The sequence below is a fragment of the Candidatus Planktophila sp. genome, assembly GCF_044232745.1.
GTDB lineage: Bacteria > Actinomycetota > Actinomycetes > Nanopelagicales > Nanopelagicaceae > Planktophila.
The window spans coordinates 57,033-113,839 of sequence record NZ_JBIILI010000004.1; the positions used below are offsets into that span (position 1 = coordinate 57,033).

A 56,807-nucleotide genomic window follows, 5' to 3' on the forward strand; every position below is an offset into this window, starting at 1 on the left:
TCCCGAAATCAGGAGCGCGCTTTTCCTTATATGCATCGCGACCTTCTTGGCCCTCTTCTGTCATGTAGAACAACAAGGTTGCATCGCCTGCAAGTTGTTGCACCCCTGCAAGGCCATCAGTTGCAGCGTTCAAACTTGCCTTTAGTAGGCGAAGTGCCATTGGAGAATTACGTAGCATTTCGCGACACCACGAAACAGTTTCTGCTTCTAACTCGGTAATCGGAACAACAGTGTTTACAAGTCCCATATTCAGCGCTTCTTGTGCATCGTATTCACGGGTCATAAACCAAATTTCGCGTGCCTTCTTTTGACCAATATGTGCTGCCAATAATCCAGCGCCATATCCACCATCAAAAGATCCAACCATTGGCCCAGTCTGACCGAACTTTGCATTGTCAGCTGCAATAGTTAAATCACAAACAACATGCAAGACATGTCCTCCGCCAATTGCCCAACCAGCGACCATTGCAACAATTGGTTTTGGTGTGCGACGAATCTGAACCTGAAGATCTAGAACATTAAGGCGACCGATTCCCTTTTTGGCTAACTTGTCATCGCCTAAATATCCATCATCACCACGAACGCTGATGTCTCCACCAGAACAAAAAGCTTCGGTACCTTCACCAGTAAAGATGATTACGCCAACTTCTTCATTGTCGCGTGCTAAATCAAATGCTTCGATTAATTCAATAATTGTTTGGGGGCGAAATGCATTACGAACCTGCGGGCGGTTGATCGTAATCTTGGCGATGCCATCGCCCATTTGATATTTGATATCGACAAAATCTTCTCCGCCGGGTGCTGTGACCCATTGTGGAATCTCTCGGCTACCAAATTCGCGCTTGATCGGCTTGCTCACATTTCCTCCATCGTCGTTGCTAGCGATAGCCTACGGTGGCCATGGATACCTCGTCACAACGAAAGATTCTGCGGGTCAGCCCAGCATGCGAAATCTCCCAAATTGCGCGAGAAATCACAGCGGCACTCGTGGGCGATGGCCCCACCCTTGGTTTCGGAGAAATTTCATCTGAATTTGCACCTAGCTACGCCGCTGTTGCGATCGGAACATCTGGCACAACCGGAACTTCCAAAGAAGTTCTACTGACATCAACGGCGTTAATTTCATCGGCCCGAGCTTCCAATACATTCATTGGTGCCAAGCCTGGCCAAACCTGGTCACTATTACTTCCGCTGACTCACGTGGCAGCTGTCAATGTCATTGTGCGCTCAATGGAATTAGGAACTACACCAATTGATTTACGCGATTTCCATGGTGACTATCCAAGAGCAAACTACACCGCAATTGTTCCAACTCAATTGTTTCGTGCGTTAAATGGAGACCAACGTTTATTGGACCACCTTAAATCTGCAAACGCTGTTCTGGTAGGTGGCGCTGCTCTGTCTTCATCACTACGTAACCAAGCCGAATTAGCAGGAATCAAAGTGGTCACAACATACGGAATGACTGAAACATGCGGTGGATGTGTTTACGATGGCACCGCTCTTGACGGAGTAGAAATTGAAATTCGAAAGGGCAGAATTTGTATCAAGGGTTCTGTCCTGGCAGCTTCAATTGCACTCAATGATGGTTGGTTTGAAACAAATGATTTGGGTCATTACGACAACCAGCAATTAGTTGTAACTGGAAGAGCTGATGATGTCATTATTTCTGGTGGAGAAAATCTCTCACTCAATGCTGTTGAAAATTCATTATCTGTTGCTTTCCCAACTACTCTATTTGCCGCGTTTTCAGTTGAAGATCCACAATGGGGACAGAGTTTGCATATCGCGGTGGTCGGAGCCATTAGCGATGATGAAATTGCGATGCACCTTGAAAAGAATCTTGGTCATTTTGCAAAACCAAAAGGCATACATCACATGACATCGTTACCATTGCTGGGTATTGGCAAGATCGATCGAAAGAGTTTGGCGGAAGGTATTGCGCATGAATAAATGGATACTAGGTGCGCGTCCCCGCACTCTGTCGGCAGCAATTGCGCCAGTAGTCATTGCGTCAGCATTGGCAGGTTCAGAATTTAATTGGTTCCGCGCACTATTAGCGCTCAAGGTTGCAGTGTGGCTGCAGATCGGCGTCAACTACGCCAATGATTACAGCGATGGGGTTAAGGGAACTGATGAAAATCGAATTGGCCCAACTCGTTTAGTTGCAAGCGGTTTAGCTTCGGCTACAGCTGTTAAGAATGCAGCTTTTATCTCTTTTGCAATCGCAAGTATTGCTGGTGTTTGGTTGTCCCTAATCACTTCACCATTACTAATTTTGGTTGGCATGCTGGCAATTACTGCAGCATGGGGGTACACCGGTGGAAAGAATCCATATGGATACAGTGGCTTGGGTGAAGTTTCAGTCTTTACCTTTTTTGGTTTGGTTGCCACCATGGGTACGTTCTACGCCCAAACAGAAGAGTTCACCGCCCTCAGTTTGATCGTCGCAATTCCGATGGGTGCTCTTGCATGTGCGATCTTGGAAATAAACAACATTCGAGATCGGGCACAAGATGAACAAGTTGGAAAACGGACACTGGCGGTACGACTCGGTGACACTAAGGCCCGCCAAGTATTTGTATCACTCTTGGTCTTGGCTCATTTGGCTGCAATTGCCACTCTGATTCCATCGGCATTACTAACTCTGCTTGTTACGCCTTTGAGTTACTCAATTTCAAAGACCGTTCTAAGCGGTGTTTCTGGAAAAGATTTAATTCCAGTATTAGGCCGAACTGGCAAGCTTCAACTTATGTTTGCCATAGTTTTTGCTGTGGCCTTAGCGATACAATAAATACATGTCACGGATTCTTCCACTCATCCTGGTCTTTGGTTTAACGATTTATGCATTGATTGATTGCGCACGAACCGATGAGTCTCAAATCAAAACTCTTCCAAAATGGGGCTGGCTACTTTTGATTATCATTCTTGGACCTCAAGCACTTGCGATTGGTCCAATTGCATATTTAATTGCTGGAAGAAACAAGCCAAAGGGACGAAAGGCTCCTAAGCGACGCATTCTTCCACCTGATGATGATCCTGATTTCTTGGGAAAGCTCTAAAGACCCGAATACGTGTGCTTTCCAGTTCCCCAAATATTTACGTACACATAGTTAAACAAGAATGTAGATCCGGCAAATAAACACAGCCATGCTGCTCTGCGTCCGCGCCAACCAATAGTCACACGGGCATGTAAATATGCTGCATAAGCAACCCAGGTAATAAACGCCCACGTCTCTTTTGGATCCCAGCCCCAGTAACGACCCCAAGCGCTCTCGGCCCAGATTGCACCTGCAATAACTGAAAAAGTCCACAGTGGAAATACAAATGCAACTAATCGATATGACAATTGATCAAGAAGTTCTAATGAAGGAAGGCGCTTGGCCCACGCTGTTCGCTCTCCCTTTAACTCCATTTTATCTAAATATAAATAAGCCGCTGCAATCACATTAGCTAACAAGAACACGCCACCTGAAATAATTGCAGTAGAGACGTGAATTACTAGCCACGGTGATTTTAGAGCCGGAACTAAGGGAGCGCTGGGAACATACAGAACAGTTACAGCAGTTCCAAGAGTTAGTAATACTGAAATTGAAACAAGTAAACCTAACCAACGAAGATCATATTTACGCAATGCACCAAGATATGCGCCGGTAAATGCGAGTGCTCCAGTAATCGAAAACTCGTACATGTTTCCCCACGGCACACGCCCGGCAGAAATTCCACGAGTAATTACACCTACAAACAAAAGGATAAAGCCTAAAACCATCATTGCAGTCGCAATGCGTGCAACTTTTTCAGTGCGCTTATAATCATGTGTCTTAGTTGTGTCATTAGGGACTTTTACCGCCCATGCCGTCTCTATCGCATGAGCCAAAAATGACAAGGTATAAACAGCCATGGCAGAGTAAATAAAGTAATTTGATGCAAAGGCCCATGAACGTGACATTTATTTCTCTCCCTTAAGCATCCGAACAAACTCGTCTATTTCAATATCTAGCCCTGGCGCAGCATTTTTGGCTAATCCAGCAACTTCTACCTGTGAATTAACTCGAATCCAAATACGACGTCTGCGAGTAAATAGTGATGCGAGCAATCCAAGGATGGCAACAATACCGCCCAACAACGCGAACTTCTTTCCGGGATCTGCGACAAAGTTAAGGTTGACCCATTGGATATAGCCTTCAAAAGTGATTGAACCACCTGGATACTCAAAAATTTCCCCTGGCTTTAGAGACTTAAGCCCCACCTGCAGCATCTTCGAAGTATCAATTCTGTACACAGATTGAGGAACACCTGAGTCCAATCCAAGATCACCTGTCCATGCAGCTAACAACAAACGTGGATCAAGTGCTTTCGGGAAAGCGCTCATGGCTCCTCCACCGTTGGCATCACGGACATATGTCGGAACAAAAGATCCAACAAATCCAATTTGTGGATCTGCATCTGGGACTTTTATTGCACCAATTGATCGAAGATTTGCATCTTGCGGCAAGAACGGAACAGGCCCTTGGAATGCCACATCGCCTTTGGAATCTCTAACCGTTACCACAGGTGAATAACCATTGGCTTGTAGATATATGCGAGTGCTTCCTATTGTCAGTGGGCTATTTACTTTAATGACTTTCTTTTCTACAACGGAAGAGTCTTCGCGAAGTAAGGAAACATTTAAGGTGTAATCCTCTGGCGCGCTGGTTTCGAGGTTGTACTGCGCATCAAACTTATCTGTGGTTAGCATGAAAGCAGGCAGATTTACATCTTTATACAATTTTCCATAAGTCAGGGTGTCATAACTTGTTGGCGTATTCACAAATCTTTCGCCAACATTGATTATTGCTTCACCGCGCATACCGAAAAGTGAGCTAAAACTAATTCCTACCAAAACTAGAATTAAAGCAAGGTGGAAAAATAGGTTTCCGGTTTCGCGCGTAAAACCTTTTTCGGCAGATATTGATCCATCTTTTTCTAAAACTCTAAATCGCTTTGACTTAAACCACGCACGAGCCAGATCTAATTCTTTTCCATTAGATGCCCATTCTGAATAATGCTCCATGCGCGAGAGGTTTTTAGGTGTTGCAGGGGGAAAGGCACGTGCAGCATGAAAGTGTTCGATTGTTCGAGGAAATACGCAACCAATGAGCGATATAAACAAGAGAATGTAAATTGCACTAAACCAGGGCGATCCGTACACATCAAATAAATAGAAGCGATCCATCCATCGTGCGAGCTCTGGTGAATCCTTGAAGTACTGGCCTACCTGTATTGGGTTCTGTGTACGTTGTGGAAACAATGAACCAGGAATAGATGCGACACCAAGCATTAGCAGCAAAATCAGCGCTGTTCGCATGCTCGTCAGCTGGCGCCATACATAACGCAAAACACCGACACTATCTAGCTCTGGAAGATCTGTTTGCTGACTCATTAGATCACCGGAATAAAGTCAGAGATTAATGAACGCATGGAATTTAAAATCTGACCCCAGAAACCAAGAACTTGAAGAACACCAATGGCAATCAAGAATATTCCACCAATTTTAGAAATTACATCGCCACGGCGATAAATAAGTGATCTCAATTTTGCAGACTTATCTAGCGATAAACCTGAAAGAATAAATGGAAGTCCTAGACCCAAGCAGTAACCAAAGGACAAAACTGCACCGCGCACCGCGCTTGATTCTTGAAATGCCAAGGTCTGCACCGCTGCTAGCGCAGGCCCAATACATGGTGTCCAACCAATTCCAAACAACACACCAAGTAAAGGTGCACCTAATAATCCTCCGGTAGTGCGCATCTTTGGTCTAATTGTTGGAGAAAATGGAAAACGTCCGTAGAAAATAAAGCCTAAGAAAATTGTAACCAAACCAAGAACTCTAGAGATTATCTCTTCATTGGCAGAAAGTTGATTTCCTAATCCACCAAAGAACGCACCGTATGAAACAAATACAGCACTAAAACCTAAAACGAATAAAAGTGAACCAATGAAAACTTTGCCACGGCTTACTGAAAACCCAGCAGCAAATGAAAGATAGCCCGGGACTAATGGCAAAACACATGGCGATAGAAATGAGATGACTCCGGCAATGAATGCAAATGGGAAAGCAGCCACAAGGACTCCCGAAAATATCTGCTCTACGAAGAACTCTTTCATTCCGCGGTCACCCGTTCAATCAGCTGTGTTAATGAAGCCACAGTAATCACGCCTGAAATGCGTGCGGCTACTCGTCCATTCTTATCCAAAATTACCGTTGATGGAATGGCATTTGCAGGCAAGGAGCCTTTAAATCCAATCAAAATAGAGTCATCGATAATTGTTGGATACGGGACCTTAAATCGTCGTTCAAAAGCTTCAGCATTTGCAGGGTTATCGCGGGTTAAAATTCCGATGAATGCAACATTTGGATATTTACTTGCTAACGAAACAAGAATGGGTGCTTCGGCGCGACATGGTGAACACCATGATGCCCAAACATTGACAACCGCAACTCTGTCCTTTGGATATGTGTAATTAGTTCCAGACAAAGTTAATCCTGTTACAGCTGGTGCAATTTTTCTATCTGCAATTTTTATAAAGGTTGTGGATCCATCACCAGAAACAAAACTTTCTTCAGCAGCCGATGTTCCGCCTCCGCCGCACCCAGTAAGTGCTATTGCTAATGCAATCAGTATTGCAAATTTCTTCATCACTTTTTTTCGGGCAATAGGTGACGTGCTGGTTCTGAATAAGTTAGCCCCGAGATAAAACCTTCATCATCAAAGTGAACACTGGTGACAGATGCAAGTGTGCATTCGCGTTTGCGTGGATCGTGCAACAGGCGACGATTTTCTATTGCGCTGCGTAAAATCCAGATCGGCAGTTGATGCGAAACACATATTGCATCTTTACCATTAGCAGCATCTCGCGCCGCAAAGATTGCTGCAAGCATGCGATTGATCTGTTCTTCGTATGGCTCACCCCAAGAAGGCTTCCATGGATTCCATAAATGCTTCCATGCTGCAGGATGACGCAAAACTCCATCACCCACACCAAATGGTTTCCCTTCAAAAATGTTTGAAGCTTCGATTAAACGTTCATCAGTTGTAATAGAAATATTGTGTGCAGCCGCAATAGGTGCAGCGGTTTCTTGTGCACGCTGCAGAGGTGAGACATGAAGAGCGCCTAGATCAACACTCTTTGACCAATCGCCAATTGTGCGTGCCATTTCTTGTCCACGATCGGACAAACGCCAACCAGGTTGGCGACCGTACAAAATCTTGTCAGGATTATGGACTTCTCCGTGGCGGATTACGTGAACTGTTGAACTCATTGGCAAAGCATAAAGCGTCCCGAATCCCCGTCTATCGGTAGGGTAGTGACATGGCACTCACAGGTAAACGAGCTGCCTTCTTCGATGTCGACAACACGCTTATTCGCGGCTCAACCATTTATTTCTTGGGTCGTGGCATGTACCAGCGGGGTTACTTCACTAAGAAGGATATTTCACGATTCGTTTTAGCCAACCTGAGATTTCGCTTAACCGGAAAAGAAAACAAAGAAGAGATCTCTCGCTTTCAAGATGCAGCCACTGATTTTATTGGCGGGCACAATGTTAAAGACATCGAAGCGATTGCTCAACAGATTTATGATGAGTTTGTTTCTCCTGCTATGTGGCAAGGAACAATTGATATCGCACAATCACATATCGCAAACGGAGTTGAAGTTTATTTAGTCACCGCCGCGCCAGAAGATATGGCAACTTTGATTGCAAAGAGATTGGGTTTGACTGGTGCTCTTGGCAGTAAAGCAGAAATCAAAGATGGTCTTTATACAGGAAAAATGAATGGTGCTCTATTGCATGGAAAAGAAAAAGCGATTGCCATTCGCAAGTTAGCAGAAGAAAAAGGTTTTGATCTAGAAAACTGTTTTGCTTATTCAGATAGCAGCAATGACTTACCGTTATTGCAATGCGTTGGACACCCATCAGCAATTAATCCAGATGCACTTTTGGGTTTGCGCGCCATGGCTGAAGGTTGGCCGATCCATGATTTCCGGCGTGCACGCTTTGTTGGTCGGGCAATCTCCCCGATTGTTGTTCGACTCGCCGCGCTCGGCACTTGGTTGACCCCACGCAAACGTAAAGGGTAATTAACAAGAATTTCCGATATGCCAGTAATGTAGGCAAGTTATGGAAATGCGCTCTTTCTCTGACTACCTTCGTAGTGTTGATGACGCTGCCCTTTTACTTTTATTTTCCGCTCGCCCAGACTTAGTAACACCTGTTCCGCCAGATATGGCTTCCCTTGCGGTGCGCGCTTGTTCTGCGCCTAGTTTGGCACGAGCAATTGATTCACTCAATCAATGGCAGTTTCAAGTGTTAGAAGCTGCAGCATCCTTAAATGAACCTTTTTCAGAAAAAAGCATTGTCGTGCTTACAGATAAAGAGGCAAAAAGTGCTTTAGAGCATCTGGTGACTATTGGTCTTGTTTATCCATCTGATGATGGAATGCGCTTGCCTACGCAATTGCGCGATGTAATTGGAACAGAGCCCGCTGGATTGGGGCCGGCATCACTAGCAAAGTTGAAAATGAGTGAATTAGATGATGCACCAGCAGATGCGAAGAAAGTTTTGGATCGATTGGTCTGGGGACCTCCACGTGGAAGTGTCGGAGATATAAAAAATCCTGGACCCGGCGTTACTTGGTTACTTGAAAAGAAATTCTTAGTTCCACTTGATCAGCGAACTGTCATCTTGCCTCGCGAGGTAGCGATTGCCTTGCGCGGAGGAAAGATTCATAAAGAACGATTTATAAAGCAACCAACCTTAAGTGGTTCAAAGCGTATTGAGAGCCAAGTTAATCTGGCGGCAATCGCAAATGTTTCAACAGTATTGCGGTGGGTCGAAGAGCTGCTTAATTTCTGGGCTGATGAACCAGCAGATGCCTTACGAGCCGGTGGTTTAGGAGTTCGTGATCTCAAAATTGTTTCTACGCATTTGGGTGTCGACGAATCCTGTACTGCATTTGTTGCAGAACTTGCCTACCTCGCATCTTTAATCAGTATCGATGCCGACGATCGCATCTTGCCAAGTAATAAATTTGATATCTGGTTAATGCAAACACCTGCTGATCGTTGGCAGATGTTGGCATCACAGTGGCTAATTACTTCTCGTGTTAGTGGATTAGTTGGTCGAGCAGAAGCCAAAAATGTTGCCGCCCTTGGCCCCGAACTAGATCGAGTAAATGCTGCACGTGTACGCGCATTAACCCTGCAGATTTTGGGTGAAAACAAAGGCTTAGCTCCTGAATGGAATAGCTTCAAAGAGGTCTTGTCATGGCGCGCACCAGTACGCCGCAACTCTTCGTTACAGGATGAACTTGCTGAATGGACCCTTCGTGAGGCTGAATGGCTCGGAATTACAGGGCAAGGCGCATTATCGAAATTCGGGGCTCAATTTCTAAATGGGGATGACTTAAGTTCCATCAACGAAGATTTGCCCAAGACGGTTGACCACATCTTGCTTCAAAGTGATAACACAGCAATTGCACCAGGACCGCTAGAACATGAAATTTCGCAAGCGCTAGCAATGATGGCTGAGATCGAAAGCCGTGGTGGGGCAACCGTTTATCGCTTTACCGAAAGCACAATTCGACGCGCGTTGGATCACGGCAAAACTGGGGACGAGATAAAAACATTCTTGGTTAAAACATCAAAAACTCCAATGCCACAACCACTTGAATATTTGATTGCCGATGTTGCCAAGAAACATGGCAAATTGCGTGTAGGAAACACATCCTCTTTTGTCCGCTGCGAAGACACTGCACTGATTTCTCAAATTATGAATGACAAAAAACTTGAAATCTTAGCCCTTCGGCGGATTGCACCTGAAGTTGTTATCTGCGATATGGATGCAACGGATGCAATGCGCGTGCTTCGTGAGTGCGGGTATTTACCTGCAGGTGAATCTGCAAATGGATTGATTTTGACTGGACCAAAATCAAACCGTGCGTTAACAAAACCCCGCCCTCCTCGTGTGATTGGTGAAGTCGAAATTCCGGATACAGAAAGTTTAACGACCGCAATTCGCACATTGCGCACTGGTGAAAAATCAACATTCCGCCAAACGCGTTTGCGTCAGGTAGCTAGCGAAGCGTTGGGTCAGCTCCCCCGCACAACTGCAAATGAAACCATGGATATTCTCAATCAATTTATTATTGATGAAAAAACCCTTTCAATTGGATACGCCGACAACAATGGCGGAGTAACCCATCGAATTATTGACCCAATACGGATTAGCGCAGGTGCCTTGATTGCTCGCGATCATGCAACAGGAGAGGTCCAATCCTTCAGAATTCCACGCATCACAGGCGTGGCACCGCTATAGACTTACCCCATGTTGGCAGCCCTCGAAGCGTTAGTTAAGTTGGAATCACCAACTGAAGATCTAGCTGCCTGCCGCGATGTTGTTCATTTAGCAAGTGACATAGCAACGAGAATTTTGGGAACACCTGCAGAAATTCGCGAAGTAAATGGTCGCCCAGTTTTTTGGTGGGGTGCAACTAATCCTGATGTTGTGGTGCTTGCTCATTTAGACACCGTCTGGCCAAAAGGATCATTTCAACCTTTATGGAGCGTTGAAGGAACAGCTGCTCGTGGGCCCGGAATCTTTGATATGAAAGCCGGATTTGTTCAAGCGTTATACGCGATGAAAGGAATCACCGGAAGTGCTGCATTGGTAGCTACGACCGATGAAGAAACCGGAAGTGCGACGAGTAAAGATTTCATTAAAGAAATTTCTGCGAGTGCGAAGGCGGTTTTAGTTTTAGAAGCAACTCTTGACGGTAAAGTGAAAACAGGCCGCAAAGGCACCGCGATGTATCAAGTGAAAATTCATGGCAAGGCATCGCATGCTGGACTTGAACCCGAAAAAGGTGTCAACGCCACAATTGAAATCGCACATGCGGTTTTAGCAATTACTGCGATGGAAAATTCTGAGCATGGAACAACGGTTGTTCCGACAACGTTGCATGCAGGTAACACAACAAATACGGTTCCGGACTTAGCTGTTCTGGATATTGATATCCGTTCGTACTCGATGGATGACCTAAAGCGAGTAGATGCTGCAATTAAGGGTCTAAAGCCCGTCAATACTGCTACCCGTTATGAAATTACTGGCGGTTTTAACAGGCCTCCATTAGAAACATCGTCAACTATGGCGTTATACGAGCGAGCTGAAAAAGTTGCTAAAGAACTTGGCATGCAACCTTTAGGACATGCATCAGTTGGCGGAGCAAGTGATGGCAATTTTGCAGCGGCTGCAGGTGCGCAAGTTCTAGATGGACTTGGCGCAGTTGGTGGTGGCGCTCACGCAGCACATGAATGGGTAGACATCAGTACTCTTGAAGATCGCAGCACGTTATTACACGCGCTAATAAAGGATTTACTTAATGACTGATGGTCCACTGATTGTTCAGAGCGATAAAACGTTGCTGCTCGATATCGACCATCCAATGTCCACTGAATGTCGACGAGCAATTGCGCCATTTGCCGAACTTGAGCGTTCGCCTGAACACATACACACATATCGTTTAACACCTCTTGGATTATGGAACGCCCGTGCTGCAGGACATGATGCAGAACAAGTCATCGATACCCTAATTAAATATTCACGTTACGCGGTACCGCATTCGATCCTTATAGACGTAGCAGAAACTATGTCTCGCTATGGTCGGCTGCGCCTGGAGATGGATCCTGTACACGGTTTGATTCTGATTACAACTGATACAGCAGTTCTTGAAGAGGTAATCCGTGCAAAGAAGATTGCGCCATTACTAGGTGCTCGAATCGATCCAGAAACAATTACTGTATTGCCAAGTCAGCGTGGACAAATCAAACAATCTTTATTGCGTCTTGGCTGGCCCGCAGAGGATTTCGCGGGTTATGTGGATGGTCAAGCTCATGAGATTTCTTTGGTGCAAAAGGATTGGAAGATTCGTCCTTACCAAGAACTTGCTGCAGAAGGTTTCTGGCACGGTGGTTCAGGTGTTGTGGTTCTGCCATGTGGCGCAGGAAAAACTATTGTCGGTGCAGCAGCAATGGCGCATGCAAAAGCGACCACATTGATTTTGGTAACAAACACAATTGCTGCGCGCCAATGGCGTGAAGAGTTGTTAAAGCGAACAACTCTTAATGAGGATGAAATCGGTGAATATTCAGGGGCAAAGAAAGAGATTCGCCCTGTAACTATTGCTACGTACCAAGTTATGACAAAGAAGAAAAACGGTGTCTACGCCCACTTAGATCTCTTTGATTCATACGACTGGGGCCTAATTATTTACGATGAAGTTCACTTACTGCCTGCGCCAATTTTTCGATTCACCGCTGACATTCAATCTCGCCGCCGTTTAGGGTTAACAGCAACATTGGTCCGCGAAGATGGCATGGAAGGCGAAGTTTTCTCGCTCATCGGACCAAAACGCTTTGATGTTCCGTGGAAAGAAATTGAGGCGCAAGGTTATATCGCGCCAGCTGAATGTATCGAAGTTCGCGTGAATCTGACTGAAACAGAACGTTTGGCTTATGCAACTGCAGAACCAGAAAATCGATATCGTAATTGTGCAACAACTCGTACAAAGCGTGATGTGGTTCAAGCTTTGGTAGAAAAGCACGCAGATGATCAGGTACTAGTAATTGGCCAATACATTGATCAACTTGATGATTTATCTGAAGTTTTGGGAGCTCCGCTAATTAAAGGTGAAACGCCAATTAAGGAGCGAGAAATACTCTTTAACCAATTTAGAACTGGTGAAATTAAGTGTTTAGTCGTTTCAAAGGTTGCTAACTTTTCAATTGACTTACCTGATGCAACTATTGCGATTCAGGTGTCCGGTGCATTTGGTAGCCGGCAAGAAGAGGCTCAACGTTTAGGACGCATCTTGCGACCAAAATCTGATGGCCGCGGTGCAAAGTTTTATTCAGTAATTTCTAGAGATACCATCGATCAGGATTTTGCACAGAACCGTCAGCGTTTCTTAGCTGAACAAGGGTATTCATACAGAATTATTGATGCCGACGATGTGTTTCAAGGGAAGATCTAAACCGTTCTGGATCTACTCGCCAGAAATCGTGGTGCTTTCCATCGATTTGCGTGACAGGTATTTTCTCCCCGTATAGTTTTTCTAACTCCTCGTTTCCATCAATAAGAATCTCTTCGATCTCAAATTTGAGTTCATCCTTCATCGATTGCAGCAGCTTTAAGGCATCCTCACAAAGATGGCAACCAGTTCGGCCATAAACTGTTATCAGGGTCATTAATTAGCCCTTTCTGACCTGTTAATTCACTTAGAGAATTGATATTTCCTACCCCTGACCTTAAACCACGCTCGCTGCCCTGATAGCGTTCGGCTCATGCTGCGCATTAAGAGATTAGGGGCAATCGCCTTTATATCCGCTCTTATTGCCTCAATTCTTACCGCGCCATCGGCCCCAGCTTTAGCTTTTAAACAGATCCCGGCAACTAATTGGGGTTATGTGTATGCAGGCACTGATCCAGTAACAAATTCATCCCCGCGCCCAACCACAAAAAATCTGGAAGCCAAATCTAAATTTGTTGTTAAGTACAACAATTTTCCCGACTGGGCAAAGAAAGAAATTCAGGCAGCAGTAAATGTCTGGTCTGCAAACTTTGATTCCACTGTTGCAATCACTGTTGACGCATCTTGGGGTAGATCGAGTTCGTGGGGCGTTCTGGGAAGTGCCCGTCCAGGTAGTTTCTTTTCAGCATTTTCAGGAGCACCCGATCCATCACTGTGGTATTCATCAGCAACTGCTAACGCATTGGCTGGAAAAGATTTAGACAAAGCTAATCCTGAAATTATTATTCAAGTGAATTCTGAAGCGTCTTGGAATTTGCGAGGCGATGGAGCTCCATCTACAAGTGAATATGATCTTGAATCTGTATTCATTCATGAACTAGGTCACGGTCTTGGTTTTCTTTCTAATGATGCATATGATCCATATTTCGGATTAGGTAGCTTGGATCAACCAACACCTTTTGATGCGTACCTGCAAACATCAGATGGTCGTCGACTCGCGGATTTACCAACTCCCTCAAAAGAGCTTGGCTCCGCCCTCACTTCATCTTTGGTGTGGAACGGTCCACTTGGAATCAAAGCAAATGCTGGCATAAAGCCAAAGATGTACACACCAACTAGATATGAAGCTGGATCATCGACATCGCACTTAGATGAAAGTACCTTTTCAAAGTCTGGCCTTGATTCTGTAATGACTCCAAGCCTTGATCCAGGAGAAGTATTTCGCCAACCTGGTCCACTTCTGTTGGCAATGATGGAAGACATGCGCAACAAGCCTCCAGCAGGTGTTGCGACAGAACTTCCACTGTCGCCTCGAAATGCTCAGGCTTTCACGGGTGATTCATCTGCGTTGATTTCTTTTGACCCACCAGTCAATTTAAGAACCGCACAAATTAGCGAATACGTTGTTAAAAACATCAAGACTGGAATTGAAAAGAAGTCAGTTTCTAGCCCTGTACTAATGAGTGGCTTAAAAAATGGCACTTCCTACACTTTTTCGGTTATAGCAAAAAATGCATTAGGCGCGTCAGAGCCTGTAATAACTAAGGCAGTTACGCCACAGTCTGGCTGGAAGAGCACCGTCTTAGATAGCGCTGCCGATGGTAAGAGTGTTGCTAGTACAACATTTAATAGTCAACCAGCCATCGCATACACCGATACAAAAACTGGCGATCTAAAGCTCGCAACCTATGATGGTAAGAAATGGAAAAAAGTAACGGTCGATGGCGCTGGGGGAAGTAGTGGGCGCACCACCGACACAATTTCTGGCTCCATTTCCATGTGCGTAAATGGCAGTGGATTGAAACAAACGCTCCACATTTTCTACAGCGATTCAACTGAAAAAGACCTTCGATATGCAGCGTATAACGGCAAGAACTTTGCAATCGAAATAGTTGATGGCAACGGCTCTGCGATTAACGAATACACAGATCTAGTCAGAGTGCGCACATCCAGTGATGTAAGCGTCGCTAACACCTGCATCGCTACAGCTGGTGCAGTGCAAGTCTTTTATCGTGACGAATCCCAAGGAGTGTTGCTTGGTGCAGTTAAGACAAAGAGTTCTTCTTGGAAATATGAACTAGTTGATGGAGATCGCAAAACTGAAGGTCGTACTACGGGAGATGTTGGATTCCATTTACAAGCAATCTTTGATGGCGCCAAGGTTCATGTTGCTTACGATTCAATTGTCTCTATGAATCTAAAGAAGGAAATCACATCGGGTGCAATACGAATTGCAACGCGCACAGGAATTGACCCAACTGCCTGGACTTATCAAACACTTGATATATCTACTGAAGATGCTTCGGTTTTTGGTTTTGATGTTGCACTTGCCAAGCTGAACGGCGATGTTATGGCAACTTGGCTGGCTGCATCAACTACATCGGCACCAAAACCAAATCAATTGCGTTGGGCGCTATTAAGTGATCCAACAAAGATTTCAAAAATAACTACAGAAAATTTCGGAACACCTGATAAGTATTTAGCAACTGATGGAAAGACAATCATCTTTAACTGTCAGGAAAGGTTATGCGCCTTAGAAATAAGTAAAAAAGATTTGGGACAAGCTGCAATACGTTTAGTAAGCAGTACCCAAGGCTCTGAACCTACTCAAAGCGCTTGGGTAACTGTTAACAAAGTTCGATATTTGCTTGCCACAATTAATGGCAAGCTTGCACTTCTAAAGCCGTAATTGTTATTTAGCGTTACGGCGCTGAATGCGAGTCTTTTTCAGAAGCTTCTTGTGCTTCTTCTTCGCCATGCGCTTGCGTCGCTTTTTAATTACGGAACCCATATGTCACGCTCTCATTTCTAATGTTCGCACTGAGTGTGCGGGGGTTTAGGTTACCGCGTAAGTAGGGTAAATATCGAAACCGATTCTGCGCTTGAAGTAAGGGCCAAAACCCCTAGCTGCTTAGAAATGAGCAGTCCAAGCACTTCTTTCTGGCCTATGGGGCCGCTATAGGCTGCAGCGATAACGCCCTTTGAGTCAAAGGTAAGCATTAAGGGCATCGGGTTTTTTGGGTTCCAATTCAATTGCGCCACCGGGCCAGTTGAAATAAAGAATGCTTGAGTATTGGATGCAGAAAGTGCTGGACCAGTTGAAGCAAATCGGTACGTCCACGTTGGTACATAGGAAGTTGAAAACTTAGTAACCGCAGTCTCAGTTTTGCTTGAGATTTTTACCTCACCGGCAAGAAGTAACGAAGAAGAAGCGCTGTTCCAGATACGTTTACCTTTTGAAATCGAGCTTCGAACCACAGATGTGATCTTTAATCCCTTTGACACCTTCACCAAAATTCCATCTGTTAGGCCTACTACTTTTTTGCCCAACAAAGATTCAGAACTAGAACCCACCACTGTAAAACTTCCATCGGTATTCCGAACAATCGCATCTGATGTTGTGGAAGCCATGCCGATCTGCAATAACTTCGAAAAGACGCCGGCTGAATCTGAATTGACCAGGAAGCCTGCGTTTCCTTTTTCTGTAGCAATGATTCCAACTACAGATGCGCCGCTCTTATCAACACTTATCGCGGTTGGAAACACAACATGACTAGTTGGCATTGTATTTGCTAATACGATGGAACCAGTTGCGCTAACTTTCCAAATAGCTACAGCCTGTAAGTCGCCAATAAACGCAGATGGTGGAATTACTGCCATGTCTGGATCCAACGGCGTTGCTGTTGGTGAAGGCGCGATCAACCCAGTTGCAAGTGGAGTCGCTCCTGTAATCCAAATATCACCTGTTGAATCAACTACAGCCGCTGTTGCAATCGATGCGGCTGATTGATCTAACAATAAACTCCATAGCTCTTTACCTGTCGAATCAATAGCTCTGGCATATGCCTTAGAAGCTTTGGTTCCGAAAACAATAATTGATGTACCACTTACAACTGCGCCACTTACTTCTTCTGGAGTGCCGATTGTTGTCAATAATTGCAATGGTTTGACGCTGATTTTCTTGGGTGCAGCATGTGAGAATGGAACAATCAAAAGTGATGCAAGTACTACAAAGGCAAAAAAGCGTTTCACGCTAATTCCTGCGAGCGATCGCGAGCCGCCTTCATTGCCATGGCAACCATTGAATTGAGATCACTAGCTGCAAATGAAGCGAGCGCGGCTGCGGTTGTGCCATTAGGACTGGTGACATTTTCACGTAGCGTCGTTGGGCTCATGCCGGATTTATCTAATAATTGTGCAGCCCCAACAATTGTCTGAATAGTCAGTGTCATGGCATCAGATTCGCTAAGCCCAAGATCTTTTGCTCCAGCAACCATGGCTTCCACAAATGCGAAAAAGTATGCCGGCCCAGATCCACTAGTTGCGGTGACCGCATCCTGCAGATCCTCGGTCACTTCAATTACTTTTCCCGTGGCCGCTAAGAAGCCAAGTACAAATCCCTTTTGTGCATCTGTTACACCGGCCCCCATAGATGCTGCAGCCATTCCGGCGCCTACCAAAGTCGGAGTGTTAGGCATCACCCGAACAACAGGATTGCCAGTACCAAGGGCATCGCTAATAAATGAAATTGTTTTGCCAGCAGCAAAGGTGATTACAACCGCTGATGGGTTAATCGATCCTTTTATTTCTCCAAGTACTGCAGCCATATCCTGAGGCTTAACGACCAATAACAGAGCATCCGCAGCTGCAACATTGGTTGCTAGTGGTGCTTGTCTGATTGAATACTTTGCAATCAGCTCTGCGCTTCGATCTACACGCTTTTCTGAAATCGTGATCAACTCTGGATTAACACCAGATGAAATCAATGCAGTAATCAAGGCTTCACCCATAATGCCGGCGCCAACAACTGCAACCTGTGATTGCTGATTCATGTATCAAGCCTACCTGTTATGCCTGTAGGCTCTGCGACTATGTCTGAAGTTAAAGCTGGATTTGCGCGCGATTGGGTTGAATTCTTTGACCCAAATGATGCTGAAACTATTTTCAAGTGCGACTTGACCTGGCTAACCTCCTATTGGACATGTATTTACGGTGATGGTTGCCAAGGTGTTTTTAAGAGCCAACCATTTTCTGGATGTTGCACTGAAGGTGCGATGTATACAGATAAGGCTGATGAAGAGCGCACAATTAAAGCTGCTGCTTATCTCACTCCTGAAATGTGGCAGTTCTATAACGAAGCCCGCCCGAAGAAACCTGGCGGCGATTTACGAATTTCAGAAAAAGATGAAGATGGCGAACGCAAAACACGTCGTGTAGAAGATGGATGTATCTTCTTAAACCGCAAAGGTTACGAAGCTGAAGGTTTCACTGGCTCATTTGGTTGCGTACTGCACCATGTTGCACAACGCGATGGAAAGCACTTTGCAGATACAAAGCCTGACGTGTGTTGGCAGTTGCCGTTGCGCCGTAGCTTTGAAACTCGCGAATATGGCGAGCGTGAATACTCGGTGACGGTAATCGGCGAATACGAACGCCTTGCATGGGGCGATGGCGGCGATGATTTTGATTGGTACTGCACAAGTAACAGTGATGCTCACGTTGGAACAGAGCCCGTGTATGTCTCTAATAAATACGAACTCGAACTTCTGATGGGTAAGGACGCCTATAACGAGTTAGCGCGCCTATGTGATGTCCGAATGCAACATATCCGTGACTCTGCAGCCCGCAACCTTCCGTTGTTCATCATTCAGCATCCAGCAACATTGGCTGCCCAGAAGAAATAGTCAGCCCCTTGTCATAGGGTTACCTCATGGCCAAGGTTGAAAAAGATCCATTCCGCTGCACCGAATGCGGCTGGACATCCCAAAAATGGGTTGGTCGCTGCGGTGAATGCCAAGCATGGGGCGTTGTCGAAGAAATTGCTGCGCCTAAGAAATTGTCATTAGTTGCAGGAAATGTAACCGCTAAAGCAACTCCTATCGGTGATGTTGATTTATCTGCAGCCCATGCGCGTCCAACAGGTGTTTCTGAACTTGACCGCGTTCTTGGTGGTGGCTTAGTACCAGGAGCGGCGATTTTGTTAGCAGGCGAACCTGGCGTTGGTAAATCCACCTTGCTACTTTCAGTTGCTGCGCAATCTGCATCAAAAGGAATTTCTGCGCTTTATATAAGTGGTGAAGAATCTGCCTCTCAAGTACGACTTCGTGCTGAGCGCATCAATGCAATTGATCCTCAATTATTCCTTGCCTCTGAAACTGATCTAGGTGCAGTCATTGCCCATATCGACTCTGTTAAACCACAACTTTTAATCATTGACTCAGTACAAACTATCGGCAGCTCTGCTGCAGATGGTGCCCCCGGCGGTGTTACGCAGGTGCGAGAAGTTGCTGGTGCACTAATTCGCATCTGTAAAGACCGTGACATAACGTTGTTATTAGTTGGACATGTAACTAAGGATGGCTCAATTGCAGGTCCTCGATTGCTAGAACACATCGTTGATGTTGTTTTGCAGTTTGAGGGCGAACGCCATTCTCGTCTGCGCTTAATACGTGCAATCAAAAACCGCTTTGGTGCATCAGATGAAGTTGGTTGCTTTGATTTAAGTGACACCGGAATCGAATCAGTTTTAGATCCAACTGGTTTATTTACATCACGCCATGCAGAACCTGTACCCGGAACATGTGTAACGGTAACTCTCGAAGGACGTCGTCCACTGTTGGCAGAAATCCAAGCACTCGTTTCAGCTGGTCGTGAAAACGATTACGGAAATGCACGCCGAGTAGTTTCTGGCCTGGACTCAGCCCGCACATCGATGACACTTGCTGTGTTAGAACTACGCGCCAATGTTCGCGTAGGTGGTCGCGATGTATATGCCGCAACTGTTGGTGGCATGAAAATGACTGAACCAGCAGCGGATTTAGCTCTTGCTTTAGCTGTTGCATCCGCTGCCAAAGGCCTTGCCCTGCCTTCTGATTTAGTAGCAATCGGTGAAGTTGGTTTAGCTGGAGAAATCCGCAAAGTCAGCGGAGTTAATCGCAGATTGCAAGAGGCATACCGTCTTGGTTTCAAGCGAGCTTTAGTGCCAACCGGATCAGATACAACAATTGATGGCATGGAGATCGTTGAAGTTTCACGTCTTGATGCCGCTCTAAAACGGGTAAAAATCACCGGCGAATGAGTTCGTTAGAAAAACCAATTCTTATCTGGTTTAAAAAGAACAAAAGAGATTTACCGTGGCGCGACACATCCCCGTGGGGTGTGATGGTTAGTGAATACATGTTGCAACAAACCCCAGTTAATCGCGTTCTTCCTAAATGGAATGAATGGATGCAACGTTGGCCAACTCCTAAAGATTTAGCAAAGGCAACACCTGCACAAGTAATCACTGCGTGGGGACGTCTTGGCTATCCACGTCGAGCATTACGACTACATGCTGCCGCACAAATCATCGCCGAAGATTTCAATAACAAAGTGCCAGAGGATCAAGAAACTCTGCAGTTGCTACCTGGTATCGGTGAATACACCGCCGCTGCTATTGCAGCTTTTGCTTTTGAACAAAGATCTCTTGTCATGGATGTAAACATCCGCAGATTATTGGTGCGGGCAATTGATGGTGAAGAACATCCGAAACCTGCACCAACTGCGCGCGAAAAAGCACGTCGCCTAGAAATATTGCCAACTAAGAATGCGCACATGTGGGCTGCTGCAACAATGGAGCTCGGAGCACTTGTCTGTACTTCAAAGAATCCAATGTGCGAACTGTGTCCAATAATTGGGCAGTGCCAATGGCGAAAAAATGGTTATCCAAAAACTGATTTAGTTCGTAAATCTCAAGATTGGCATGGCACTGATCGTAAATGCCGCGGCACAATTGTTCAGGCATTGCGTGAGAATGAATCCTTGACTGAATCTGAAATAAAGAAGTTGTGGCCCGAAGAATCTCAGGTCGAAAAAGCCCTTAAAACACTGCTCGCAGACCAATTAATTCAGGCACTTCCCCGCCGTCGATATAGACTGCCACAATGATTCGCTACGCGCGCAAAGAAGACATCTCTCGAATTCATCAGCTAATTAAAGATCTAGCGGAGTATGAAAAAGCACCGCTCGAGGCAAAAGCGACGATCGAACAAATAGAAGAGACAATCTTTGGAGAAAATCCAGTTGCCTATTGCCACGTTGCAGAAGACGACGGTCTTGTTGTTGGTATCTCTATCTGGTTCCTTAATTACTCAACCTGGGTTGGTAAGCCGGGCATTTACCTTGAAGATCTTTATGTCGATCCCGCATATCGCGGCAAGGGTTACGGCCTAGCTTTCCTCAAAGAATTAGGAAAGATCTGCGTAGAACGCGATTACGAAAGATTGCAGTGGTGGGTTCTGGATTGGAATCAACCCAGCATCGACTTCTACACATCCTTAGGCGCAGTGCCCATGGATGAGTGGACTGTGTATCGCGTTAGCGGAGCTGCACTTAAAAAACTAGGAAGTTAATTAAGCGGTAGGTGCTTCAGCAAGATCTTCTGGAGTATCAGGGGTTGCAACCTTTGGTGCTCCGGCAAATGTGAAGACGGCTTCTGCGCCAACACCTTCAACATCAACCACGATAATCTCGCCAGCCTTTAGCTCGCCAAACAAGATTCGCTCTGACAAGCCATCTTCGATCTCGCGTTGGATTACACGACGCAGTGGACGTGCGCCTAACAATGGATCGTAACCACGCTCTGCCAGAAGATCCTTGGCAGCAGGTGTGAGTTCAATACCCATGTCCTTTGCCTGCAAACGATCATCAAGATTCTTGAGCATCAAGTCAACTATCTGAATGATCTGAGGCTTAGTCAACTGGTGGAACACAATGATGTCATCGATACGGTTGAGGAACTCAGGGCGGAAGTGAGTCTTAAGTTCATCACTAACCTTGCCCTTCATGCGCTCGTAGTTGGTTAGATCATCATCGCTGTTAGCAAAGCCAAGCCCGAGTGACTTAGAGATGTCACGGGTACCAAGGTTTGTTGTCATGATGATGACAGTGTTCTTGAAGTCAACGGTGCGGCCCTGTGAATCTGTTAGGCGACCATCTTCTAGAACCTGTAGCAATGAGTTGAAAATATCTGGGTGTGCCTTTTCAATTTCATCAAATAACACAACTGAGAATGGACGACGGCGAACCTTTTCAGTCAGCTGTCCACCTTCGTCATATCCAACATACCCTGGAGGCGCACCAAACAAACGTGATGCGGTGTGACGCTCTGAGTATTCAGACATATCAAGTTGAATCAAGGCATCCTGATCACCAAACAAGAATGAAGCAAGTGTGCGAGAAAGTTCTGTCTTACCAACACCTGAAGGGCCAGCGAAAATAAATGATCCGCCAGGACGACGTGGATCCTTAAGGCCTGCGCGGGTACGGCGGATTGCTTGTGACAACGCCTTGATCGCTTGGTCCTGTCCGATAACACGGTTGTGTAATTCATCTTCCATGCGAAGCAGTCGAGCTGTTTCCTCTTCAGTTAATTTGAAGACTGGAATTCCAGTTGATGCAGACAGCACCTGAGCAATGAGTTCTTCATCAACCTCAGTGACTTTATCTAGATCTGTTGCCTTCCAGTTCTTTTCAGCTTCTTGCTTTTCGGTGATAAGAGTTTTTTCGTTATCGCGCAAAGTGGCTGCTAATTCAAAATCTTGTCCATCAATTGCAGACTCTTTTTCCTTGCGCGCATTTGCGATCTTTTCATCAAATGCACGAAGTTCGGCTGGCGCAGTCATGCGCTTAATGCGAAGACGTGAACCCGCTTCATCAATAAGGTCAATCGCCTTATCTGGCAAGAAACGATCTGAAACATAGCGATCTGCAAGGTTTGCCGCTGCGGCAAGTGCGCCGTCGGTGATTGAAACGCGGTGGTGAGTTTCGTAGCGATCGCGCAGACCCTTAAGAATCTCAATTGTGTGTGCAACAGAAGGCTCTTTAACTTGAATTGGCTGGAAGCGGCGCTCTAGCGCTGCATCCTTTTCCACATGCTTGCGGTACTCGTCAAGTGTTGTTGCCCCAATTGTCTGTAGCTCACCGCGTGCCAGCATTGGCTTCAGGATGCTTGCGGCATCGATTGCGCCTTCTGCAGCACCTGCGCCAACAAGTGTGTGAATTTCATCGATGAAAAGAATGATGTCACCGCGAGTTTTGATTTCCTTAAGCACTTTCTTCAGGCGCTCTTCGAAATCTCCACGGTAGCGACTTCCTGCAACAAGTGCACCCAAATCCAGTGAGTACAGCTGCTTATCTTTCAAAGTTTCTGGAACATCATTTTTGTAAATCGCTTGTGCAAGACCTTCGACAACAGCTGTCTTACCAACACCTGGTTCACCGATTAGAACTGGGTTGTTTTTTGTGCGTCGTGAAAGGACTTGCATAACACGTTCAATTTCATTTTCGCGACCAATAACTGGGTCGAGCTTTCCTTCACGGGCAGCTTGTGTCAGGTTTCGACCAAATTGATCGAGTACCAAAGATGTCGATGGTGTTCCTTCTGCGGGTCCACCAGTTTGTACAGCTTCTTTTCCTTGGTAACCAGAAAGAAGTTGGATAACTTGTTGACGAACTCGATTGAGGTCTGCACCAAGCTTTACAAGAACCTGCGCAGCAACACCTTCGCCTTCGCGAATTAATCCAAGAAGAATATGTTCGGTACCAATGTAGTTGTGCCCTAACTGCAACGCTTCGCGAAGTGAAAGTTCTAGAACTTTTTTCGCACGCGGAGTAAATGGAATGTGACCACTTGGTGCTTGCTGACCTTGTCCGATAATTTCTTCAACCTGTGCGCGAACGCCTTCAAGTGAGATACCCAATGATTCGAGCCCTTTAGCTGCAACGCCTTCACCTTCGTGGATTAATCCCAAGAGGATGTGCTCGGTGCCGATGTAGTTGTGATTGAGCATGCGTGCTTCTTCTTGGGCCAGCACAACAACTCGGCGGGCTCGGTCGGTAAAGCGCTCAAACATGGGCGGTGCTCCTTTGGGTCGATCTTTCGTTAAGCCTAATACCTGCGGGGCTACGCTCGCGAGGCGGAATTGCTCTGACCTTTACAACCCCAAATGTGGCGGGGTTATGCCCGAAATCGGACTAAATCTAGGCACCTACAGCTTTTTAAGCATTCGGATATTTCCCAGGGTGTTGGGCTTTACCGACTCAAGATCAAGGAACTCGGCCACACCAGCGTCATATGACCGTAACAGTTCTTTGTAGATCTCTGGCTCCACTGGAGTTCCTTCAATGATTTCAAAGCCATGGCGCCCAAAGAACTCTGTTTCAAAGGTCAAACAAAAGATTCGATCAACACCAATGACTTGTGCACGATCAATTATTGATTCAAGAATCTGGTGTCCAACACCTTTACCACGAAGCTTTTCTGAAACTGCAACTGTGCGCACTTCTGCAAGGTCCTCCCACAAAATGTGCAGTGCGCCGCAGCCAACAACTTCATCGCCCTCAACAGCAACAGTGAACTCTTGGACACTTTCATACAAAGTTACAGTCTCTTTTGTAAGCAAACGACCTTGTGGAGCATAAGAATCAATTAACTGACGTATGCCTTTAATGTCACTGGTACGTGCTGGACGAATCTGCATTTACTAATCAACTTCTGGTTTAACAAGTGGGAACAAAATAGTTTCTCGAATTCCCAAGCCGGTTAGTGCCATGAGTAAACGATCCACACCCATTCCCATGCCACCAGTTGGTGGCATTGCAAACTCCATTGCACGCAAGAAATCTTCATCGACTTGCATTGCTTCTAGATCACCCTTTGCGCCGAGTGTTGCCTGCTCAACTAAACGATCACGTTGAACAACAGGGTCAATCAATTCAGAATAACCAGTTGCTAATTCAAATCCATCAATGTATAAATCCCACTTTTCGGCAACGCCGGGTAATTCACGGTGTGCACGAACGAGTGGCGATGTATCAACTGGGAAACCCATAACAAAAGTCGGCTCAACTAATTCATGACGAGCCACATGTTCGAAAATTTCTTCAGCAAGTTTTCCTGTGATCCACTTAGGATCAATTTTCATGCCTAGCTTTTCAGCAATCTTCTTCAAGTCTGCAATTGGGGTAAGTGCGGTAATCGTTTCGCCGACACCGTTAGAGATAGCGTCATATAAGGAGATCTGCTTCCATTGGCCACCCAAGTCAGCCTGGCGTCCATCATGATGAGTAACAACATGAGAACCAGCAACTGCCATTGCGGCGTTCTGAACAAGGCTGCGAGTTAGATCAGCGATAGACATCCAGTCGCCATAGGCCATATAACTTTCAATCATTGCAAACTCAGGTGAGTGCGATGAATCTGCGCCTTCATTGCGGAAGTTACGGTTGATTTCGAAGACACGCTCAATACCGCCAACAACACAGCGCTTTAAGAAAAGTTCTGGTGCAATACGAAGGTACAGATCCATGTCATAAGCATTTGAGAATGATTTGAATGGCCGTGCCGCTGCACCACCATGCATTACCTGAAGCATTGGTGTTTCAACTTCGACAAAGTTTGCTTGATCAAATGTGTCGCGCAAAGACTTCATCACAGCTGGACGCAAGCGAGCGTTGCTGCGTGCTTCGGGGCGAACAATTAAATCTACATAACGCATACGTACGCGAGTTTCCTCAGACATTGGCTTGTGGTCATTTGGTAATGGACGCAATGACTTTGAAGCTAACGCGAATGAATTAGCAAGAATGGAAAGTTCTCCACGCTTTGAGGTAATGATTTCTCCAGTTACAGAAACAATGTCACCTAAATCGATATCTGATTTCCATGAATCCAGTACTTCTTGGCCAACTTTGTCCAATGACAACATCGCCTGCAGTTCGGTACCGTCACCTTCGCGCAGAGTTGCAAAACATAGTTTGCCTGTATCACGCTTAAAGATGATTCGTCCTGTTAAGGATTCGATATCTCCTGTAGCAACATCAATTTCAAGTCCAACATATTTTTCGCGAACTTCAATAAGAGATTTTGTGCGAGGCACAGCTACTGGATATGGCTCGATGTTTCGCTCTAATAATGAGGCGCGCTTTTCGCGACGAATCCGGAGCTGCTCGGGCAGATCCTCTTCAATGTCGTTCGCGTTTGTAGGCGGATTATGTGTGCTCATAGGGTGCGCAGTCTACCGAGTTAGGCATTTCGTTCGTGAATTAGGCGAAGGCCGATCAGGGTTAAATCAGGCTCGTGATGGTCGATTGTTTCTGATACACCGATTATCAGTGGGGCTAATCCACCCGTTGCAATAACGGTTGGCTTCTCAGAGTATGACTCCAATAGTTCTGCAGTGATTCGATCAACCAATCCATCAACCTGTCCCGCAAATCCATAAATCGTTCCGGATTGCAACGCCTCAACTGTGTTTTTGCCAATTACATTTTTTGGTCGGATTAATTCGACTTTGCGAAGCTGGGCTGCGCGAGCTGCTAAGGCATCAACTGAGATTTCAATGCCCGGTGCTAATGCCCCACCCAAAAATTCACCTTTTGGTGAAACAACATCCAAATTAGTCGACGTTCCGAAATCAACGACGATTGCCGGTCCTCCAAACAAGGTATGTGCAGCCAATGTGTTAACAATGCGATCTGCGCCAATTTCCTTTGGATTATCAACTAGTAACGGAACACCAGTTTTGATTCCAGGCTCGACAATTGTTACCCGAACATCTGAGAAGTAATCAGCAATCATTGTTCGTAGTTCGCGTAATGTGGCAGGAACTGTTGAGCATACAGCTAAGCCTGAGAGCTTGTAATCCTGAATTAAGGCGCGGTATTGCAGCCACAACTCATCAGCTGTACTGCGTGGGTCTGTCTTAACTCTCCACGAATGCACCAATTCTTTACCCTCAAAGATTCCCAGTACAGTATTTGTGTTTCCAACATCAACTGTTAATAACATTGTTATCTCCCCACCATTGGCATGTTATCTATTAAGCGAACTCCTTCGACCCACCCAGCGATTATCGCTCGACGGTTTTCAGTGCCTTCATCTGCTAACGAAAAATCTTTTTCATCAATAATCGTTGCGTAATCCTTATCAAATTCAGACTCGGTAGATAGCGTTGTATTTAGAATTTCTTGAGCTATTTCTACCGTTGGGGCAAGCTTTGCTGCTGCTAAAGCCCTATGAATAACTAAGGCAACGTTGCGGCCTGACTCGCTTAGTCGCACATTACGTGATGACATTGCTAATCCATCAAATTCACGAACCGTTGGAACGCCTATAATTTCAACTTTAGATTTCATACCTTGAATAATTCTTAATTGTTGAAAATCTTTCTCCCCAAAAATCGCCTTATCTGGTTTTGCGATTGCAAAAAGACGATCCACAACGGTTACAACGCCATCAAAGTGCCCAGGTCGAGAAGAACCTTCATATAGATTTCCTAGCGCTCCTGCACTTAATGTTTTAAAGCCTTCTGGATATAAATCTTCGTACTCGGGGAACCACACTTCGTTTGCACCAGCTATCGTTGCAATTTCAATATCGCGTTCTGGTGATCGTGGATATTTTTCTAAATCTTCTTTGTTCTCAAACTGCAATGGATTTATAAAAATGCTGACAATTACATCTTTATCTAGGGTGCGCGCACGTTTAATCAACGCTTGGTGGCCTTTATGCAAGGCGCCCATAGTTGGCACTAATACAGTCATTTCAGTGGCTCCAGTCCTTTCGTGGGGTACCGGGCGAGATGTTGCACAGTTTACCTCTAAGCAGGCAATTGCTCCAAAAGTTCTTTAATTGATCCATGCGTGAGCAAGATTGCATCAGGCTCAATTTCAAACCAAGGCTGCAAAACAAAGCGTCGCTCATGTGCGCGTGGATGTGGCAACTGCAATTCATCAGCTTTGCTTAACAATCCACCGTATTGAATAAGGTCTAAGTCAATGGTTCTAGGTCCCCAGTGTTCAACTCTTTCACGACCTAGGCTCTTTTCGATGCCGTGTAATAAGGATAGAAGATCTATTGCGGGTAGTTCGCTCTCGATAATACAGACCGCATTTATGTAATCTGGTTGTGTCGGACCGCCAACTGGCGTAGTTGTGTAATAACTAGATACCAATTGCACATCTGTTGCTTCTCGTAGCAAAGCAATCGCAAGATCAAGATTTTCTTTTGGTTCACCTATATTGGCACCAAGTGCGATTACGGCTTTCATCGGACTCTGGTGACAACTACTGCAATGTCTTTTAATTGCGCAGCAACTGGAGCTTGGGGTTTATGTACCGTTACAGTCAAAGAAATAACCTTTAGGTGTTGATTCAGAACACGTTCTGCAATTCGAGCAGCCAGCTTTTCAATCAAATTAACGGGGTTAGTTGTAATTTCCTCAACAACTAGCTCTGTGATTTCTGCATAGTTAACCGTGTCTTCAATTGCATCTGACAGTGATGCTGCTTTCAAATCCACCGAAAGTGTTAAGTCAACAAAGAAGTCTTGACCGTCTTTTCGTTCTTGTTCGAATAATCCGTGATAACCAAAGCCATGGATGCCTGTTAAAACAATCTGATCGCTCATTTTGTTAGCACCTCCTTATGTGGTTTCACGCTGTGAACTCTAACCGCCCACACACCTGTGGTGGCAAGCCGCTTAGTTAACTCGATGGTTGCTTGTTCACGTTCATCTGGAGAATCCCCTCCTAGAAAACGTTTTCGAGAGCCGCCAACCAATACTGGGTAACCCATCCCAACGAATTTAGCTATCGAATCGATGATCTCCCAATTGTGGTGGGCTTCTTTAGCAAAACCTAGACCTGGATCAATTATTAAATTACTGGGATTAATGCCGGCATCTAAAGCCGCTGTAATACGCTCTTGTAGCTCTGAAATCACATCAGCAACCACATTGTTGTAAATAGCCTTCGAATTCATGTCTTTTGATTGACCACGCCAGTGCATCGCAATATAGGTAACTTGTAAACGTGCAGCGGTTTGCAACATATGTGGATCTGCTAATCCTCCGCTGACATCATTAATGATTGAAGCGCCGGCTTTAACTGCAGCTTCTGCTGTACTTGCCCGCATTGTGTCGATGCTGATTCGTGCACCATGTTTTGCAAGTTCAGTAATTACCGGAATCGTGCGCTCAATTTCTTCAACTTCACTAACTCGATCTGCACCAGGTCTAGTTGATTCTCCTCCAATATCGATGATGTCCACACCTTCAGCAATCATTTCAAGCCCGCGAGCTACCGCAGCATCAAATTCATTATGTCGTCCACCATCGGCAAAAGAATCAGGGGTTACATTCAAGATGCCCATGATCAACATGAGAATTACGCCTTAGTGATTAGTGAAATTGCTTCTGCGCGTGTAGCTGGATTATTTAAAGCACCGCGCACCGCTGATGTTGTAGTTCGAGCCTGGGACTTCTTAACTCCGCGCATCGACATGCACAAGTGTTCGCAATCAATAATCACAATCACACCTAGCGGATCCAAGATGTTAACCATGGCATCTGCAATCTGAGTTGTTAAACGCTCTTGAACTTGTGGGCGCTTGGCATACATATCAACTAAACGAGCAAGCTTTGAAAGGCCGGTTATTTTCCCACGCGGGATGTAACCGATATGTGCAACTCCGTGGAAGGGAGTTAGATGATGTTCGCAATGTGAAAAGACTTCTATGTCCCGAACGATCACTAACTCTTCATGGCCAATATCAAAAGTTGTAGTTAAAACATCTTCGGGTGATTGCCACAATCCTTCAAAGTTTTCCTTCATTGCTCGAGCAACTCGTGCAGGGGTCTCTTTCAACCCGTCACGATCAGGGTCTTCGCCAAGGGCTAAAAGCAGTTCACGCACAGCCTTTTCGGCACGTTCCTGATCATAGGGACCAGATGCGCGACCATCGCTGACAGTGACTTTATTTACCGTCACTTGCAGCCTTTTTACGACGAGTTACTTTCTTTGGCTCTTTAGGTGCTTCAACAACAATGCGCTCTGGGACATCCACTGGTGGTTGCTCAGATGGAATGCGAGTTGCAGAACCAGTCCAAGCAGGACGCTTGGTAACTAGCTTTACCTTCTTAAAGATGGCTGCAATTTCATCCTTGTTCAAAGTTTCCTTTTCAAGAAGTTCAATCACCATTTCATCAAGGATTTTGCGATTCGCAACCAAAATATCAAACGCTTCTTGATGAGCATTCTCAATTAAACGGCGAATCTCGCGATCAACAACTCCTGCAATATTTTCACTGTAATCACGTTGATGTCCATAGTCGCGACCCAAGAATGGTTCGGATGCTCCGCCGCCAAGTTTAATTGCACCAATTGCTTCAGTCATTCCGTACTGAGTAACCATGGCACGTGCAAGTTCTGTTGCCTTTTCAATATCGTTAGAAGCACCAGTTGATGGATCGTGGAAAATTAATTCTTCGGCTGCTCGTCCACCTAATGAATACGCCAACTGATCAAGTAATTGATTGCGAGTCGTTGAGTACTTGTCTTCATCTGGCAAAACCATTGTGTAGCCAAGTGCGCGACCACGAGGCATGATCGTCACTTTGTGAACAGGATCTGTGTGTGGCAATGCATGTGCAACAAGTGCATGTCCCGCCTCGTGATACGCAGTAACTCGACGTTCATCATCGCTCATCAAACGAGATTTGCGTTGTGGTCCTGCCATCACGCGATCAATTGCTTCATCTAATTCTGGGTTTCCAATTACTGACTTATCTTCTCGGGCAGAAAGAAGTGCCGCTTCATTAAGTACATTTGCTAAATCTGCACCCGTAAAACCAGGCGTACGACGTGCGTAATCAACGAGCTTTACCTCGTCACTTAGCGGCTTGCCCTTTGCATGTACTTGCAAGATTGCTTCGCGACCCTTGAGGTCAGGACGGTCTACCGCTATCTGACGATCAAAGCGACCTGGACGCAACAACGCTGGATCTAAAACATCAGGTCTGTTTGTTGCAGCGATCAAAATAACTTTGGAGTTTTCTTCAAAGCCATCCATCTCGACTAACAACTGGTTAAGTGTTTGTTCACGTTCATCGTGACCACCGCCCATACCTGCGCCACGTTGGCGACCAACAGCATCAATTTCATCGATGAAAACAATTGCAGGCGCGTTTGCTTTTGCTTGATTAAACAAATCACGTACACGTGCAGCACCAACACCAACAAACATTTCTACAAAGTCAGAACCTGATATTGAATAGAAAGGAACTCCTGCTTCACCAGCTACTGCGCGCGCAAGAAGTGTCTTACCTGTTCCCGGAGGGCCAAACAACAAAACACCCTTAGGGATCTTTGCGCCAAGGGGTGCATATTTTTCTGGTTTTGCAAGAAAATCTTTAATCTCATCTAATTCAGCAAGCGCTTCATCAGCACCAGCAACATCTTTAAATGTGGTCTTAGGAACATCGTTATCCTGTAATTTGGCACGAGACTTTCCGAATTGGAAAACTTTGTTTCCACCTTGGGCTTGACTCATGAACCAGAAGAACAAGAAACCAATAAGTAAGAACGGAATTATCGAGAATAAGAATGAAACCAATAATGATTGCGAAGGAACCTTTACATTCCAACCTTGTGATGGTGGATTAGCAGTTAATGCATCAACCAAAGTTGGCTCTTGACGTGCGACGTAGAAAGCTTCAACCTTCGAATCACCCTTAATTGTGTTGCCAGGAGTAAGGATTAGGCGAATCTTTTGGTCTTTATCTACAAGCTCTGCAGACAAAACCTTGGACTGAGTAATCGCATCAATGGCTTGAGACGTTTCGATTTGGGTGTACTTATTGCCAGCCGAAGTAATTTGACCAAAAACTGTTACGGCGAAGATGGCGGCAACAATCCAAAAAAGAGGGCCACGGAAAATTTTGCTGCCAGGACTTGTGGACTTCTTTGAAGTATTTTTGCCTGAAAAACTCTTCTTGGTTGGGTTCTTAGGCTTTTGTGCTTGTGACATTTTTGGGGATTCTCGTTTCTAATTCTTATTCGTACATGTGCTTAGCAAGCACGCCAATAAATGGAAGGTTGCGATACTTTTCATCGAAATCAAGGCCATACCCAATTACGAAATCTTTTGGAATATCAAAGCCGACATACTTGACGTTGACTTCAACCTTCGCCGCTTCAGGCTTTCGCAAAATGGAAAGAATTTCTACAGAGCCAACTCCACGTGATTCTAGGTTGGCCTTGAGCCAAGAAAGTGTTAAACCTGAATCAACAATGTCTTCAACAATTAACACGTTGCGACCTGTGATGTCACGATCTAAATCTTTAAGGATGCGAACAACTCCGCTGGACTTTGTTCCGGATCCATATGAAGAAACCGCCATCCAATCCATATCTATATGACGTTGTAGCGCGCGCGAAAGATCGGCAACTGCCATAACTGCGCCCTTTAAAACACCAACAAGTAAAAGGTCTTTACCTTCGTAATCTTTATCAACCTGTGCGGCAAGCTCTTTGATACGTGCTTGCAACTGTTCTTCGGTCACGATTACGCGTTCGATATCGCCTTTGACTGCTTCTAAATCCACGGTTCTCCCTATGGTCGGTGCGGTAAGAGCGAAAGTCTGCCCGAAATTCGCTCAACCTTCACACCGCCCGGCAAATTGAGCGCACCTTGGCCCTTCCACGCGGAGATTAAGGCCTCAACTGCGCTTATGTGATCGGCTGAGACTGAGCCAGAAGGAGCACCGGCGGCATAGATGGCTGCCCGCAGAATTCGGGTGCGAATTGCCCTGGGCAAGGTTTCAAGATGGGTGCAATCCAGATCAAGCAGATCTAGATGAAGCACTTCACGTTGCGCCCAATGATCTAGCGCATCCGCGTCATCGCGTAACAGTTGCGCACTTCTTGCTAATGCGTCTGAAATTCCTGGACCAATTGTTTTTTCTAATACTGGAAGTGCTTCGGTACGAACACGAACACGTGCAAACTGAGTATCTTGATTGTGTGGATCGTTCCAGTAATCCAAGCCAATTTCTTTGCAAAACTCTTCATTTTGGATTCGAGTAATTTCAAGAAGCGGTCGAACGTAAAGCCCATTGTGGTGAGCCATTCCAGAAAGCGAGCGAGTTCCGGATCCACGAGCGAGTCCCAACAAAACTGTTTCTGCTTGATCATCTTTTGTGTGGCCTAAAAAAACTGCTGCTGCGTTTTCTTGTTCTGCAACTTCACTAAGAGCTTCATATCGAACTTTGCGTGCTGACGCTTCTAAACCTTCTTTGACATCAACAGTTACTTTCTTAATTACGCATCTAAGTCCAAATTTAGAAAGTTGCTGTACAACTTTTTCTGCTTGTGCTGATGAAGCCGTTTGTAATTGATGATCAACTGTTACACCAAAAACAGTAATCGCGAGTTTTTCTGCTTCAACTGAAAGTGCATATGCAAGCGCCAAAGAATCTGCACCACCAGATACAGCAACAAGAACTGTGTCACCTGCTTCATATTTTTCCAGCCATGTTCGAACTGCGTTACGAACTGCAGGAACAGCTGTTGTCATAGGACAAGAGTAGTGCTGGTTTAGACGCGTCCGCCAAATGGCATCAGGCCCTTAATGCTGTAGATATTTGAGTACAGCAAGCCGCGACCCTTTGAATTTGCTTCCCACATCATTCCGTTTCCAGCATAAATCGTGATGTGGTGGATGGTCGAAATTGTTCCCTTGTATGAATAGAACAAAAGATCGCCTGGGACAAGCTCTTTCAGAGAAACATGCTTGGTGTATCCAGAATACAAAGCAGAGTTAAGTCGATCCCAGTTTGGCCAACCTAGTCCTGCTGATTTGTAAGCAGCATAGACAAGTCCTGAGCAGTCAAAGGAGTTTGGTCCTTCAGATCCCCAAATATATGGTTTGCGCGCAAGAACTTGTTTCTTAGCAAAAGCAACTGCCTTGTCTCGCTGATCTTGTGTGGTTCTAATTGTTGAACGTCCCTTGAAGCCAATGTCTGGCCACACATTTTTCTGTCCACCAGTTTGTGCGGCGGTATTTGCTTGGCTTTCTTCGAGCAACGCAAGTTGCCGCTGTTGTTCTAAAGTTGTGCGAACTTTACGAGCGCTTAACAAATCTTTCATTAACTTATCCTGAACTGCTTGCAGTTTCGCAACTTCTTTAGCTTGTTCTGCCTTTGCATCATCTGCAACTTTCTTTGCTACAGCTACCTTGTCTGTTGCTAGTTGTTGCACAGCCTTGGCGGCATCTGCCGCGGCTTTTGCTTTCTTAGCTGCTGCTTCTGCTTCCTTAAAACGTTCAAGTGCAACAGAATTTTGAGCACCTAAGGTGCTAAGTGTTGAGAGTTGATCAATTAAATCTTGTGGGCCGTTGGAACTTAGCAAAGGTTGAATATCGCTCATACTGCCGCCCATGATGTAGGCGTTTGATGCCAGTCGACCAATTGTTTTATGAGCTTCTGCAACAGCTGCGGCAGTTTCAAGTGCATGTTTTTCCGCGGCTACCGCCAGTGCAGTGGCAACAGCTAATTCAGCTTGGGCTTTTCTATACAGAGCAGTTGCCGTATTAGCTTTGGCAGTTAGGGTTCGAAGACTTTGATTAGCAGCCGCTAATTTCGCTGCTTGAGCATCGGCAATTTTTTTCTTTGCTGCTTCAACTTTTTTTGCTGCTTCGATTTCGGCCAAGGTTGGTTTAGGCACCGCAACAGCCGGCACTGACGAAATCGACAGCCCCAGAATTACAGCAAGCGAGATCGCCCTAAACTTTTTCACTTAAAACCTTTCGAAAGGGAAGGTCTAAAGAATAAATGGCCAACCTTGGAAAAGCGGGGTTTTACGTGTGAGTGTCCTTAATTAGCTACATCACGACGAACAAAAAGCACCGAAGTGATAATTGCTCCAACCGCTACATATAACCCACCAACTGTGAGTGCATGTTGATAGGTCAGATCTGGGGATCCGCCAGAAGCGATTGCAGAAAGTTGAGCGCCTGGAAGCCAGCTTTGCAGAGAGTTTTTCACAGCCATCAATAAGACTTCGATAATCAATAACCAAAGCACGCCGAGAGAAATGGCGCTAATTGGTGAGCGCAAAAGTAGCCCCAGAATCATTCCCAGAATTCCAAATGCAACAACGGAAATTGTGACATTTACAAAAGTAGTGAAAATAGCCTCGAACCCAACAGATGTGAACCATAGATCTGTGCTGACCTCTGCTCCAGGGGCAAGAATGTAAGAAATAGCAATGCTTATAACAGCAGCAATCAAAATCATCACGACTGCGAAAAGTGCCATTGATATAAACTTGCCAATAAGTATTTTCATCCGACTTGGTTGGCGCACGAGTAAATTACGCAATGTGCCATAGGTGTATTCCTGCGCTGTTTGAGCTGCAAATACACACAGTGCAATGATTCCTAAAAATCCACCAACTGAAGCAAAGCCATTTACAGAACCACTAGCTAATTCAAGAACTTCTCTACCGATGGTTCTCCCTCGGTCACCATTTCCCTGGGGTGAATCAATCATCAAGTAAGTGAAAGATGTAATCAAACCTGTGAAGAAGAGTGCTGCGCCAATCGTGCCAAAAAACAAGGTGGGGCGGCGTAGTTTGCGGAGTTCTGCTTTGACAACATTTAACATTACTTGTCCCCCGTCATTTCAAAGAAAGTTTCTTCTAAATTAGGCAGCTGTGGCGCAAGTTGTGCCAATGTAATTCCTGCATCAAATGCTGCTTTATTGAGCACTGGGGCCCAATCCATATCCGCCAATACGTGGACCGAATCATTTCTAATCACCGCGTGATGTCCTGCTTTTTCAGCAAGCTCAACAATCTTCTGCAAATCAGAATGGTTAAGTGATTTAGCAATAATTGTTGGTTGCTGCTGGGCCATAAGTTCACCGATTGGACCGGCAAAGACAATTTCACCTTTTCGCAACATAACAATGTAGTCGCTGATAATTTCTAATTCAGATAACAAGTGCGAAGAAACAAAAACAGTTGTTCCTTCATTTGCCAAATCCCGCAAAAGGGCACGAACTTCCTGAATTCCTTCAGGATCTAAGCCATTAGTTGGTTCATCAAGCATCAATAACTTTGGTTCAGGTAGTAGGGCTGCTGCAATTCCTAACCGCTGCTTCATTCCAAGAGAATAAGTTTTAAATTTTGACTTACCGCGGTCGCCGAGTCCAACTTTGTCTAATAACTGTTGTACGCGTTCAATTGGAAAGCCACCAAGTTTTGCGAGAACCATTAAGTTTTCATACCCCGACAGTGCTGGATAAAAAGCAGGTCCTTCGATCATTGCGCCAACGCGACTTAAATATTTTTCTGGATGCTCAATTGGCTCACCAAGAATGTGGCCTTGACCGGTTGTTGGAGTTATAAGGCCTAGCAACATTCGCATTGTTGTTGTCTTGCCTGACCCATTAGGGCCGACAAAGCCACACACGATGCCTAAAGGGACTTCAAAGTTGATATGTGAGACGGCTAAGCGATCATCATATTTTTTGGACAAATCTGAGACTGAAATTGCAGTGTTGGGCATGCGGCTAACTCTGCCACAATTAGCCCATGAGCAAACGACCTTGGGGCTATCAACCTCGTAAGAATTCACTGGGACCTGACTGGGAATTACATCCACAGACACATTCAGTGCGCGCTGGTTTAGCTCGATCTGGTTTTGGTGAAACTTCAGAGGCTTTGTATCTCAACAGTGGTTTTACATACTCATCTGCTGAAGAAGCATTTAATTCCTTTGCCGAAGAAACAGATCACTACTTGTATAGCCGTTTCCACAACCCAACAATCGCAATGTTTGAAAAACGTCTTGCCGCAATTGAAGGTGCTGACATGTGCGTTGCAACAGGCTCTGGAATGTCTGCCATGTTTGCATCCCTCGCGTGTTTAGTTGAGCAAGGTGACCATGTAGTTGCCTCTGCTGCAATGTTTTCTTCGTGCCATGTTGTTATTACAGAATTTTTACCAAAGTGGGGCGTTACCTACGAGTTAGTTAAAGGAAATGATCCTGCTGATTGGGCTAAGGCATTGAGCAAGCCAACTAAGGCTGTCTTTATCGAAACACCTAGCAACCCATTGTTAGAGATTGTTGATATCCAGATGGTGAGCGATCTTGCACACAAAGTCGGTGCCACTGTAATTGTTGACAACGTAATGGCTTCACCGGTTCTGCAAAAGCCATTACAGCTTGGCGCAGATGTGGTTATGTATTCAGCGACAAAGCACATCGATGGACAAGGTCGAGTATTAGCTGGCGCACTACTTGGTTCTGCAGATTACATCGTTGAAAAACTTTTACCTTTTGTTCGTCACACGGGGCCTGCGCTCAGTTCTTTCAACGCTTGGGTTCTTGTTAAGTCACTTGAAACAATGCACATGCGTGTTGAGAGCATGGTTTCAAATGCACAAGCAGTTGCTGAATTTTTGGAAAAACAGCCAGCAATTAAATCTGTTCGCTACCCAGGATTAAAATCTCATCCAGGTCATGAATTAGCCATGAAACAGATGAATAACGGTGGCGGAAGCACAATTGGCATTGAATTCAAAGGATCTCAAGAAGAAGTCTTTGCCTTCATGAACAAGCTTCGTGTCATCGATATCTCTAACAACTTGGGCGACAGCAAATCACTTATTACTCATCCTGCATCCACTACACACCGACGTTTAGCGCCAGAAGTTCAGGCGGAGATGGGCATTACCGCCTCAGTGTTGCGTTTATCTATTGGATTAGAGCATTCATCAGATCTAATTAAAGATCTAGAACAGGCCTTAACTAAGTAGTTGGGCTGCAACTAGTACGACCGAAAGCAAACTTAAGTAAGTAATTGACCAATGAAAAATCTTTCCAGCTACTTTTGCATACTCTGGTGATCCTTCTTTAAGTGCAAATAATTGGCGCGCAAAAACTAAGCCAAGTGCCACTGTTACAGCCATAGACCATGTTGGCAGATTTGCAGCGCTAATTAACCAGATTGATGATGCAATCATCAGAATTGTGTGAAACCACATCTCGCCAAGTACACGGCCCTTGGTTGCAACAACAGGCAACATTGGTGTTCCTGCTGCGGCGTAGTCATCTTTGTATTTAATTGCTAGTGCCCAGAAGTGTGGTGGTGTCCAAAAGAAAATTACAAAGAAAAATGCCCATGGTGTTACTGATAATGAGTTTGTAACTGCTGCCCAACCAATCAATACTGGCATGCATCCTGCAGCACCGCCCCACACAATATTTTGTGATGTCCGTTGCTTTAGTGCCATTGTGTATACAACAACATAAAAGACAATTGCGATTAATGCTAATGATGTTGCTAGTGGGGTTGTGAAAACCCAGAACAAAACAAGGGAAAGAATCCCAATGACAGTCGCAAAAATTGTCGCATTAGTTTTAGAAATTAAACCTGTAACTATTGGACGCTTTGCTGTTCGCGCCATTAATTTATCTAAATCACTTTCGATAATCATGTTGAAGGCATTTGCACTGCCCGCAGCCAATGTTCCGGCAAATATTGTTGCGAGGGCCAACCCAAAATCCGGCAAACCTTGTGCGGCCAAAACCATCGCAGGCAAAGTGGAGACGAGCAATAGTTCAACGACCCGCAATTTCATTAGGTCTAGATATCCCCGCATAGCAACGCTCACTAGCCAAGATTACTCAGCGATTTAAACTACGCATCTCATTCTCCTCACAGGGATAATGGTTACCTTGCTCTCAACGAAGGGATTTAACATGGCCAACAACAAGCCCGAATGGATTGAGATCGCAGAAAATGATGGACCGGCAAGGCCTGCTAAGGCTTCTAAAGCTTTGCCACTTGCCGCAGTCTTAGCCACCGCTCTAATCCTTGGAGTCGGAGCAGTTGTTGGACAGGTTCAAGAAGCATCCACAGTTGTTGCAGCCACTAGCGCTTCGGTTCAATCTGAGGTAACTAGTGCCACTACTTCTGTCACACCAGTGGCATCCAAATCACAATCTTCTCCGGCCGCACGGATGGCAAACCCTGCTGTTGCTTCGGCCATTGTTGCTACATCTGGTCTGCAAAACCCATCTATTTCACAATTGCCAACAAAGGGTGGCGATGACGATGACGATGGCGATGACGATGACGATGACGATGACGATGAAGAGGATGATGACTAACTAGTACAATTAGGGAATGCGCAATCGCTTCCTAACATTAATTCTTGTAACCTCGCTCTGTGCCATTGCAATACCGGCACAGGGAGAAGATGTTTCTTCTAATGCGAAGATGAAATTGATTACAACGATTAACGGTTCAATTTCGCCTAAGTCGGTCAGATCGTCAGGCGATGGCGTTATTAGTGCCCACAACATGATGTACCGACATTCGATTACTGTTTATGATGCCAATACTTTTGAATTACTAAAAACCGTTCCTGACTCAGTATCCTTAAAGAGTTTCGGATACTCAAAAAGTTCTTCTACATTTAAGGGTTCACCTGTTGAAGGAGCATTTTCTCCAGATGGAAAGTTTTTGTACGTAAGTAATTATGCGATGTACGGACCTGGATATAACAAAGAAGGACATGACACATGTTCTCCAGCATCTGGATATGACAAAAGCTTTGTTTATCGAATCAATCGCAGTAATTACGAAATCGATGCGATCTACCCGGTTGGATCTGTGCCAAAAGTTGTTGAAGTTACCCCTGATAACAAATATGTCTTAGCTGCTAATTGGTGTTCTTATACAGTTTCAGTAATTTCTTTAGATGCTCAAAAAGTAGTTAAAACAATCAAAATCGGTCGATATCCACGAGGTATTGCAATTTCTAGTGACTCAAAGCGCGCATATGTGGCTGAAATGGGTGGAAATAGAATCCATGTCATTAATTTAGAAGATTTCACTGTTTCCTATATTCCAATCGGCAGTAATCCTCGCGCTATTGTTTTGTCGCCGGACAACACAAAGATGTACGTGACCATGAACCTTTCCGGCAAGGTTGCATCTTGGAATCTGGTTGCAAACAAGGCAGGTAAATCTGTGAAAACAGGTGAGGCTGCACGTAGTTTGGCAATTTCTGCCGATGGAACAACAATGTTCGTGGTTAACTATAAGAGCGACACTATGTCTAAAGTTCGAACAAGTGACATGAAGGTTTTGGAAACTATCAAAGCTTGTAATGAACCAATTGGAATTACATATGATGTTCCAACTGGAAATACTTGGGTTGCCTGTTATAAAGGACAAATAAAGATTTACTCCAACAATTAAGGCGCTGGAATAATCTCTGCTGGAATATTTGGAGCAGCAATTCTTCCAAGCACTCGATCGATTGCAGCACGCGCTTTATCGAGTGCTGAAGTTCCTTTTGCAATGTTATCTGCAAGTGTTACAAATACATACTCTCTATCCGTTGACTGCACATAGCCTGCGAGTGTTGCCGTTCCATTAAGAGATCCAGTCTTTGCGCGAACTAAACCTACTGCCGATGGAGCAGTGGTTATAAATCTATCCTGCAATGTTCCTGAGACTCCTCCGATGGGTAGTGAATCATGCAGAAGTGCATATTTCTCTTCGTTACGAATTTTGTACAAGAGCTCACCCATTAGCTTTGCTGTGATCTTATTTTTCTTGGACAACCCGCTTGCATCTGCAACAACTAGCTTGCTGTCGTCGATTTGATATTGAGCTAAAAGTATTCGAAATAAAGTCTCAACACCTTGAATATTTAGCGAGTATCCAGCAGCTCGTGCAGCTAATGCAGCAAGTCGATCAGCTAGCACGTTGTCGCTCCACAACACCATCCAATCGAGAATCTCTGCGACAGTTGGTGAGTTCTCTGAAGCGACTAAGTCTCCTTGAGCGGCATAAGCAACTTCGGATGAAACTTTCCTGAAGCCTGGTTTGAATCCACGCGTGGCCCAAAATGCTTTTAAGTTGGCAACATCTTGAGAATAGAGATTGCTATACACAACTGTGTAATTCTTCAGCGAACCACCATTCGCTTTTTTTACAGCCGATAAAGTACTAGTACCCATATGAGATAAAGATGCTCTCTTCATCTTGCGAGCAACGGTGTGATTCTCACTAATCCATGGATCAAGAGATCCTTGGATCACTACAGTCTTTTTCACAGGTCTAATAGTTATGGTGGTGTTAAAAACTGATTCTGGATCTAGATAGTCAAGTGTCACCGCACCAGCTAAAATTTTCATAACAGATGCTGGTTTGCGTTGCGAGTAAATACTCTTTGAGTAAACAACCTGTCCTGTTGACCCGTCAATGACGATCATGGCCGGATTAGATAAGGACTGAACTTTAAGAAGTTCATCAAAAACAGCTGGAATTGACTCAGGGGCTAAGGCTGCATCTGCGGGAGCAATAGAAAGTGTTAGGACAAGGCTGAGAGCAAATACTTTCCTAAGCAAAGTCATCGGCTAAATGACTATCGAGCAGATGCAATAACTATGTTAAAAACAGTGAGTCCGATCATTACCAACCAAATATTTTTTGATAACTCTGGCTTTTTAACGTTCTTATAACCAAGAGCAAGAATCACAACTAGGACTAGAAATTTGATTCCGATCTTCGTGTGATTTAACTCTTCATCAGGTTTAACTGAATCATGCAATCCAATCATTACGACCCCTGCTATCAGGGCGGTTAGCCCCGCATGCAAAACACCTGGGTTTAACTTTCGTGGGCTCTTGTTCCACTGAAGCACTAGAAGCACGAGAATTCCGATTACAGAAAGAAGGTGGATTACATACATGATCATGTTGATAGCTGACATGAGTTCAGTTTAGAGTGCCTACATGTCTTCTCCAACCACCCCCGCCAGCATTGGCCCAGGTGAATTTTTCCCTGTTGTAGGTGTTGGGCCTCATGAAAAACCGTGGCCAGAAGGCGATCAATACGATCCTGAATTATTGCTGAACGGTGATCGTCGAAATGTTTTAGACCATTACCGTTATTGGACCGTTGAAGCGATCGTTGCAGACTTAAATACCAAGCGTCACAAACTTCAGATTGCGATTGAAAATTGGCAGCATGATTTAAACATCGGATCAATTGTTCGCACAGCAAATGCTTTTAATGTTTCAGGTGTTCATATCGTCGGAAAGCGTGATTGGAATAAGCGCGGTGCAATGGTTACTGATCGCTATTTAACTGTCATGCATCACCCAACGATCGAAGATTTTGCTAAATACTGCAAAGAACAAAGCTTGCCGATAATTGGAATTGATAATGTGCCTGGATCAAAACAACTAGAACCAGCGTTGCTGCCTGAAAGTTGTGTACTTTTGTTTGGCCAAGAAGGTGCAGGTATGTCAGATGAAGGTATCGCCGTCTGCGAAGTTTTGTACGAGATTAATCAGTACGGATCAACACGTTCTATGAATGCATCCGCAGCAGGTGCAATTGCCATGTACCACTGGGCTTTACAACACTTACCTCGTTAGTTCTGACAACAATCCGTCCACAGCAAGTTCAACCATAGCCAAAGTGGCTTCATACGCTTCATCAGATTGATTGTAAGGATCTGGTACTTCTAACTTGAAGTAATCAGCAGATGAAGGATCAATACTCTTTAAGGCTGGATCGAAGTTTCGCAAATAGAAAACTTTGCTCCGTTGTTCTTCACTTTCTGCCAAAGAGATCACGTTGTGATAATTACTAGAATCCATTACCAAAATCAGATCATGAATAAAGAAATCATTTGCAGCAAATTGTCTGGCTGTGTGCGAATACTTGTAGCCAGCTGCTTCCCAAATCTTTTGTGACGATGGGTGTGGACCTTGCCCAATGTGCCAAGTGCCAGTGCCCGAGCTGTGGACATCGATGCGAGGGGCGTTCCAATCAGCGGTTTTGCCTGCCAGAACTGCAGCAGCCATGGGTGAGCGGCATATGTTGCCTAAGCACACCATTGTGATGCTGAGTTGGTCTCTGCCCTTAAGTGAGGAGATCAAGCTCTGGTTCATCTTCGAGAGCTTCTTGCACAGACTTTAAACGTCGCTCAATTTCATCAGCTTCATCGGTGCGACCTTGCATTCTTAGGATTTTGGCAATGCGTGATTCAACATCAACAATAAATTCGAAATCTTTTGGTTCATCTTCACTGACAACTGCCAAAACATTTTCTAGTGTTGCTAAACCATCGTCATATTTTTCAAGCAAGATTTGTGCCTTGCCGAATTCGAAGGAAGCAAATGTTTCTCGGCGATGATCGTGTCCTGTTTCAAAAACATCAACAGCTTTACGGGCGGTCTCTAGTGCAAGCTCACCTTGGCCAAGCTCGATTAAACATGAGGCCATTTTTTGATCGCAGCGAGCAACATGAATTACTTCTTTATTTCGCTTAAAAAGAGATCTCGCTTCCTTAAAAGCTTCGATTGCTTTTTCATAATTCTTCAATTCGCGTTCTGCGCAACCAATTAAATGCAAATCATTTGCTGCGCCGATTTCATTTCCATCAACTAAATGTTCTTGTGCGCATTCATTCATTGTTTCTACAACTTTGTCGTACTGCTTTGATGTGTACCACCATTCACCAAGCGTGCACGCAAGTTCAAGAGCAATTGGTGATTTGTTTTCGCGTAGCAATTCGACAGCTTTACTCATTGCCAATGCTGCTTCATCCATGCGCTTCAATTGATTTAAGTTGTATCCGATTGCTGAATACGCCTGAGCTAAACCTTCAGATGGTGCCGCATCACCTAGTTGTGAATAAATATCGCGCGCAGTTTCAGCTAAAGCGAGAGCTTCGTCATATTGACCACGTGCATAAATGCGAGCGCTCAATTCGTAATAGGTGCTTGCTCGTTCTTCGCCTTCGACCTCGGGAATGCGATCCCACAACATTTCTTCGCTGATGAGTTCTTCTAAGCCATCATCTTCGCTCATGCCAGAAACTTATATGCCTTGGCCCGTTTACGAGCGGGGAATTCCCTCCGCGCCATCGGCTATTTGGCCAGTTTTGAGCCTGTTGTGCCTTCAAGATGCAGATGCGAATCGTTTGCATTAACCTTTTCCCATGCATATTCCAGACGGGTTTATTGATCCTCAAACATCAGCAATCTTTGCCGGCATTTCAGCTGTCGGCGTTGCCGCCGCCCTGAAAGGCGCGCGCACCCAGCTTGATGAAAAGACAGCACCACTAGCAGGCTTAACGGCTGTCTTTATCTTCGCAGTCCAAATGCTCAACTTTCCTGTCGCTGCCGGAACAAGTGGCCATTTACTTGGGGCAGTTCTGGCCGCGGTTCTGGTTGGGCCCTGGGCCGCCACCTTGGCGTTAACAGTCGTTTTGCTGATGCAAGCTTTCTTGTTTGCAGATGGCGGATTAACCGCTCTGGGACTCAGTGTCTTTAACATGTCAATTCTGGCAGTGTGGGCTGGGTACGGAATTTTTCTTCTTGCACGAAAGATTTTGCCAAAAAGTAAGGCTTCGATCTCAGCAGCTGCATTTGTAGGCGCTCTACTTTCGGTTCCAATTGCCGCAGCAGGCTTTACTCTCCAATATGCAATGGGAGCAACAGCAACATTTTCAACTTCAACTGTTTTAAGTGCAATGGTTGGAACACATGTGTTGATCGGAATCGGTGAAGCGATTATTACTGGCTTAACTGTTAGTGCTGTCTTAGCAAGCCGAAGTGATCTAGTTTATGGCTGGAAAAACAACATGCAGAAATTGGAGATTCGCAATGCTTAATAACCGTAAATTTTACATGGTGGGTTTTGTGATTTCTTTGTTTCTTGCAGGTGTAGTTTCTTTTTATGCTTCATCTTCACCTGATGGCTTAGAAAAAGTTGCCGGAGACATTGGATTTATCGAAACCGCAAAAGACCACACAAATGCAGATGGAACTTTGGCTGATTACGGTGTCAAGGGAATTGAGAATGAGCGCGCATCAGTAGGTGTAGCTGGAGTCATTGGCGTTATTGGCACCGCAGTGGTTGCAGGAATTGGATTTAAGTTGATTGCGCGTAAGCCAAAGTAGGATCTCAATTAAAGTCCAGCAGGAGAACCATCACCACGGTCATGATGTAGGTGAACGGCTCTACCTACATCGTCACTCCTTAGTTCACTCGCTGCCTTCGCACCTAAAAATCATTGCTGCGGTTGCCTTTATTTTGATTGTTGTTTCTACTCCCGTAACCCAATGGCCCGCCTTCGTTGCCTACTTTTTATGGTTAATGACCGTCGTATCAATTGCGAAGATCCCGTTTTCTGTGCTTTTTAAGCGCTCATTGATCGAAATTCCCTTTGTTTTCTTCGCAATTCTGATGCCTTTTTTTGGCTCGGGAGAAAAGGTCCAGGTAGGACCTTTTGATCTCTATCGCGAAGGCTTGGTTGCTGGTTCTGGAATTGTTGTTAAAGGAACCTTGGGCGTAATGACAGCAATTATTTTATCTACCTCAACTACTGCTCGCGAAATTTTGCGTGGGCTGGAACGTCTAAAACTTCCGGCTTTAATGGTGCAAATTGCGTCATTTATGTTGCGCTATGTCAACGTTGTAAATGATGAAATGGAAAGAATGAAAGTTGCTCGTGAGTCACGTGGTTTTGAAGCAACTGGAATCAAACACTGGAAAGTTTTAGCAACCGCAGCCGGTGCACTTTTTATTCGTTCATACGAAAGAGGGGAAAGGGTTCATCTTTCCATGCTTTCTCGTGGGTATGTGGGCGTCTTACCTCATGACGAACCAGCAAAAGTTCAATCTTCAGTGTGGATCACTGCAATGATGTATCCAGCAGTGGCGGTCCTTATTTTTGTTACGCAATTAGTGATTGGAAAAATGTAATGAGTGCCCCAAGTCTAGAAATCAAAGAGCTTGCCTTTGCATATCCTGATGGCAATCAGGCACTTTATGGTGTGAACCTTTCGGTACAAAAAGGCGAACGTGTTGCACTTCTTGGTCCAAATGGTGCAGGCAAGACAACACTTGTCATGCACATGAATGGGATTCACCCAACATCACATGGATCTATTCATGTGGCTGGACAATTAGTTGATTCTAAAAATAAAGAGTCAATCAAAGAAATTCGCGCGAAGGTCGGAATTGTTTTTCAAGATCCTGATGATCAGTTGTTTATGCCAACAGTTGGCGAAGATGTTGCATTCGGGCCTTACAACATGGGAAAACGTGGTTCAGAACTTGCTGCAATTGTTGATGATGCACTGAACTTAGTTGGAATGCTCGAATTCAAAGATCGTCCACCGCATCACCTTTCTTTTGGACAACGCCGACGTGTAGCGGTTGCAACAGTGCTTGCAATGAAGCCCGAAATTCTTGTACTGGATGAGCCATCATCAAACCTTGATCCAGCTAGTCGTCGCGAATTAGCCGATATTTTGCGCTCATTAGAGATAACAATGGTGATGGTTACCCATGATCTTCCGTATGCATACGAACTATGTGCCAGATCAGTAATTTTGAAGGGTGGTGTCATCGTTGCAGATGGTTCTACCCATGAAATCTTGACCAATTCAGCCTTGTTATCGGCCAATCGTCTTGAACTTCCGGTTGGTTTTTCGATTCAATAATCCACGGTAGAATTAACCTGTTGGTGCGACCGCACCAAAGTACTTCCCCCAAGTGCTGCTACATGCAGCACTACATGCGAGTCTTATTTTCGCCCTAGCCGCCAAAAGTGCGAGCTATACCCGAGACGCGCTTGTCGTCTCGATTGGTATGCATTTCTATGTCTCTACAACCACGTATTAGCGCGCCCGGAAAAGCTCGTCGCGCTGCATCAGCAGGAAAGCCTAAGCGCACAAAGAAGGTTGAAACCTTCACCGAATCTGCACCTAAGGCACGTCACACAACTGCGCAAAAAGCAGCACGTAAAGGTGCAGCCGCAAAGCCTGCGAATAGCAAGCCTGCCTCAACTCGTCGTTATTCAGATGTTGATACATCTGCAGTATCAAAGAAGGAAGCGCGCTTAGTTGATCGTTCAAAGTTGCGCGCAAAGCGTTACCAAGAACAAACAGCATCAAAGCCACGTCCAACTGAAGAGCCAGCAGAGCGTTCAGCACGTATCGAACGATCACAGCGTCCAGATTCACGTGCAAAGAAGTTTGTGAAAGAACGCGAAGTTCGCGAATCTGCACCACGTGCAGCTCGTACAGAACGTACTGAGCGAACAGAGCGTCCAACTTCACGTCCAGAGTTTAAGAAGACATACAAGAAGGCCGAACGCCCAGAGCGTCCAGCATTCAAGCGCGAGGATTCACGTCCAGTATTTAAGAAAGATTCTGATTCTCGTCCAACGAATCGTCGCGATGCAGTGAAGGCAAAGATTGCTCGCACTGATGATGGTCGTCCAAACTTTGAACCACGCAAGCGCGAAAAGTTTGATCCAACCCGTCCAAAGAAGAGCAGCGTTGCACCAGATACTCGCGCAGCAAACTTCCGCGCAGAGCGTCCAGTACGCGATCGTCGTAATGATTCATCAGCGTATGCTCGTGATGATTTCAAATCACATTCAAAGTCTCACTCAAATGCAGCGGTCGATTTCGGTGCAGATGACAATTACATTTCAGCAAATCTTGCAGATGCAAACCTTGTTGATGCGACTCCGTTAACTGAGATCACAACAACATTTGCTGATCTTGGAATCGCTGCACCGCTTGTGAACGCACTTAGCAAGCAAGGCATCATGCATCCATTCCCAATTCAGATTGCTACATTGCCAGATGCGTTAGCAGGCCACGATATTTTAGGTCGCGGACAAACTGGTTCAGGTAAGACCCTGGCATTTGGTTTGGCACTTCTTAACAACTTAAATGGCAAGGTGGCAAAGCCACATAAGCCATTGGCACTTGTTTTGACTCCAACTCGCGAACTTGCACAGCAGATCGATGAAGTATTGATGCCACTTGCACGTTCAATTGGTCACGAATCAGTTGTTGTTGCTGGCGGAATGTCTTACTCAAAGCAGATCACTGCAATGCGTCGCGGAACAGCGATCTTGGTTGCAACACCCGGTCGTTTGATCGATCTACTTAACAAGGGTGAAGTTCAGTTAGACCAACTTCAAATCACAGTTCTTGATGAAGCAGATCAGATGGCAGACATGGGCTTCTTGCCTGTTGTTAAGGAAATTCTTGATCAGGCAAAGCTAGATGGTCAGCGACTTCTATTCTCTGCAACTCTTGACCGTGGTGTTGATTCTTTGGTTCGTCAGTACTTGAAGAACCCAAAGACTCACTCACTACAAAACGATCGTGCATCAGTTTCAACAATGGAGCACTATGTATTAGTTATGAATCCAACTGATAAAGATGACATCACAAATCAAGTTGCTGCGCGTAATGGAAAAACTATTTTGTTCGTGAAGACTCAACGCGGCGCAGATCGCTTAGCTGACAAGCTTGCTCACGCAGGTGTTCCAGTTGGCGCATTGCACGGTGGAAAGTCACAAGCGGTTCGTACACGTACTTTGGCTCTGTTCAAGGAGACTGCTAATGCGGCACTAGTTGCAACAGATGTTGCAGCACGTGGTATTCACGTTGATGGAATTTCATTGGTTGTGCATGTTGATGCACCAACAGATCACAAGGATTACTTGCACCGCGCTGGTCGTACAGCACGTGCTGGTGAGGCCGGAACTGTTGTAACACTTGCAACAACACGTCAACAGAAATCAATCGGTGGACTCACACAGCGCGCTGGCGTAACCCCTAAGTTTGTGGGAGTTACACCGCTCAGCACTGAATTAATGAAGATTACGGGCGCACAGGAGCCAACAGGTATTCCTTACATCGTGCCAATCGTTGAAAAGTCTGTACGCAGTGGTGGAAAGCGCCCTCGTCCAAACTCAAGTCAACGTCGCCGTCGTCCTCACTAGTTCACCCTTTCGCTAGTTCACCCTTTCTTTGGATTTCTAGATAGGTAGTATTCGCGCTATGACAAACGCGAACCCATTTGCCCAAAGAAGCACCCTTGAGTACGAGCTGCCTCCATTTGCTGACATCAAAGTCGAGCACTATCTGCCTGCCTTCTATGAAGGCTGCACACAGCAGTTAGCAGAAGTTCAGGCGATTCTAGATACACCAGGTGCTGCCACTTTTGAGAACACAATTGTTGCTCTTGAAAAGAGTGGGCAGATGTTGATGCGTATGTTGCTGGTTTTCTACAACAAGTCCTCAAGTGATACCAGCGATGCTTTAGATGCGATAGAAGAAGAAATGGCTCCAAAGCTTGCTGCTCATCAAGATGCAATCCAATTGAACCCAGTGTTGTTTAAAAGAATTAAAGATCTTTACGATGCGCGCGAATCAATTGGATTAAATAGTGAAGATGCCTGGTTACTAGAACGTTATTACAAGGATTTGATCCATGCTGGTGCGCACTTGACTGAGGCACAGCGCGATCGCTTAAAGGAATTAAATGAAGAGCTTTCAAAGCTGGAAACTCAGTTTGGTAAGAATGTTTTAGCAGATACAAATGATTTAGCGGTTCTGGTTGACACCATCGAAGAGCTAGATGGACTTAGTGAAAACGAAATTGCTGCTGCCGCCGCAGCTGCTAAAGATCGTGGGCATGATGGCAAGTGGTTAATCGGAATGGTGAACTTCACCGGTAACCCAGTCCTTGATTCTTTAACCAACCGCGAACTTCGCAAGAAAATAATGGAAGCCTCTAAGCAAAAAGCTAACCGCGCCAATGAAAACGACAATAAGCCCGTCTTGCTTCAGATAGTTAAGCTGCGTGCTGAACGCGCACAATTGTTTGGCAAGCAAACCCATTCTGAACACGTAATTGCTGTCCAAACTGCAGAGCATCCAGACAATGTGCATGCGATGCTGCGCAAGATCGCACCTGCCGCCGTTCGTAACGCAAAGGCAGAGGCTGAAGACCTTAAGAAATCTGCTGGTACAGATATTGAAAGCTGGGACTGGGGTTTCTACACCGAACAAGTTCGGTTAGAAAAGTACAACATTGATACAACAAAGATGCGTCCTTATTTTGAACTAGAACGCGTATTGCACGATGGCGTCTTCTTTGCCGCAACTAAGTTGTTTGGAATTACCTTCAAAGAGCGTCCTGATCTGGTTACTTACCACCCAGAAGCTCGTGCTTTTGAAGTGAACAACGAAGATGGCACCAAGGTTGGTTTATTTATTGGTGACTTCTACACACGTGATTCAAAGCGTGGTGGAGCGTGGATGAACAACTTGGTTGATCAGAACTTCTTGTCAGATCAATTACCTGTTGTTGTTAACAATTTGAATATTCCAAAGCCTCCTGCAGGTAAGCCAACTCTGCTTACATACGATGAAATCACAACCTTGTTCCACGAGTTTGGCCACGCACTCCATGGATTGTTGTCTCAAGTTAAATACCCTCGTGTTTCAGGAACGTCAGTTCAGCGCGATTTCGTCGAATTCCCATCACAAGTAAATGAGATGTGGATCTTGTGGCCCGAAGTTGTAGAAAATTATGCCCGCCATCATGAAACTGGCGAGAAATTGCCTCAAGAATGGATTGACAACTTAAATGCTGCACGCACTTTCAACGAGGGGCATGCAACGACCAGTTATTTGTCCGCTGCTATTTTGGATCTTGCATGGCATCAACTAACAACTGAACAAGCAGCGACAGTTACCGATGTAGAAGCTTTTGAAGCCCAAGCAATTAAAGACTACGGATTAGATTTTGCGCCAGTCCCAACCCGTTACCGTTCAACCTACTTCAGCCATATTTTTGCTGGTGGCTACTCATCGGGGTACTACGGCTACATCTGGTCCGAGGTTTTGGATGCCGACACTGTGGATTGGTTTAAAGAAAATGGTGGTTTGTTGCGCGCTAATGGCGAGCATTTCAAGAACACACTTCTAGGACGGGGTGGTTCGATCGATTCCATGCAAATGTTTCGCAACTTCCGCGGGCGAGATTCAAAAATTGAGCCTCTTCTGAAGCGACGCGGACTGCTGTAACCATTTATTTTTAAGTTTTCTAGCGGTAAGTTACGGTCATGAGAAACCAAACTGTATCCAAGAAAATTCAACTGCTAGTGGCTTTGATTGCAACCTTTACCTTTGGCTTGCCTGCAATCGCAACCGCTATTCCATCTACCGTCAATCTTACAGTCCATTACCAGCGCCCTGGTAATGATTATCAGGATTGGAACTTATGGTTATGGAAGAACCTGACTTCTGGTGCAGATGTTGATGTTGATTCTAAAGGTGTCACTTTTACTGCTGACGATGCTTTTGGAAAAATAGCAACGGTCAAAATTGAAGGAATGGATAAGTTTGAAAACATTGGAATAATTGTTCGAAAAGGTGCTTGGGATTCAAAAGATATGGGTGATGATCGATTTATCACCAATATTCCAGACACAGGAAATGTTGAAATTTGGTTACGACAAGGAGACCCAACAATTCACTATTCAATTCCTACAACACCGATTCCAAAAAATCCCGCGATTGAATTAACAAAGCTGTATGACTCTCCTGAATTTGCAGCCAAGTACACCTACACAGGCAACGATCTAGGTGTCACATACACAAAGACCTCAACAAAGTTGCGCGTTTGGGCTCCTACCGCCACAGCAGTCAATGTTGTAACTTACAAAGAATCTGATTCACCTTCATCATCTGGTGCATTAACGAAAATGACATATGACACAAAGGGCACTTGGGTTGCAACTCTTAAGGGTGACCAAAATGGCACTGTGTTTAACTATCGTGTTAGCGTAAATAACACAGTAAATGAAGCGGTAGATCCATATGTACGCGCTACAACTGTTAACGGAGCCCGTGGAGTAATCGTTAATTTGGATGCCACAGATCCCAAGGGTTGGAGCACTGCAAAACCGAAATTTAGTGGGAAGCCAACCGATGCTGTCATTTACGAACTTCACGTTCGAGATCTATCAGTGGATGCATCTAGTGGTATTTCAGCAAAAAATAAGGGTAAGTTCTTAGCTCTCACAGAGTTGAATACAAATAATAAGGGAGTAAAAACTGGTGTCGCTGCGATCAAGGATCTCGGTGTAACACACGTCGAATTATTGCCGATATTTGATTTTGCAACTGTTAATGAGAATCTTCCTACATTTAACTGGGGTTATGATCCTCAAAATTACAACGTTCCAGAAGGTTCTTATAGCTCAGATCCAACGAAGCCAACAGCGCGCATTACCGAACTGAAAAGCGCAATCATGGGATTGCATAAGGCTGGACTACGCGTGAATATGGATGTGGTTTATAACCATGTTTCAAACGCAAATACATTTAGTCAAAACTTGATTGTTCCAGGGTACTTCTTCCGCCGCGATGACAATGGAAACTTAACTAGTGGTAGCGGCTGTGGCAACGACGTTGCATCAGAGCGACCAATGGTTCGTAAATTCATCGTCGATTCAGTCAAGTTCTGGACAACTGAGTACAACTTGGACGGGTTCCGCTTTGACTTGATGGGTTTAATGGACATTGAAACCATTAACGAAATTACAGCTGCACTGAAGAAGATTGATCCAACTATTCTGGTAATTGGTGAAGGTTGGAACATGGGAACTCTGCCAGCAAATAAGAGAGCAAATCAGCTAAATATCTCTGAGTTGCCTAGAGTCGCACACTTTAATGATCAGATCCGAGATGGCATTAAGGGTTCTGTATTTGATTCAGCAGACACCGGTTTTGCCACAGGAAAATTCACTTCGAAAATGAATGTGCTTGCAGGTATCGTCGGTAATACCGATTACTCAACCGAGATAATGACAAAGTGGACGACATTAGCGCCAGGTCAATCCGTAAACTATGTTGAATCACATGACAACATGACATTGGTAGACAAAATAACCGCCAGTGTTAAGGACGCAAAGCCAGCTGATATTGCACAATTAAGTCGACTTGCCTCTTCAATTCCGTTCTTGGCTCAGGGAATGCCATTTATGCAAGCAGGACAAGAATTTCTGCGATCAAAGGGTGGAGATTCAAATAGCTACAAATCTAGCGACCTTGTAAATTCATTAAAGTGGAGCACCCAATCAACAAACGCTTCTACGGTTAAGTATTTCAAGGGGTTAATCGCTTTACGTAAGGCACATCCTGCTTTCCGTATGGAGACAACAGATCAAGTTCGAAAGAACTTGAAATTCCTTACATCACCAGAAGGAACTATCGCTTACTCACTCAACGGCAGTGCAGTAAAAGATTCTGCGGCGACCTTGGTTGTTGTGCACAATGCAAACACAACTCCACAAACAATCACTTTGCCTAAATCTGGAAGTTGGTCGGTTCTGGTTGAATCTGGAATCGCGGGAACTTCTGTTATTCGCAAACTAACTGCTGGCTCAGTTGTTGTTGAACCACGATCAACGCTGGTAATTACTCAGTAAAGTATTTAGCCCGCAGATCCTGAACCTGAAGGTCCGGCCTTGCGCTGAACCTGAGGAGCTCCACCACTGCGTTGTCCGCCGCGGATCTTTGATCCTGATTCAGAATGATTTTGCGTGCCTGGTGCACCCGGCTTGTTCTTTTTTGCTTCAAGGGCGGCAAGCATTCGTGCCTTCATGTCATCATTTTTATCGGCCATGGGTTAACTCTACCGCCTTCCAAACTAATAGTTGGACGGGCTAAGAACTTGACTCTTTATATTCGCGCAAACGTTCTAAAACTTCTGATTCGCGATAGCGACGATGTCCACCTAATGTGCGAATTGCTGTCAGCTTTCCAGCCTTCGCCCAGCGCGTAACAGTCTTTGGATTTACATGAAATCGTTGTGCGACCTCTTTCGGGGTCAAAAGAACTTCGGCATCAGGGATGCGGTTGCTCATAGCGACTCCTTTAGATTGTGCTGTGTCCGATTTAGCCTGTATTGGGGTGAAGTATTGCCCGTATCCGAGCGTGAAGCAATACCTACGAGGCTTGCTCGAAGGCCTGAACTAAGCGCCAACGGGACATTAAACGTTGATATCCCACACCAGCAGCCATTCCATCAGCGGTAGCAAGTCCAGCAACTGAACTAGTTACATCCTCAATTGAAGTGTCTGCGTCTAATCCGTTTTCACCATTATCGCGTAGAGCTTTATCCATGTAATTAGCTAATCCACCGTAATCAAGTTCTACTAACGATTGTGGGTGAAACATTTCTAACCACGCCAAGAGATTTTCAAGTTCTTGTTCTACCGGACCATCACCGAAAGCACCTAATACTGCATCGTGTGCGCTATCGCACCGTTGTTTTGCATTAGCGATTGTTGTGTGCGAAATACAAAACTTTCCATGCTCATTGTCACCGCGAAATCTTTCCTCTGGTGAAAACAAAATGAACCACCGGGGCGGAATTATCCACGTCTCATTAAGAATATGCGGAACTTTGTCATCCAATAAATCAACACCTGCAGTTATTACTTCTTCCATTGCTGATGAAACAAAGAATGGAACAACAGTACTTGGCAATGAATCTTTGAAATTATCTAATGCCGCCCAACAACGAGTTGCAGTTGCCCATGGTGACACATAACGAATGCCATTACGATCTAAAATATGAACCCCGTCGGGGCGACCTGCTGGTGGCTCAGGTTGAACAACTCGATGTAGGGCTAGTTCTTCTTCGCGATTAAAACTTGTTTCATCACTTTCTAAATTTTGCCAACGTAAACGATCAGCTGGATCAAATGCAGAAAGTGGTTCGTAGATACGAAGTGAAGCGACGTACGGTGTAGCTCTCACGCACGTGGAATGTAATTGCCCTCAGCAAAAGGATCATCGTCATCCTTGCGTGAAGTGTTATCGACTTCGCCATGAAGTTCTTTGGCAAGACGATCAAGATCCATATCTTGCGCGTTATATTTCAAATCACGTGCAACTTTGGTTTGCTTTGCTTTTGCGCGGCCGCGACCCATGGGCGACCTCCTTCACTAATTGCTGTGCGTCAGGGAGGTAGGTTATCGCGCTTGGTAGGAACCTTCCAAAGTTGAGCGTGGATCAGAGCCTTTACGCTCAGTTACAACCCCGGCAACCCACGCTTTCATCCCCCGAGCGGCTAAAGATCGCAGGGTCAGATCGGCAACAGCTGGATCAACAAACGCACTCATTCCGATGCCGCAGTTCCAGGTGCGCTCCATATCGGCCTGTGGGACTCCGCCCATCTTTGCCATGAACTCCATTTCAACAGGCAACGCCCATGTTGAACGATCATAAGTAGCTGTTAAATGTTCTGGAATCACTCGTGCAGTGTTTTCTGCAATTCCTCCACCTGTAATGTGTGAAAAAGCATGCAAGTGTTCTGGCATTGATTTAATCAACGCTAAACAATCGAGTGTATAAATCTCAGTAGGCTTTAGAAAAACTTCACCCGATGTCATTCCGTATTCACTGACGTTTGCTTGCAGACTTAATCCAGCGGTCTTAATAATGTGGCGAACAAGCGAGAATCCATTTGCATGAAATCCACTCGAAGGCATTCCAATAATGACATCGCCCGCTTTAACTCGGTGCGCGCCTAACTGATGTTCTGCATCGACAACTCCAGTTGCAGCGCCAGCAATATCAAACTCATCATCTGCTAACAATCCAGGATGTTCGGCTGTTTCTCCACCGATCAAAGCGGTGTTTGCTTTCGCGCACCCTCGTGCGATTCCGGCAACAATGTCAGCAATGTTTTCTGGGATAACTTTTCCGACTGCGATGTAATCAGTCATGAACAAAGGCTCAGCGCCACATACGACTAAATCATCAACAACCATGGCAACCAAATCTTCACCGATAGTGTCGTACTTACCAAGTGCGCGCGCGATTTCGGTTTTTGTACCAACACCATCAGTTGATGTTGCAAGCAAAGGTTGTTTCATACTCTTTAGCTTGCTTGCATCAAATAGACCAGCAAATCCACCAATGCTGCCAATTACTTCAGGACGAGATGCTTTGGCGATAGATGCTTTCATTAATTCGACCGCGCGATCTCCGGCATCAATATCGACCCCTGCATCTTTATAAGTAGACATTAGTTACCGTGCACTTCCGTGATTTCTAGGCGCAGTTTTCCTTCAGACATGTCCTCAGGGATACGAATTGGATATTCACCGGTAAAACAGGCAGAACAAAGGCGATCAGAAGCTACCTGGGTCGCTGAAATTAGGCCATCTAAAGAGACGTACCCCAAGGAATCAGCGCCGATTGAACGACGAATTTCTTCGACCTCTAAACCATTAGCAATTAATTCTGCGCGCGTTGCAAAATCGATGCCGTAATAGCAGGGCCACTTAACTGGAGGAGATGAAATACGCACATGAATCTCGCGGGCCCCAGCTTCGCGCAACATGCGCACAATTGCGCGCTGGGTATTTCCGCGAACAATCGAATCATCGACCACGACAATTCGCTTGCCTTCAATAATTTCGCGAAGTGGGTTTAGTTTTAGTCGAATGCCAAGTTGGCGAATAGTCTGCGAAGGTTGAATAAAAGTACGTCCGACATAAGAGTTTTTGACAAGACCCAATCCAAAAGGAATCCCTGACTCTTTTGCGTAACCAATCGCAGCTGGTGTTCCAGATTCTGGAACTGGGATTACCAGATCAGCTTCAACAGGTGCTTCTTTCGCTAATTGCGCGCCGATTGCCACGCGTGTTTTGTGGATACCACTGCCGGCAATTGTTGTATCAGGACGGGCAAGATAGACATATTCAAACAAGCAACCCTTGGGTTGTGCCTCGGCCCACCGCTGCGAACGGACGCCATTGCTATCAATCGCAATGAATTCTCCAGGTTCAATTTCTCGTACAAAAGCAGCGCCAACAATATCTAGTCCAGCGCTTTCAGATGCAACTACCCAGCCGGTTTCTAGTTTGCCAAGTACTAATGGGCGAACACCATGTCGGTCTCGCGTTGCATACAAGGTGTGTTCATCCATAAAGACAAGCGAAAAAGCACCTTCTAGTTGTGGCAACACCGCTAACGCGC

General features: G+C 45.2%; 59 protein-coding genes (2 of these 59 cut by a window edge). 23 read left to right on the forward strand and 36 right to left on the reverse strand.

Going from position 1 to position 56,807, the window contains the following annotated elements:
* Positions 1–820, reverse strand: partial view of a 1,4-dihydroxy-2-naphthoyl-CoA synthase gene (menB, locus tag AC9UGD_RS03835; protein ID WP_509569988.1) — the 5' portion only. 20 nt of this gene lie to the left of the window's left edge; 820 of the gene's 840 nt are visible here — the first part of the coding sequence; the start codon lies at positions 818–820; the stop codon falls past the left edge of the window.
* A gap of 80 nt (positions 821–900) precedes the next feature.
* Between menB and AC9UGD_RS03840 the strand changes: the two genes are divergently transcribed.
* Genes AC9UGD_RS03840 through AC9UGD_RS03850 form a run of 3 tightly spaced genes read left to right on the forward strand, consistent with a single transcriptional unit; the run spans position 901 to position 3,062 of the window.
* Positions 901–1,953, forward strand: coding sequence for an AMP-binding protein (locus AC9UGD_RS03840; RefSeq protein WP_509569781.1), 1,053 nt, complete (start codon positions 901–903; stop codon positions 1,951–1,953).
* On the forward strand, positions 1,946–2,794 hold the full coding sequence (locus tag AC9UGD_RS03845; RefSeq protein ID WP_509569784.1) for a 1,4-dihydroxy-2-naphthoate polyprenyltransferase: 849 nt from the start codon (positions 1,946–1,948) through the stop codon (positions 2,792–2,794). The genes AC9UGD_RS03840 and AC9UGD_RS03845 overlap by 8 nt, the downstream gene beginning before the upstream one ends.
* 4 nt (positions 2,795–2,798) lie before the next feature.
* Positions 2,799–3,062, forward strand: a complete 264-nt coding sequence (locus AC9UGD_RS03850; protein WP_509569787.1) for a PLDc N-terminal domain-containing protein — start codon at positions 2,799–2,801, stop codon at positions 3,060–3,062.
* On the opposite strand, the gene ccsB is transcribed toward AC9UGD_RS03850, so the two are convergent.
* The 5 genes from ccsB to AC9UGD_RS03875 are packed head-to-tail and all read right to left on the reverse strand — an operon-like array spanning position 3,059 to position 7,303.
* A complete protein-coding gene (gene ccsB / locus AC9UGD_RS03855) occupies positions 3,059–3,949 on the reverse strand; it encodes a c-type cytochrome biogenesis protein CcsB (RefSeq protein WP_509569790.1) in 891 nt (296 codons plus the stop codon). The two genes, AC9UGD_RS03850 and ccsB, sit on opposite strands and share 4 nt — an antisense overlap.
* The gene (resB, locus tag AC9UGD_RS03860; RefSeq protein WP_509569793.1) at positions 3,950–5,422 is read right to left on the reverse strand and encodes a cytochrome c biogenesis protein ResB; all 1,473 of its coding nucleotides are present in this window, start codon (positions 5,420–5,422) and stop codon (positions 3,950–3,952) included.
* Positions 5,422–6,147 (reverse strand): cytochrome c biogenesis CcdA family protein, encoded by a 726-nt coding sequence (locus AC9UGD_RS03865; RefSeq protein WP_509569795.1) that lies wholly within the window; start codon positions 6,145–6,147, stop codon positions 5,422–5,424. Before AC9UGD_RS03865 ends, resB begins: the two co-directional genes overlap by 1 nt.
* Positions 6,144–6,680: a TlpA family protein disulfide reductase gene (locus AC9UGD_RS03870; protein ID WP_509569798.1), complete on the reverse strand. Its 537-nt coding sequence runs from the start codon at positions 6,678–6,680 to the stop codon at positions 6,144–6,146. The genes AC9UGD_RS03865 and AC9UGD_RS03870 overlap by 4 nt, the downstream gene beginning before the upstream one ends.
* On the reverse strand, positions 6,680–7,303 hold the full coding sequence (locus AC9UGD_RS03875; protein WP_509569801.1) for a histidine phosphatase family protein: 624 nt from the start codon (positions 7,301–7,303) through the stop codon (positions 6,680–6,682). The genes AC9UGD_RS03870 and AC9UGD_RS03875 overlap by 1 nt, the downstream gene beginning before the upstream one ends.
* A 50-nt stretch (positions 7,304–7,353) precedes the next feature.
* Between AC9UGD_RS03875 and AC9UGD_RS03880 the strand changes: the two genes are divergently transcribed.
* The 4 genes from AC9UGD_RS03880 to AC9UGD_RS03895 are packed head-to-tail and all read left to right on the forward strand — an operon-like array spanning position 7,354 to position 13,070.
* Positions 7,354–8,121 carry an HAD family hydrolase gene (locus AC9UGD_RS03880; protein WP_509569804.1) on the forward strand — a complete coding sequence of 256 codons (768 nt, stop codon included), beginning with the start codon at positions 7,354–7,356 and terminating at the stop codon, positions 8,119–8,121.
* Positions 8,122–8,161: 40 nt separating this feature from the next.
* Positions 8,162–10,357 (forward strand): helicase-associated domain-containing protein, encoded by a 2,196-nt coding sequence (locus AC9UGD_RS03885; protein WP_509569806.1) that lies wholly within the window; start codon positions 8,162–8,164, stop codon positions 10,355–10,357.
* Between the two features lie 9 nt (positions 10,358–10,366).
* Positions 10,367–11,428 carry a M20/M25/M40 family metallo-hydrolase gene (locus tag AC9UGD_RS03890; protein WP_509569809.1) on the forward strand — a complete coding sequence of 354 codons (1,062 nt, stop codon included), beginning with the start codon at positions 10,367–10,369 and terminating at the stop codon, positions 11,426–11,428.
* Complete coding sequence (locus tag AC9UGD_RS03895) at positions 11,421–13,070, forward strand: DNA repair helicase XPB (protein ID WP_509569812.1); 1,650 nt, start codon at positions 11,421–11,423, stop codon at positions 13,068–13,070. The genes AC9UGD_RS03890 and AC9UGD_RS03895 overlap by 8 nt, the downstream gene beginning before the upstream one ends.
* Here the strand turns inward: AC9UGD_RS03895 and AC9UGD_RS03900 are convergent.
* On the reverse strand, positions 13,033–13,284 hold the full coding sequence (locus AC9UGD_RS03900; protein ID WP_509569814.1) for a glutaredoxin family protein: 252 nt from the start codon (positions 13,282–13,284) through the stop codon (positions 13,033–13,035). The two genes, AC9UGD_RS03895 and AC9UGD_RS03900, sit on opposite strands and share 38 nt — an antisense overlap.
* Before the next feature lie 96 nt (positions 13,285–13,380).
* On the opposite strand from AC9UGD_RS03900, the gene AC9UGD_RS03905 reads away from it, so the two are divergent.
* Positions 13,381–15,756: a fibronectin type III domain-containing protein gene (locus tag AC9UGD_RS03905; protein ID WP_509569817.1), complete on the forward strand. Its 2,376-nt coding sequence runs from the start codon at positions 13,381–13,383 to the stop codon at positions 15,754–15,756.
* 3 nt (positions 15,757–15,759) lie between these two features.
* On the opposite strand, the gene AC9UGD_RS03910 is transcribed toward AC9UGD_RS03905, so the two are convergent.
* From AC9UGD_RS03910 to proC, 3 genes are read right to left on the reverse strand one after another with little or no spacing between them, the layout of a single operon-like run.
* Positions 15,760–15,858 carry a 30S ribosomal protein bS22 gene (locus AC9UGD_RS03910; RefSeq protein WP_009612566.1) on the reverse strand — a complete coding sequence of 33 codons (99 nt, stop codon included), beginning with the start codon at positions 15,856–15,858 and terminating at the stop codon, positions 15,760–15,762.
* Between the two features lie 50 nt (positions 15,859–15,908).
* A complete protein-coding gene (locus AC9UGD_RS03915; RefSeq protein ID WP_509569820.1) occupies positions 15,909–17,099 on the reverse strand; it encodes a hypothetical protein in 1,191 nt (396 codons plus the stop codon).
* Positions 17,096–17,899, reverse strand: coding sequence for a pyrroline-5-carboxylate reductase (gene proC, locus AC9UGD_RS03920; protein WP_509569822.1), 804 nt, complete (start codon positions 17,897–17,899; stop codon positions 17,096–17,098). The genes AC9UGD_RS03915 and proC overlap by 4 nt, the downstream gene beginning before the upstream one ends.
* Before the next feature lie 39 nt (positions 17,900–17,938).
* Here proC and AC9UGD_RS03925 point away from each other — a divergent pair, with 39 nt between their 5' ends.
* The 4 genes from AC9UGD_RS03925 to AC9UGD_RS03940 are packed head-to-tail and all read left to right on the forward strand — an operon-like array spanning position 17,939 to position 21,457.
* The gene (locus AC9UGD_RS03925; protein ID WP_509569825.1) at positions 17,939–18,751 is read left to right on the forward strand and encodes a DUF3109 family protein; all 813 of its coding nucleotides are present in this window, start codon (positions 17,939–17,941) and stop codon (positions 18,749–18,751) included.
* Positions 18,752–18,777: 26 nt separating this feature from the next.
* The gene (radA, locus tag AC9UGD_RS03930) at positions 18,778–20,145 is read left to right on the forward strand and encodes a DNA repair protein RadA (protein ID WP_509569827.1); all 1,368 of its coding nucleotides are present in this window, start codon (positions 18,778–18,780) and stop codon (positions 20,143–20,145) included.
* Complete coding sequence (locus AC9UGD_RS03935; protein WP_509569830.1) at positions 20,142–20,993, forward strand: HhH-GPD family protein; 852 nt, start codon at positions 20,142–20,144, stop codon at positions 20,991–20,993. Before radA ends, AC9UGD_RS03935 begins: the two co-directional genes overlap by 4 nt.
* Positions 20,990–21,457, forward strand: coding sequence for a GNAT family N-acetyltransferase (locus AC9UGD_RS03940; protein WP_509569833.1), 468 nt, complete (start codon positions 20,990–20,992; stop codon positions 21,455–21,457). The genes AC9UGD_RS03935 and AC9UGD_RS03940 overlap by 4 nt, the downstream gene beginning before the upstream one ends.
* Here AC9UGD_RS03940 and AC9UGD_RS03945 read toward each other — a convergent pair whose 3' ends face one another.
* The 15 genes from AC9UGD_RS03945 to AC9UGD_RS04015 form a co-directional block, all read right to left on the reverse strand.
* Complete coding sequence (locus tag AC9UGD_RS03945) at positions 21,458–23,959, reverse strand: ATP-dependent Clp protease ATP-binding subunit (RefSeq protein WP_509569835.1); 2,502 nt, start codon at positions 23,957–23,959, stop codon at positions 21,458–21,460. It abuts the gene before it with no gap.
* Between the two features lie 135 nt (positions 23,960–24,094).
* A complete protein-coding gene (locus AC9UGD_RS03950) occupies positions 24,095–24,586 on the reverse strand; it encodes an amino-acid N-acetyltransferase (RefSeq protein WP_509569838.1) in 492 nt (163 codons plus the stop codon).
* A gap of 3 nt (positions 24,587–24,589) precedes the next feature.
* On the reverse strand, positions 24,590–26,110 hold the full coding sequence (gene lysS, locus AC9UGD_RS03955; protein WP_509569841.1) for a lysine--tRNA ligase: 1,521 nt from the start codon (positions 26,108–26,110) through the stop codon (positions 24,590–24,592).
* A gap of 20 nt (positions 26,111–26,130) precedes the next feature.
* Positions 26,131–26,895 carry a type III pantothenate kinase gene (locus tag AC9UGD_RS03960; protein WP_509569844.1) on the reverse strand — a complete coding sequence of 255 codons (765 nt, stop codon included), beginning with the start codon at positions 26,893–26,895 and terminating at the stop codon, positions 26,131–26,133.
* 2 nt (positions 26,896–26,897) lie between these two features.
* Positions 26,898–27,650, reverse strand: a complete 753-nt coding sequence (gene panC / locus AC9UGD_RS03965; RefSeq protein WP_509569847.1) for a pantoate--beta-alanine ligase — start codon at positions 27,648–27,650, stop codon at positions 26,898–26,900.
* 56 nt (positions 27,651–27,706) lie between these two features.
* Positions 27,707–28,156 (reverse strand): 2-amino-4-hydroxy-6-hydroxymethyldihydropteridine diphosphokinase, encoded by a 450-nt coding sequence (gene folK / locus AC9UGD_RS03970; RefSeq protein WP_509569850.1) that lies wholly within the window; start codon positions 28,154–28,156, stop codon positions 27,707–27,709.
* Entirely contained in the window at positions 28,153–28,515 is a 363-nt protein-coding gene (folB, locus tag AC9UGD_RS03975) for a dihydroneopterin aldolase (RefSeq protein WP_509569853.1), read from the reverse strand. The genes folK and folB overlap by 4 nt, the downstream gene beginning before the upstream one ends.
* The gene (folP, locus tag AC9UGD_RS03980; RefSeq protein WP_509569856.1) at positions 28,512–29,267 is read right to left on the reverse strand and encodes a dihydropteroate synthase; all 756 of its coding nucleotides are present in this window, start codon (positions 29,265–29,267) and stop codon (positions 28,512–28,514) included. The genes folB and folP overlap by 4 nt, the downstream gene beginning before the upstream one ends.
* 5 nt (positions 29,268–29,272) lie before the next feature.
* Positions 29,273–29,875 carry a GTP cyclohydrolase I FolE gene (folE, locus tag AC9UGD_RS03985; protein ID WP_509569858.1) on the reverse strand — a complete coding sequence of 201 codons (603 nt, stop codon included), beginning with the start codon at positions 29,873–29,875 and terminating at the stop codon, positions 29,273–29,275.
* The gene (gene ftsH, locus AC9UGD_RS03990) at positions 29,862–31,913 is read right to left on the reverse strand and encodes an ATP-dependent zinc metalloprotease FtsH (protein WP_509569861.1); all 2,052 of its coding nucleotides are present in this window, start codon (positions 31,911–31,913) and stop codon (positions 29,862–29,864) included. The genes folE and ftsH overlap by 14 nt, the downstream gene beginning before the upstream one ends.
* A 25-nt stretch (positions 31,914–31,938) precedes the next feature.
* Positions 31,939–32,490 (reverse strand): hypoxanthine phosphoribosyltransferase, encoded by a 552-nt coding sequence (hpt, locus tag AC9UGD_RS03995; protein ID WP_509569864.1) that lies wholly within the window; start codon positions 32,488–32,490, stop codon positions 31,939–31,941.
* An 8-nt stretch (positions 32,491–32,498) separates the two neighbouring features.
* Positions 32,499–33,461: a tRNA lysidine(34) synthetase TilS gene (gene tilS / locus AC9UGD_RS04000; RefSeq protein WP_509569867.1), complete on the reverse strand. Its 963-nt coding sequence runs from the start codon at positions 33,459–33,461 to the stop codon at positions 32,499–32,501.
* Between the two features lie 20 nt (positions 33,462–33,481).
* On the reverse strand, positions 33,482–34,681 hold the full coding sequence (locus AC9UGD_RS04005) for a C40 family peptidase (RefSeq protein ID WP_509569870.1): 1,200 nt from the start codon (positions 34,679–34,681) through the stop codon (positions 33,482–33,484).
* 77 nt (positions 34,682–34,758) lie between these two features.
* Positions 34,759–35,550 (reverse strand): DUF2705 family protein, encoded by a 792-nt coding sequence (locus tag AC9UGD_RS04010; RefSeq protein WP_509569873.1) that lies wholly within the window; start codon positions 35,548–35,550, stop codon positions 34,759–34,761.
* Positions 35,550–36,455, reverse strand: coding sequence for an ABC transporter ATP-binding protein (locus tag AC9UGD_RS04015; protein WP_509569875.1), 906 nt, complete (start codon positions 36,453–36,455; stop codon positions 35,550–35,552). The genes AC9UGD_RS04010 and AC9UGD_RS04015 overlap by 1 nt, the downstream gene beginning before the upstream one ends.
* A gap of 26 nt (positions 36,456–36,481) precedes the next feature.
* On the opposite strand from AC9UGD_RS04015, the gene metZ reads away from it, so the two are divergent.
* Positions 36,482–37,708: an O-succinylhomoserine sulfhydrylase gene (gene metZ / locus AC9UGD_RS04020; protein WP_509569878.1), complete on the forward strand. Its 1,227-nt coding sequence runs from the start codon at positions 36,482–36,484 to the stop codon at positions 37,706–37,708.
* Here metZ and AC9UGD_RS04025 read toward each other — a convergent pair.
* On the reverse strand, positions 37,697–38,554 hold the full coding sequence (locus AC9UGD_RS04025; RefSeq protein ID WP_509569991.1) for a heme o synthase: 858 nt from the start codon (positions 38,552–38,554) through the stop codon (positions 37,697–37,699). The genes metZ and AC9UGD_RS04025 overlap by 12 nt on opposite strands.
* 100 nt (positions 38,555–38,654) lie before the next feature.
* On the opposite strand from AC9UGD_RS04025, the gene AC9UGD_RS04030 reads away from it, so the two are divergent.
* Together AC9UGD_RS04030 and AC9UGD_RS04035 are read left to right on the forward strand one after the other, a co-directional pair.
* Complete coding sequence (locus tag AC9UGD_RS04030; RefSeq protein WP_509569881.1) at positions 38,655–39,065, forward strand: hypothetical protein; 411 nt, start codon at positions 38,655–38,657, stop codon at positions 39,063–39,065.
* A gap of 16 nt (positions 39,066–39,081) precedes the next feature.
* Positions 39,082–40,161, forward strand: a complete 1,080-nt coding sequence (locus tag AC9UGD_RS04035) for a YncE family protein (RefSeq protein WP_509569884.1) — start codon at positions 39,082–39,084, stop codon at positions 40,159–40,161.
* Here AC9UGD_RS04035 and AC9UGD_RS04040 read toward each other — a convergent pair.
* Positions 40,158–41,324 (reverse strand): D-alanyl-D-alanine carboxypeptidase, encoded by a 1,167-nt coding sequence (locus tag AC9UGD_RS04040; RefSeq protein WP_509569887.1) that lies wholly within the window; start codon positions 41,322–41,324, stop codon positions 40,158–40,160. The two genes, AC9UGD_RS04035 and AC9UGD_RS04040, sit on opposite strands and share 4 nt — an antisense overlap.
* Positions 41,325–41,335: 11 nt before the next feature.
* Positions 41,336–41,683 carry a hypothetical protein gene (locus AC9UGD_RS04045; RefSeq protein WP_509569890.1) on the reverse strand — a complete coding sequence of 116 codons (348 nt, stop codon included), beginning with the start codon at positions 41,681–41,683 and terminating at the stop codon, positions 41,336–41,338.
* Between the two features lie 22 nt (positions 41,684–41,705).
* On the opposite strand from AC9UGD_RS04045, the gene AC9UGD_RS04050 reads away from it, so the two are divergent.
* Positions 41,706–42,353, forward strand: coding sequence for a TrmH family RNA methyltransferase (locus AC9UGD_RS04050; RefSeq protein WP_509569893.1), 648 nt, complete (start codon positions 41,706–41,708; stop codon positions 42,351–42,353).
* On the opposite strand, the gene AC9UGD_RS04055 is transcribed toward AC9UGD_RS04050, so the two are convergent.
* Both AC9UGD_RS04055 and AC9UGD_RS04060 read right to left on the reverse strand, forming a co-directional pair.
* Entirely contained in the window at positions 42,342–42,785 is a 444-nt protein-coding gene (locus AC9UGD_RS04055; RefSeq protein ID WP_509569895.1) for a low molecular weight protein-tyrosine-phosphatase, read from the reverse strand. The two genes, AC9UGD_RS04050 and AC9UGD_RS04055, sit on opposite strands and share 12 nt — an antisense overlap.
* A gap of 58 nt (positions 42,786–42,843) precedes the next feature.
* Positions 42,844–43,794 carry a tetratricopeptide repeat protein gene (locus tag AC9UGD_RS04060; RefSeq protein ID WP_509569898.1) on the reverse strand — a complete coding sequence of 317 codons (951 nt, stop codon included), beginning with the start codon at positions 43,792–43,794 and terminating at the stop codon, positions 42,844–42,846.
* 130 nt (positions 43,795–43,924) lie between these two features.
* On the opposite strand from AC9UGD_RS04060, the gene AC9UGD_RS04065 reads away from it, so the two are divergent.
* The 7 genes from AC9UGD_RS04065 to pulA all read left to right on the forward strand — a co-directional run bounded on the left by AC9UGD_RS04065 (position 43,925) and on the right by pulA (position 53,242).
* The gene (locus AC9UGD_RS04065; protein ID WP_509569901.1) at positions 43,925–44,599 is read left to right on the forward strand and encodes an energy-coupling factor ABC transporter permease; all 675 of its coding nucleotides are present in this window, start codon (positions 43,925–43,927) and stop codon (positions 44,597–44,599) included.
* Positions 44,592–44,888: a PDGLE domain-containing protein gene (locus tag AC9UGD_RS04070; protein WP_509569904.1), complete on the forward strand. Its 297-nt coding sequence runs from the start codon at positions 44,592–44,594 to the stop codon at positions 44,886–44,888. Before AC9UGD_RS04065 ends, AC9UGD_RS04070 begins: the two co-directional genes overlap by 8 nt.
* Positions 44,889–44,979: 91 nt before the next feature.
* Positions 44,980–45,693: a cobalt ECF transporter T component CbiQ gene (cbiQ, locus tag AC9UGD_RS04075; RefSeq protein WP_509569994.1), complete on the forward strand. Its 714-nt coding sequence runs from the start codon at positions 44,980–44,982 to the stop codon at positions 45,691–45,693.
* Positions 45,693–46,436 (forward strand): energy-coupling factor ABC transporter ATP-binding protein, encoded by a 744-nt coding sequence (locus AC9UGD_RS04080; protein ID WP_509569907.1) that lies wholly within the window; start codon positions 45,693–45,695, stop codon positions 46,434–46,436. Before cbiQ ends, AC9UGD_RS04080 begins: the two co-directional genes overlap by 1 nt.
* A 158-nt stretch (positions 46,437–46,594) precedes the next feature.
* Entirely contained in the window at positions 46,595–48,742 is a 2,148-nt protein-coding gene (locus AC9UGD_RS04085; protein ID WP_509569910.1) for a DEAD/DEAH box helicase, read from the forward strand.
* A gap of 58 nt (positions 48,743–48,800) precedes the next feature.
* Entirely contained in the window at positions 48,801–50,834 is a 2,034-nt protein-coding gene (locus AC9UGD_RS04090) for a M3 family metallopeptidase (protein WP_509569913.1), read from the forward strand.
* A 38-nt stretch (positions 50,835–50,872) separates the two neighbouring features.
* Positions 50,873–53,242, forward strand: coding sequence for a type I pullulanase (gene pulA, locus AC9UGD_RS04095; protein WP_509569916.1), 2,370 nt, complete (start codon positions 50,873–50,875; stop codon positions 53,240–53,242).
* A gap of 5 nt (positions 53,243–53,247) precedes the next feature.
* Here the strand turns inward: pulA and AC9UGD_RS04100 are convergent, their stop codons facing one another.
* From AC9UGD_RS04100 to purF, 6 genes are all read right to left on the reverse strand, one after another.
* Positions 53,248–53,439, reverse strand: a complete 192-nt coding sequence (locus tag AC9UGD_RS04100; RefSeq protein WP_506626544.1) for a DUF5302 family protein — start codon at positions 53,437–53,439, stop codon at positions 53,248–53,250.
* A gap of 40 nt (positions 53,440–53,479) precedes the next feature.
* Complete coding sequence (locus tag AC9UGD_RS04105; protein ID WP_509536655.1) at positions 53,480–53,680, reverse strand: BldC family transcriptional regulator; 201 nt, start codon at positions 53,678–53,680, stop codon at positions 53,480–53,482.
* A gap of 82 nt (positions 53,681–53,762) precedes the next feature.
* Positions 53,763–54,578 (reverse strand): DUF8083 family protein, encoded by an 816-nt coding sequence (locus AC9UGD_RS04110; RefSeq protein ID WP_509569920.1) that lies wholly within the window; start codon positions 54,576–54,578, stop codon positions 53,763–53,765.
* Positions 54,575–54,751: a DUF3073 domain-containing protein gene (locus tag AC9UGD_RS04115; RefSeq protein ID WP_509569923.1), complete on the reverse strand. Its 177-nt coding sequence runs from the start codon at positions 54,749–54,751 to the stop codon at positions 54,575–54,577. Before AC9UGD_RS04115 ends, AC9UGD_RS04110 begins: the two co-directional genes overlap by 4 nt.
* A gap of 42 nt (positions 54,752–54,793) precedes the next feature.
* Positions 54,794–55,852 carry a phosphoribosylformylglycinamidine cyclo-ligase gene (purM, locus tag AC9UGD_RS04120; RefSeq protein WP_509569926.1) on the reverse strand — a complete coding sequence of 353 codons (1,059 nt, stop codon included), beginning with the start codon at positions 55,850–55,852 and terminating at the stop codon, positions 54,794–54,796.
* Positions 55,852–56,807 carry the 3' portion of an amidophosphoribosyltransferase gene (purF, locus tag AC9UGD_RS04125; RefSeq protein ID WP_509569929.1) on the reverse strand. It continues 514 nt past the right edge of the window, so 956 of the gene's 1,470 nt are visible here — the last part of the coding sequence; its start codon lies off the right edge, out of view — the gene reads right to left on this strand; the stop codon is at positions 55,852–55,854. Before purF ends, purM begins: the two co-directional genes overlap by 1 nt.

Coding starts and splice junctions, on each gene's coding strand:
- AC9UGD_RS03840 (WP_509569781.1), top strand. CDS start 901: ATGGATACCTCGTCACAACGAAAGATTCTGCGGGTCAGCCCAGCATGC.
- AC9UGD_RS03845 (WP_509569784.1), top strand. CDS start 1,946: ATGAATAAATGGATACTAGGTGCGCGTCCCCGCACTCTGTCGGCAGCA.
- AC9UGD_RS03850 (WP_509569787.1), top strand. CDS start 2,799: ATGTCACGGATTCTTCCACTCATCCTGGTCTTTGGTTTAACGATTTAT.
- ccsB (WP_509569790.1), bottom strand. CDS start 3,949: ATGTCACGTTCATGGGCCTTTGCATCAAATTACTTTATTTACTCTGCC.
- resB (WP_509569793.1), bottom strand. CDS start 5,422: ATGAGTCAGCAAACAGATCTTCCAGAGCTAGATAGTGTCGGTGTTTTG.
- AC9UGD_RS03865 (WP_509569795.1), bottom strand. CDS start 6,147: ATGAAAGAGTTCTTCGTAGAGCAGATATTTTCGGGAGTCCTTGTGGCT.
- AC9UGD_RS03870 (WP_509569798.1), bottom strand. CDS start 6,680: ATGAAGAAATTTGCAATACTGATTGCATTAGCAATAGCACTTACTGGG.
- AC9UGD_RS03875 (WP_509569801.1), bottom strand. CDS start 7,303: ATGAGTTCAACAGTTCACGTAATCCGCCACGGAGAAGTCCATAATCCT.
- AC9UGD_RS03880 (WP_509569804.1), top strand. CDS start 7,354: ATGGCACTCACAGGTAAACGAGCTGCCTTCTTCGATGTCGACAACACG.
- AC9UGD_RS03885 (WP_509569806.1), top strand. CDS start 8,162: ATGGAAATGCGCTCTTTCTCTGACTACCTTCGTAGTGTTGATGACGCT.
- AC9UGD_RS03890 (WP_509569809.1), top strand. CDS start 10,367: ATGTTGGCAGCCCTCGAAGCGTTAGTTAAGTTGGAATCACCAACTGAA.
- AC9UGD_RS03895 (WP_509569812.1), top strand. CDS start 11,421: ATGACTGATGGTCCACTGATTGTTCAGAGCGATAAAACGTTGCTGCTC.
- AC9UGD_RS03900 (WP_509569814.1), bottom strand. CDS start 13,284: ATGACCCTGATAACAGTTTATGGCCGAACTGGTTGCCATCTTTGTGAG.
- AC9UGD_RS03905 (WP_509569817.1), top strand. CDS start 13,381: ATGCTGCGCATTAAGAGATTAGGGGCAATCGCCTTTATATCCGCTCTT.
- AC9UGD_RS03910 (WP_009612566.1), bottom strand. CDS start 15,858: ATGGGTTCCGTAATTAAAAAGCGACGCAAGCGCATGGCGAAGAAGAAG.
- proC (WP_509569822.1), bottom strand. CDS start 17,899: ATGAATCAGCAATCACAGGTTGCAGTTGTTGGCGCCGGCATTATGGGT.
- AC9UGD_RS03925 (WP_509569825.1), top strand. CDS start 17,939: ATGTCTGAAGTTAAAGCTGGATTTGCGCGCGATTGGGTTGAATTCTTT.
- radA (WP_509569827.1), top strand. CDS start 18,778: ATGGCCAAGGTTGAAAAAGATCCATTCCGCTGCACCGAATGCGGCTGG.
- AC9UGD_RS03935 (WP_509569830.1), top strand. CDS start 20,142: ATGAGTTCGTTAGAAAAACCAATTCTTATCTGGTTTAAAAAGAACAAA.
- AC9UGD_RS03940 (WP_509569833.1), top strand. CDS start 20,990: ATGATTCGCTACGCGCGCAAAGAAGACATCTCTCGAATTCATCAGCTA.
- AC9UGD_RS03945 (WP_509569835.1), bottom strand. CDS start 23,959: ATGTTTGAGCGCTTTACCGACCGAGCCCGCCGAGTTGTTGTGCTGGCC.
- AC9UGD_RS03950 (WP_509569838.1), bottom strand. CDS start 24,586: ATGCAGATTCGTCCAGCACGTACCAGTGACATTAAAGGCATACGTCAG.
- lysS (WP_509569841.1), bottom strand. CDS start 26,110: ATGAGCACACATAATCCGCCTACAAACGCGAACGACATTGAAGAGGAT.
- AC9UGD_RS03960 (WP_509569844.1), bottom strand. CDS start 26,895: ATGTTATTAACAGTTGATGTTGGAAACACAAATACTGTACTGGGAATC.
- panC (WP_509569847.1), bottom strand. CDS start 27,650: ATGACTGTATTAGTGCCAACTATGGGCGCCTTGCATAAAGGCCACCAA.
- folK (WP_509569850.1), bottom strand. CDS start 28,156: ATGAAAGCCGTAATCGCACTTGGTGCCAATATAGGTGAACCAAAAGAA.
- folB (WP_509569853.1), bottom strand. CDS start 28,515: ATGAGCGATCAGATTGTTTTAACAGGCATCCATGGCTTTGGTTATCAC.
- folP (WP_509569856.1), bottom strand. CDS start 29,267: ATGTTGATCATGGGCATCTTGAATGTAACCCCTGATTCTTTTGCCGAT.
- ftsH (WP_509569861.1), bottom strand. CDS start 31,913: ATGTCACAAGCACAAAAGCCTAAGAACCCAACCAAGAAGAGTTTTTCA.
- tilS (WP_509569867.1), bottom strand. CDS start 33,461: ATGACAACAGCTGTTCCTGCAGTTCGTAACGCAGTTCGAACATGGCTG.
- AC9UGD_RS04010 (WP_509569873.1), bottom strand. CDS start 35,550: ATGTTAAATGTTGTCAAAGCAGAACTCCGCAAACTACGCCGCCCCACC.
- AC9UGD_RS04015 (WP_509569875.1), bottom strand. CDS start 36,455: ATGCCCAACACTGCAATTTCAGTCTCAGATTTGTCCAAAAAATATGAT.
- metZ (WP_509569878.1), top strand. CDS start 36,482: ATGAGCAAACGACCTTGGGGCTATCAACCTCGTAAGAATTCACTGGGA.
- AC9UGD_RS04025 (WP_509569991.1), bottom strand. CDS start 38,554: ATGCGGGGATATCTAGACCTAATGAAATTGCGGGTCGTTGAACTATTG.
- AC9UGD_RS04030 (WP_509569881.1), top strand. CDS start 38,655: ATGGCCAACAACAAGCCCGAATGGATTGAGATCGCAGAAAATGATGGA.
- AC9UGD_RS04035 (WP_509569884.1), top strand. CDS start 39,082: ATGCGCAATCGCTTCCTAACATTAATTCTTGTAACCTCGCTCTGTGCC.
- AC9UGD_RS04040 (WP_509569887.1), bottom strand. CDS start 41,324: ATGACTTTGCTTAGGAAAGTATTTGCTCTCAGCCTTGTCCTAACACTT.
- AC9UGD_RS04045 (WP_509569890.1), bottom strand. CDS start 41,683: ATGTCAGCTATCAACATGATCATGTATGTAATCCACCTTCTTTCTGTA.
- AC9UGD_RS04050 (WP_509569893.1), top strand. CDS start 41,706: ATGTCTTCTCCAACCACCCCCGCCAGCATTGGCCCAGGTGAATTTTTC.
- AC9UGD_RS04055 (WP_509569895.1), bottom strand. CDS start 42,785: ATGGCTGCTGCAGTTCTGGCAGGCAAAACCGCTGATTGGAACGCCCCT.
- AC9UGD_RS04060 (WP_509569898.1), bottom strand. CDS start 43,794: ATGAGCGAAGATGATGGCTTAGAAGAACTCATCAGCGAAGAAATGTTG.
- AC9UGD_RS04065 (WP_509569901.1), top strand. CDS start 43,925: ATGCATATTCCAGACGGGTTTATTGATCCTCAAACATCAGCAATCTTT.
- AC9UGD_RS04070 (WP_509569904.1), top strand. CDS start 44,592: ATGCTTAATAACCGTAAATTTTACATGGTGGGTTTTGTGATTTCTTTG.
- AC9UGD_RS04080 (WP_509569907.1), top strand. CDS start 45,693: ATGAGTGCCCCAAGTCTAGAAATCAAAGAGCTTGCCTTTGCATATCCT.
- AC9UGD_RS04085 (WP_509569910.1), top strand. CDS start 46,595: ATGTCTCTACAACCACGTATTAGCGCGCCCGGAAAAGCTCGTCGCGCT.
- AC9UGD_RS04090 (WP_509569913.1), top strand. CDS start 48,801: ATGACAAACGCGAACCCATTTGCCCAAAGAAGCACCCTTGAGTACGAG.
- pulA (WP_509569916.1), top strand. CDS start 50,873: ATGAGAAACCAAACTGTATCCAAGAAAATTCAACTGCTAGTGGCTTTG.
- AC9UGD_RS04100 (WP_506626544.1), bottom strand. CDS start 53,439: ATGGCCGATAAAAATGATGACATGAAGGCACGAATGCTTGCCGCCCTT.
- AC9UGD_RS04105 (WP_509536655.1), bottom strand. CDS start 53,680: ATGAGCAACCGCATCCCTGATGCCGAAGTTCTTTTGACCCCGAAAGAG.
- AC9UGD_RS04115 (WP_509569923.1), bottom strand. CDS start 54,751: ATGGGTCGCGGCCGCGCAAAAGCAAAGCAAACCAAAGTTGCACGTGAT.
- purM (WP_509569926.1), bottom strand. CDS start 55,852: ATGTCTACTTATAAAGATGCAGGGGTCGATATTGATGCCGGAGATCGC.